This window comes from Curtobacterium flaccumfaciens (genome assembly GCF_004361695.1).
GTDB lineage: Bacteria > Actinomycetota > Actinomycetes > Actinomycetales > Microbacteriaceae > Curtobacterium > Curtobacterium flaccumfaciens_B.
The window spans coordinates 1-57,399 of sequence record NZ_SNVW01000010.1 but is presented as its reverse complement, the minus strand read 5'-3'; the positions used below and the strand labels follow the sequence as shown (position 1 = coordinate 57,399).

General features: G+C 72.2%; 54 protein-coding genes (1 of these 54 only partly in view). 29 read left to right on the top strand and 25 right to left on the bottom strand.

The window, feature by feature from the left end:
- The 5 genes from EDF64_RS13665 to EDF64_RS13645 form a co-directional block, all read right to left on the bottom strand.
- On the bottom strand, window positions 1-581 hold the 5' portion of the coding sequence (locus EDF64_RS13665) for a response regulator (RefSeq protein ID WP_133520534.1). It extends 79 nt beyond the left edge of the window; the window shows 581 of its 660 coding nt (coding positions 1-581); the start codon lies at window positions 579-581; the stop codon falls past the left edge of the window.
- Window positions 578-1,804, bottom strand: coding sequence for a sensor histidine kinase (locus EDF64_RS13660; RefSeq protein WP_133520533.1), 1,227 nt, complete (start codon window positions 1,802-1,804; stop codon window positions 578-580). Before EDF64_RS13660 ends, EDF64_RS13665 begins: the two co-directional genes overlap by 4 nt.
- Entirely contained in the window at window positions 1,801-2,448 is a 648-nt protein-coding gene (locus tag EDF64_RS13655; RefSeq protein WP_133520532.1) for a DedA family protein, read from the bottom strand. Before EDF64_RS13655 ends, EDF64_RS13660 begins: the two co-directional genes overlap by 4 nt.
- A 124-nt stretch (window positions 2,449-2,572) precedes the next feature.
- Window positions 2,573-4,078: a D-glycero-beta-D-manno-heptose 1-phosphate adenylyltransferase gene (rfaE2, locus tag EDF64_RS13650; RefSeq protein ID WP_133520531.1), complete on the bottom strand. Its 1,506-nt coding sequence runs from the start codon at window positions 4,076-4,078 to the stop codon at window positions 2,573-2,575.
- Window positions 4,075-5,655 (bottom strand): aldehyde dehydrogenase family protein, encoded by a 1,581-nt coding sequence (locus EDF64_RS13645; RefSeq protein ID WP_133520530.1) that lies wholly within the window; start codon window positions 5,653-5,655, stop codon window positions 4,075-4,077. The genes rfaE2 and EDF64_RS13645 overlap by 4 nt, the downstream gene beginning before the upstream one ends.
- 131 nt (window positions 5,656-5,786) lie before the next feature.
- On the opposite strand from EDF64_RS13645, the gene EDF64_RS13640 reads away from it, so the two are divergent.
- Window positions 5,787-6,875, top strand: a complete 1,089-nt coding sequence (locus EDF64_RS13640; RefSeq protein WP_133520529.1) for a glycosyltransferase family 9 protein — start codon at window positions 5,787-5,789, stop codon at window positions 6,873-6,875.
- Window positions 6,876-7,003: 128 nt separating this feature from the next.
- Here the strand turns inward: EDF64_RS13640 and EDF64_RS13635 are convergent, their stop codons facing one another.
- From EDF64_RS13635 to EDF64_RS13605, 7 genes are all read right to left on the bottom strand, one after another.
- The gene (locus EDF64_RS13635; protein WP_133520528.1) at window positions 7,004-7,708 is read right to left on the bottom strand and encodes an SDR family oxidoreductase; all 705 of its coding nucleotides are present in this window, start codon (window positions 7,706-7,708) and stop codon (window positions 7,004-7,006) included.
- 57 nt (window positions 7,709-7,765) lie between these two features.
- Window positions 7,766-9,187: a PfkB family carbohydrate kinase gene (locus EDF64_RS13630; RefSeq protein WP_133520527.1), complete on the bottom strand. Its 1,422-nt coding sequence runs from the start codon at window positions 9,185-9,187 to the stop codon at window positions 7,766-7,768.
- Window positions 9,184-9,810 (bottom strand): D-sedoheptulose-7-phosphate isomerase, encoded by a 627-nt coding sequence (locus EDF64_RS13625; RefSeq protein WP_133520526.1) that lies wholly within the window; start codon window positions 9,808-9,810, stop codon window positions 9,184-9,186. Before EDF64_RS13625 ends, EDF64_RS13630 begins: the two co-directional genes overlap by 4 nt.
- Entirely contained in the window at window positions 9,807-11,126 is a 1,320-nt protein-coding gene (locus EDF64_RS13620) for a glycosyltransferase (protein WP_133520525.1), read from the bottom strand. The genes EDF64_RS13625 and EDF64_RS13620 overlap by 4 nt, the downstream gene beginning before the upstream one ends.
- Window positions 11,123-12,124, bottom strand: a complete 1,002-nt coding sequence (locus EDF64_RS13615; protein ID WP_133520524.1) for a glycosyltransferase — start codon at window positions 12,122-12,124, stop codon at window positions 11,123-11,125. The genes EDF64_RS13620 and EDF64_RS13615 overlap by 4 nt, the downstream gene beginning before the upstream one ends.
- 151 nt (window positions 12,125-12,275) lie before the next feature.
- Window positions 12,276-13,355, bottom strand: coding sequence for a glycosyltransferase family 9 protein (locus EDF64_RS13610; protein ID WP_133520523.1), 1,080 nt, complete (start codon window positions 13,353-13,355; stop codon window positions 12,276-12,278).
- Window positions 13,356-13,393: 38 nt separating this feature from the next.
- The gene (locus tag EDF64_RS13605) at window positions 13,394-13,945 is read right to left on the bottom strand and encodes an HAD family hydrolase (protein ID WP_133520522.1); all 552 of its coding nucleotides are present in this window, start codon (window positions 13,943-13,945) and stop codon (window positions 13,394-13,396) included.
- Window positions 13,946-14,045: 100 nt separating this feature from the next.
- Here EDF64_RS13605 and EDF64_RS13600 point away from each other — a divergent pair, with 100 nt between their 5' ends.
- The 3 genes from EDF64_RS13600 (at window position 14,046) to EDF64_RS13590 (ending at window position 16,688) form a co-directional block, all read left to right on the top strand.
- Window positions 14,046-15,032: a glycosyltransferase family 9 protein gene (locus EDF64_RS13600; protein ID WP_133520521.1), complete on the top strand. Its 987-nt coding sequence runs from the start codon at window positions 14,046-14,048 to the stop codon at window positions 15,030-15,032.
- Window positions 15,033-15,185: 153 nt separating this feature from the next.
- Entirely contained in the window at window positions 15,186-15,542 is a 357-nt protein-coding gene (locus EDF64_RS13595) for a PRC-barrel domain-containing protein (protein WP_133520520.1), read from the top strand.
- Between the two features lie 129 nt (window positions 15,543-15,671).
- Window positions 15,672-16,688 carry an SGNH/GDSL hydrolase family protein gene (locus EDF64_RS13590; RefSeq protein WP_133520519.1) on the top strand — a complete coding sequence of 339 codons (1,017 nt, stop codon included), beginning with the start codon at window positions 15,672-15,674 and terminating at the stop codon, window positions 16,686-16,688.
- 102 nt (window positions 16,689-16,790) lie between these two features.
- Here the strand turns inward: EDF64_RS13590 and EDF64_RS13585 are convergent, their stop codons facing one another.
- The gene (locus EDF64_RS13585) at window positions 16,791-17,582 is read right to left on the bottom strand and encodes a universal stress protein (protein ID WP_166645741.1); all 792 of its coding nucleotides are present in this window, start codon (window positions 17,580-17,582) and stop codon (window positions 16,791-16,793) included.
- A 180-nt stretch (window positions 17,583-17,762) separates the two neighbouring features.
- On the opposite strand from EDF64_RS13585, the gene EDF64_RS13580 reads away from it, so the two are divergent.
- Window positions 17,763-18,224, top strand: coding sequence for an NUDIX domain-containing protein (locus tag EDF64_RS13580; protein WP_243736391.1), 462 nt, complete (start codon window positions 17,763-17,765; stop codon window positions 18,222-18,224).
- Window positions 18,225-18,343: 119 nt separating this feature from the next.
- A complete protein-coding gene (locus tag EDF64_RS13575; RefSeq protein WP_133520516.1) occupies window positions 18,344-20,416 on the top strand; it encodes a carboxypeptidase regulatory-like domain-containing protein in 2,073 nt (690 codons plus the stop codon).
- Window positions 20,417-20,774: 358 nt separating this feature from the next.
- On the opposite strand, the gene EDF64_RS13570 is transcribed toward EDF64_RS13575, so the two are convergent.
- Complete coding sequence (locus EDF64_RS13570; RefSeq protein ID WP_133520515.1) at window positions 20,775-22,139, bottom strand: MFS transporter; 1,365 nt, start codon at window positions 22,137-22,139, stop codon at window positions 20,775-20,777.
- Between the two features lie 251 nt (window positions 22,140-22,390).
- Complete coding sequence (locus tag EDF64_RS13565; protein WP_133520514.1) at window positions 22,391-23,353, bottom strand: hypothetical protein; 963 nt, start codon at window positions 23,351-23,353, stop codon at window positions 22,391-22,393.
- 63 nt (window positions 23,354-23,416) lie between these two features.
- Here EDF64_RS13565 and EDF64_RS13560 point away from each other — a divergent pair, with 63 nt between their 5' ends.
- Window positions 23,417-23,620, top strand: coding sequence for a hypothetical protein (locus EDF64_RS13560; protein WP_022907500.1), 204 nt, complete (start codon window positions 23,417-23,419; stop codon window positions 23,618-23,620).
- Between the two features lie 125 nt (window positions 23,621-23,745).
- Here EDF64_RS13560 and EDF64_RS13555 read toward each other — a convergent pair whose 3' ends face one another.
- The gene (locus EDF64_RS13555; RefSeq protein WP_133520513.1) at window positions 23,746-24,489 is read right to left on the bottom strand and encodes a YidC/Oxa1 family membrane protein insertase; all 744 of its coding nucleotides are present in this window, start codon (window positions 24,487-24,489) and stop codon (window positions 23,746-23,748) included.
- A gap of 59 nt (window positions 24,490-24,548) precedes the next feature.
- Window positions 24,549-24,833, bottom strand: a complete 285-nt coding sequence (locus EDF64_RS13550) for a hypothetical protein (protein WP_133520512.1) — start codon at window positions 24,831-24,833, stop codon at window positions 24,549-24,551.
- Between the two features lie 67 nt (window positions 24,834-24,900).
- On the opposite strand from EDF64_RS13550, the gene ybaK reads away from it, so the two are divergent.
- From ybaK to EDF64_RS13465, 17 genes are all read left to right on the top strand, one after another.
- A complete protein-coding gene (ybaK, locus tag EDF64_RS13545) occupies window positions 24,901-25,386 on the top strand; it encodes a Cys-tRNA(Pro) deacylase (protein ID WP_133520511.1) in 486 nt (161 codons plus the stop codon).
- 95 nt (window positions 25,387-25,481) lie between these two features.
- Window positions 25,482-28,076 (top strand): ATP-dependent Clp protease ATP-binding subunit, encoded by a 2,595-nt coding sequence (locus EDF64_RS13540; protein ID WP_133520510.1) that lies wholly within the window; start codon window positions 25,482-25,484, stop codon window positions 28,074-28,076.
- Window positions 28,077-28,680: 604 nt separating this feature from the next.
- The gene (locus EDF64_RS13535; protein WP_133520509.1) at window positions 28,681-28,917 is read left to right on the top strand and encodes a hypothetical protein; all 237 of its coding nucleotides are present in this window, start codon (window positions 28,681-28,683) and stop codon (window positions 28,915-28,917) included.
- 161 nt (window positions 28,918-29,078) lie between these two features.
- A complete protein-coding gene (locus EDF64_RS13530) occupies window positions 29,079-29,621 on the top strand; it encodes an adenine phosphoribosyltransferase (protein ID WP_133520508.1) in 543 nt (180 codons plus the stop codon).
- Window positions 29,622-29,686: 65 nt separating this feature from the next.
- Complete coding sequence (thrS, locus tag EDF64_RS13525; protein WP_133520507.1) at window positions 29,687-31,711, top strand: threonine--tRNA ligase; 2,025 nt, start codon at window positions 29,687-29,689, stop codon at window positions 31,709-31,711.
- On the top strand, window positions 31,711-32,280 hold the full coding sequence (locus EDF64_RS13520) for an HIT family protein (RefSeq protein ID WP_133520506.1): 570 nt from the start codon (window positions 31,711-31,713) through the stop codon (window positions 32,278-32,280). Before thrS ends, EDF64_RS13520 begins: the two co-directional genes overlap by 1 nt.
- Before the next feature lie 13 nt (window positions 32,281-32,293).
- Window positions 32,294-33,214 carry a pyridoxal 5'-phosphate synthase lyase subunit PdxS gene (gene pdxS, locus EDF64_RS13515; RefSeq protein WP_133520505.1) on the top strand — a complete coding sequence of 307 codons (921 nt, stop codon included), beginning with the start codon at window positions 32,294-32,296 and terminating at the stop codon, window positions 33,212-33,214.
- The gene (gene pdxT / locus EDF64_RS13510; protein ID WP_133520504.1) at window positions 33,204-33,815 is read left to right on the top strand and encodes a pyridoxal 5'-phosphate synthase glutaminase subunit PdxT; all 612 of its coding nucleotides are present in this window, start codon (window positions 33,204-33,206) and stop codon (window positions 33,813-33,815) included. Before pdxS ends, pdxT begins: the two co-directional genes overlap by 11 nt.
- A 176-nt stretch (window positions 33,816-33,991) precedes the next feature.
- Window positions 33,992-34,756, top strand: coding sequence for a YebC/PmpR family DNA-binding transcriptional regulator (locus EDF64_RS13505; RefSeq protein WP_133520503.1), 765 nt, complete (start codon window positions 33,992-33,994; stop codon window positions 34,754-34,756).
- A gap of 7 nt (window positions 34,757-34,763) precedes the next feature.
- Complete coding sequence (gene ruvC, locus EDF64_RS13500; RefSeq protein WP_243736399.1) at window positions 34,764-35,408, top strand: crossover junction endodeoxyribonuclease RuvC; 645 nt, start codon at window positions 34,764-34,766, stop codon at window positions 35,406-35,408.
- Complete coding sequence (ruvA, locus tag EDF64_RS13495) at window positions 35,405-36,025, top strand: Holliday junction branch migration protein RuvA (protein ID WP_133520502.1); 621 nt, start codon at window positions 35,405-35,407, stop codon at window positions 36,023-36,025. The genes ruvC and ruvA overlap by 4 nt, the downstream gene beginning before the upstream one ends.
- Window positions 36,022-37,059, top strand: coding sequence for a Holliday junction branch migration DNA helicase RuvB (gene ruvB, locus EDF64_RS13490; protein WP_133520501.1), 1,038 nt, complete (start codon window positions 36,022-36,024; stop codon window positions 37,057-37,059). Before ruvA ends, ruvB begins: the two co-directional genes overlap by 4 nt.
- Before the next feature lie 94 nt (window positions 37,060-37,153).
- A complete protein-coding gene (locus EDF64_RS13485; protein WP_133520500.1) occupies window positions 37,154-37,555 on the top strand; it encodes a preprotein translocase subunit YajC in 402 nt (133 codons plus the stop codon).
- An 86-nt stretch (window positions 37,556-37,641) separates the two neighbouring features.
- The gene (secD, locus tag EDF64_RS13480; RefSeq protein WP_133520499.1) at window positions 37,642-39,393 is read left to right on the top strand and encodes a protein translocase subunit SecD; all 1,752 of its coding nucleotides are present in this window, start codon (window positions 37,642-37,644) and stop codon (window positions 39,391-39,393) included.
- Window positions 39,393-40,394: a protein translocase subunit SecF gene (secF, locus tag EDF64_RS13475; RefSeq protein WP_133520498.1), complete on the top strand. Its 1,002-nt coding sequence runs from the start codon at window positions 39,393-39,395 to the stop codon at window positions 40,392-40,394. Before secD ends, secF begins: the two co-directional genes overlap by 1 nt.
- Window positions 40,394-40,744, top strand: coding sequence for a rhodanese-like domain-containing protein (locus EDF64_RS13470; protein ID WP_133520497.1), 351 nt, complete (start codon window positions 40,394-40,396; stop codon window positions 40,742-40,744). The genes secF and EDF64_RS13470 overlap by 1 nt, the downstream gene beginning before the upstream one ends.
- A gap of 57 nt (window positions 40,745-40,801) precedes the next feature.
- Window positions 40,802-43,282: a RelA/SpoT family protein gene (locus EDF64_RS13465; protein WP_243736390.1), complete on the top strand. Its 2,481-nt coding sequence runs from the start codon at window positions 40,802-40,804 to the stop codon at window positions 43,280-43,282.
- Here EDF64_RS13465 and EDF64_RS13460 read toward each other — a convergent pair.
- The 3 genes from EDF64_RS13460 to deoC form a co-directional block, all read right to left on the bottom strand.
- Entirely contained in the window at window positions 43,269-43,862 is a 594-nt protein-coding gene (locus tag EDF64_RS13460) for a hypothetical protein (RefSeq protein ID WP_166645740.1), read from the bottom strand. The genes EDF64_RS13465 and EDF64_RS13460 overlap by 14 nt on opposite strands.
- 318 nt (window positions 43,863-44,180) lie before the next feature.
- The gene (locus EDF64_RS13455) at window positions 44,181-45,134 is read right to left on the bottom strand and encodes an ROK family protein (RefSeq protein WP_133520495.1); all 954 of its coding nucleotides are present in this window, start codon (window positions 45,132-45,134) and stop codon (window positions 44,181-44,183) included.
- A 131-nt stretch (window positions 45,135-45,265) separates the two neighbouring features.
- Complete coding sequence (deoC, locus tag EDF64_RS13450) at window positions 45,266-46,048, bottom strand: deoxyribose-phosphate aldolase (protein WP_432207031.1); 783 nt, start codon at window positions 46,046-46,048, stop codon at window positions 45,266-45,268.
- A 42-nt stretch (window positions 46,049-46,090) separates the two neighbouring features.
- Between deoC and EDF64_RS13445 the strand changes: the two genes are divergently transcribed.
- The 4 genes from EDF64_RS13445 to EDF64_RS13430 all read left to right on the top strand — a co-directional run bounded on the left by EDF64_RS13445 (window position 46,091) and on the right by EDF64_RS13430 (window position 50,346).
- Window positions 46,091-47,623, top strand: coding sequence for an SDR family oxidoreductase (locus tag EDF64_RS13445; protein WP_133520494.1), 1,533 nt, complete (start codon window positions 46,091-46,093; stop codon window positions 47,621-47,623).
- Entirely contained in the window at window positions 47,620-48,240 is a 621-nt protein-coding gene (locus tag EDF64_RS13440) for a GDSL-type esterase/lipase family protein (protein WP_133520493.1), read from the top strand. Before EDF64_RS13445 ends, EDF64_RS13440 begins: the two co-directional genes overlap by 4 nt.
- 26 nt (window positions 48,241-48,266) lie before the next feature.
- Entirely contained in the window at window positions 48,267-48,704 is a 438-nt protein-coding gene (locus tag EDF64_RS13435) for a DUF6804 family protein (RefSeq protein WP_243736389.1), read from the top strand.
- A gap of 88 nt (window positions 48,705-48,792) precedes the next feature.
- Window positions 48,793-50,346, top strand: a complete 1,554-nt coding sequence (locus EDF64_RS13430) for a stealth conserved region 3 domain-containing protein (protein ID WP_133520492.1) — start codon at window positions 48,793-48,795, stop codon at window positions 50,344-50,346.
- A 364-nt stretch (window positions 50,347-50,710) separates the two neighbouring features.
- On the opposite strand, the gene EDF64_RS13425 is transcribed toward EDF64_RS13430, so the two are convergent.
- The 5 genes from EDF64_RS13425 to ctaE form a co-directional block, all read right to left on the bottom strand.
- Window positions 50,711-51,670: a phosphodiesterase gene (locus EDF64_RS13425; protein ID WP_133520491.1), complete on the bottom strand. Its 960-nt coding sequence runs from the start codon at window positions 51,668-51,670 to the stop codon at window positions 50,711-50,713.
- Window positions 51,671-51,833: 163 nt separating this feature from the next.
- A complete protein-coding gene (qcrB, locus tag EDF64_RS13420) occupies window positions 51,834-53,522 on the bottom strand; it encodes a cytochrome bc1 complex cytochrome b subunit (protein WP_133520490.1) in 1,689 nt (562 codons plus the stop codon).
- Window positions 53,522-54,589: a cytochrome bc1 complex Rieske iron-sulfur subunit gene (qcrA, locus tag EDF64_RS13415; RefSeq protein WP_133520489.1), complete on the bottom strand. Its 1,068-nt coding sequence runs from the start codon at window positions 54,587-54,589 to the stop codon at window positions 53,522-53,524. Before qcrA ends, qcrB begins: the two co-directional genes overlap by 1 nt.
- 33 nt (window positions 54,590-54,622) lie before the next feature.
- Window positions 54,623-55,432 carry a cytochrome bc1 complex diheme cytochrome c subunit gene (gene qcrC, locus EDF64_RS13410; protein WP_133520488.1) on the bottom strand — a complete coding sequence of 270 codons (810 nt, stop codon included), beginning with the start codon at window positions 55,430-55,432 and terminating at the stop codon, window positions 54,623-54,625.
- A 21-nt stretch (window positions 55,433-55,453) separates the two neighbouring features.
- Window positions 55,454-56,092, bottom strand: a complete 639-nt coding sequence (gene ctaE / locus EDF64_RS13405; protein ID WP_058743205.1) for an aa3-type cytochrome oxidase subunit III — start codon at window positions 56,090-56,092, stop codon at window positions 55,454-55,456.
- A gap of 70 nt (window positions 56,093-56,162) precedes the next feature.
- On the opposite strand from ctaE, the gene trpD reads away from it, so the two are divergent.
- On the top strand, window positions 56,163-57,218 hold the full coding sequence (gene trpD, locus EDF64_RS13400) for an anthranilate phosphoribosyltransferase (protein ID WP_133520487.1): 1,056 nt from the start codon (window positions 56,163-56,165) through the stop codon (window positions 57,216-57,218).
- The last annotated feature ends 181 nt before the right edge of the window (window positions 57,219-57,399 follow it).

The window sequence follows — 57,399 nt, the reverse complement described above, 5'->3', positions numbered from 1 at the left end:
ATCCGCCCGACGTGCGTCTTCACGGTCTGCTCCGCGATGAAGAGCTCGGCAGCGATCTCGCCGTTCGACCGTCCCCGCGCCATCAGCAGGAAGACGTCGCGCTCCCGGTCGGTCAGCACGTCGATGGCCTCGGTCCGCGGCGCGGCCGGCGGGGGACCGGCCACGAACGCCTCGACGAGGTGCCGGGTCACGCGCGGTGCCAGCAGGGCCTCGCCCGACGCCACGGTCCGGACGGCCTGCACGAGCTCCTCGGCGCTGGCGTCCTTGAGCAGGAACCCGCTGGCACCGGCCCGCAGCGCGTCGAACACGTAGTCGTCGATGTCGAACGTCGTCAGCATCACCACGCGGACGGGCGGGTCCGACGCGGCCGCGGTGATCCGCCGGGTCGCCTCGATCCCGTCGAGCTCCGGCATCCGCACGTCCATCAGGATCACGTCCGGTCGCAGGCGTGCCGCCTGGGCGACCGCGTCGGCACCGTTCACCGCCTGGCCCACGACCTCGACGTCGTCCTGGGCCTGGAGGATCGCCATCAGTCCCATGCGGAACATCTGCTGGTCGTCGACCACCATCACCCGCGTCATCGGCTTCCTCCGTCGGCCGCCGGAGGGCGGGTGGGCAGGTGCACGTCGACGGTGAAACCGCCGTCCGGGTCCGCGCCGTGGGCGATCGTGCCACCGAGCGCGGCGACGCGCTCGCGCATCCCGGCGAGGCCGAACCCGCCGTCGTCCGGGGGAGCCGCTAGCACGGTGCCGGCCGGTGGCGCGGTGTTGGCGACCGTGACCCGGAGAGCCGAGCCGTGCCTCCCGACCGTCACGACGGTGGACGCGCCGGCCGCGTGCCGGGCCACGTTGCCGAGCGCTTCCTGCACGACCCGGTACACGGTGAGCTGCGCGAGCCGGTCGACGTCGTCCGCTGCGCCCAGCCGGAGCTCCACCGGGATCCCGGCGGCGCGCGTCGCCTGCACGAGCGCCGGCAGGTCCGCGAGGTCCGGCTGGGGGGCACGCTCCGCATCGGAGTCGCCGCGGAGCGTCCCGAGCAGCTGCCGCATCTCGCGGAGGGCCGTGCGGGAGGTCTCCGCGATCGCGGCGAACTCCGCACGGGCGCCGGGCGGCAGGTCGGCCACCCGGTACGGCGCGGACTCCGCCTGCATGTGCACGACGGACATGCTGTGCGCCACGACGTCGTGCAGCTCGCGGGCGATCCGGGAGCGGTCCTCGACCGATCGGCGCCGAGCCTGCTCGAGTTCGGCGTCGCGGCGGGCGGCGGCGAGTTCCTCGCGGATGGAGCGGCGCTGCCCGATGACGACCGCGGCCGCCGCGAGCACCAGGGAGTTGCCCGCGCTGACCACGAAGCTCGTCGCCCACACGTCCGCGTGGCCCCAGCGCTCCGGTGCGACCGCGACGAGCAGCAGGCTCAGCACGGTGGCCGCGATCCACACCGTCGCCGTGAGCCGCCAGGTGCTGCGGACCCCGAGGACGACGAGCAGGACGCTCAGCCCGATGATGCTCGTGACCGACACGGGCCACGGGCCGGTGGTGCTCGGCGCCGTCATCAGGCCGAGCGCGCCGAGAGCCGCCAGGTGCACGACCGACGCGGTGCGCGGGTACAGCGGTGCGAGACCGATGGTCAGGGAGAGCACCGCGGTGACCAGCATCGCGAGGGGGACCGGCACGCCGTAGTACTCGACCGTGACGGGGGCGGCGACCGCGAAGAGGGTGACCGCGATGACCACGAGGCCGATCCGGACGGCGAGGAGGAACCAGGACGGCCGGGGAGCCGGGGGCTGCTTCGGCGCTGTGGTCACGGGCGGGCGGTCTCTCCGGTCGGGGTGATGCGGGGCGCCGGGCGGGCGTCGCGCCTGCGGGAGATGCTACCGAGCACCCGGTCCACCGCGATCCCGAGGCCGGCCGCGACCACCATCGAAACGAGTGCGGCGACGAGCGGTTCGTGCAGGACGCTGGACGCGGCGAGGGCGATCCCGATCGACGTGGCCGACCACGCGAGGCCGGCGATCGCGCTGATCGCGAGGAACCGGCGATAGGGCAGCGTCGTCGCGCCGGCGGTCATGTTGACGGCGACCCGTCCGACCGGGATGTACCGGCCGACGAGGATGAGACTCGCGGAACGGCGCTGCATCTGCCGCTCGGCGAACGCGAAGGCAGCGGCGATCCTGGGACGCTTCGACCGTGCGAGCCGGGTCAGGCCGATGCGGCGCCCGATCCAGTACGCGACCGAGTCACCGGCGACGGCGCCGAGCGCGGCAGCCACCAGCACGCCGGCGAGGACGGGCTGGCCGGACGTCGCGGCGATGGCGGCGATCGCGACGAGGGCGGACTCGCTCGGCACCGGCGGGAAGAAGCCGTCGACGAAGCACAGGACGAAGAGGACGACGAAGACGAGCGGACTCGCTGCCAGCTCGACGACGAGCGGGGTGATCTGGTCGAACACGGGCGACGCTCCCTCCGCCGACGGACTTCGTCGACGGGAACGACGCTACGGAGGGGACGGGCCGCTGCCATCCCGCCGTGGTCTCGACCACCCCCCTACTGCGGTATGACTCGACCCTGATCGGTCACGGCGCCGGGTCGGGCTCGGGGCGCTGCGCGGCTTCGCGGATGCGCTGGACGACGGCGGTCGTGGAGTGCTCCGGCACGTAGTCGACCATCACGACCTCGCCGCCGTAGCCGCGCACGACCTCGGTCTCGCGCAGCATCTCCGGGGAGTAGTCGCCGCCCTTGACGTAGACCTCGGGTCGGAGTCGCTCGATGAGCGGGATCGGGGTGTCGGTCGCGAAGACCGTGACCAGGTCGACCGAGGCCAGGGCGGCGAGCACGCCGGCACGGTCCTCGGCCGGGTTGATCGGCCGTTCCGGGCCCTTCAGGCGCCGGACCGAGTCGTCGTCGTTGAGCGCGACGACGAGCAGGTCGCCGAGGTCGCGGGCCTGCCGCAGGTACGTCGTGTGCCCGCGGTGGACGACGTCGAAGCACCCGTTCGTGAAGACCACCCGTCGGCCGGCCTGCCGGGCGAGCAGCACCGCGTCGGCGAGCTCGTCGTGGTCGACGACGGTCGCGGCCGGAGCGGTCACGGACTCGAGGAGTGCCGCAGCGGTGCAGACGGAGGTGCCGGCCTCGCGGACGACGACGTCGGCGGCGGCCTGCGCGACCGACACGGCGTCGCGGAGGGGCGCACGAACGGCGAGGGCGACCGTGGCCGTGGCGCAGAAGGTGTCGCCGGCGCCGGAGGCCTGCTGTTCGGAAGCGGGGGTGGCGCGGGTGCGGAAGGCCGGGTCGGCGCCGGGTTCGGTGTCGTGCTCCAGCAGGACCGTGCCGTCGCGGTCGAGCGTGACGACCGCTGCTCGGGCGCCCGTGCGGTCGAGCACGTCACGGCGAGCGGCGACGACGGCGGCAGCCCGGTCGGCACCGGCCCCGAGCTCGCGTCCGAGGAGCGCAGCGGCCTCGCCGGCGTTCGGCGTGACGAGGTCGGGAGCGAGTGCTGCCCAGCGGGTGAGGTCGTGCGCATCGACGACGACAGCACCGGGCCGGTCACGGTCGAGCATCGGGACGACGTCGGACGCCTGCACGCCGAGCCCGTAGTCGCAGACCACGGCCGCGTCGGCGCAGCGGATCGCCCGTGCCACGGCCTCGCCGAGCCGGCTGCCGTGCTCGGCGGTCGGGGTCGCGGCGAGTTCGTCGACGCGGACCACCACGCGGTCACCCCCGACGACGCGGGACTTGGTCGTGGTGGTGGCGCCCTCGACGATGACCAGGTGCGAGGTGTCCACCCCGGCGGCGTCGAGCCGGTCACGGAGGACCCGTCCGGCTTCGTCGTCGCCGATGAGCCCGACGATCCGGACGCGGGCGCCGAGTGTTCGGGCGTTCACGGCGGTGTTCGCGGCGCCGCCGGGGACGGCGATGGTCTCGGTGACGCGGACGACCGGGGCGGGGGCCTCGCGTGAGACGCGTTCGGCCTCGCCGACCGTCCAGCGGTCGAGGATGCAGTCGCCGATCACGACGACGAGGGGTTCGCGGTCGTCGACCGTCGCGACGAAGTCCCGGACGAGTCGGACGTCGGCGGTCACCGGGCACCGCCGGTGGTGTCGGCGCTGCTCGCGGTCGCGCCGGTGGTGTCGGCGCTGCCCGCGGTCGCGCCGGCGGAGTCGGCCGGAGCGGGGGTCGGCGCGACGGCGGCCGGCGCCGACGTCACGGTGGTCGGTGCCGCGTCACTCGGTGCCGGGTCACGCGGCGCCGGTGCCGGTGCCGGTTCGAGGTGGACGACCGTCGTGGTCGTCATCTCGTCGAGCAGGTGCGGGCCGTAGCCGAAGCCGGCGCCGGATGCACCACGGGGCTGCGCGCTCCCGCCGGGTGCACCGCCGAACGCGGCGTTCACCTTGACGGTGCCGACCGGCAGCTCCGCAGCGGCCCGGAGGGCGTGCCCGGTGTCGTTCGTGAGCACCGTCGCGGCCAGACCGTACCGGTCCGCGGCGGCGAGTCGGAGCCCCTCGTCGAAGTCGTTGACGACACGCACCGGAGCGATCGGGCCGAAGGTCTCCTCGGTCATCACCAGCATGTCGTCGGTGCAGCCGGTCAGGACGGTGGCGGGGTAGAACGCGCCGAGGCCGCCCGGGGTCACGCCACCGGTCCGTGCCGAGGCGCCGTGCTGCAGGGCATCGTCGACGTGCGCCTGCACCGTGCGCCGGAGCCGGTCGTCCACGAGCGGTCCGTACTCCGTCGCCGGGGACGCCGTCCGCCGTTCGGCCTCGGCGACGAGCGCGGCGACGAAGGGTTCGGCGACGTCGCGGTGGACGTAGACGCGCTCGACGCTCGTGCAGATCTGCCCGGTGTTCGCGAAGGCGCCGAGGGCGACCTGCGCCGCGGCCCACGCGGGGTCGACGCCGGCGTCCACCACCACGGCGTCGTTCCCGCCGTTCTCACGGATCACGTGGGCGCGGGTGCGTGCCGCGACCTCGCTCAGCCGGTCGCCGGTCGCGGTCGAGCCGACGTGCGCGTAGACGTCGATGCCGTCCTGTGCGAGCAGGAGCTCGCCGGTGGCCGCGTCACCGTCGACGCCGACGAGGACGCCGTCCGGCAGGACCTCGGCGAGGAGCGCGTTGAGCCGTGCGAACGTGCCGGGGCTCCGCTCGCTGCCCTTGTGCACGACGGCGTTGCCGGTGACGATCGCGGCACCGAGGATCCCGCAGGCGACGGCGACCGGGTCGTTCCAGGGGGTGAGGGCGAGGACCACGCCGCGGGGGTGCGGCACGGACCAGTCGGCCGCTCCGAACTGCCCGCGCAGTGCTTCGCCGCGGTGCAGCGGACCGAGCTCGGCGTACTGCACGAGGGTCCCGACGCCGGCCTCGACCCCGCCGAGGGCGTCACCCGGGACCTTGCCAGTCTCACGGGTGTTCAGCGCGGCGAGCTCGTCGGCGTGTGCGCGGACGTGCTCGGCGGCACGGTGCAGCAGGGCACCGCGCTCGGCGGGGGCCGTGCGTGCCCACGGACCTGCGGCCGCGCGTGCACGAGCGACCGCGTTCCGGACGTCCTCCTCGGTGGCACGCGGCACCGTCGACGCGATCGACCCGTCCACCGGATCGGTCACGACCAGGGCGTCCTGATCGGAGCGTGCGGAGGCGTCGGTTGCGGGAGCTGCGAGCGTCATGGGTTCCTTCCGAGCGGGCGGGGGTCGAACGCTGCTCCGGACGGCCTGGGCGCCGACTCGGACTCGCGCTTCTCGTCCATCGGACGTCGGTGCTGGACGGCCGAGCGGCTTCGGACCGGTAGACGGGAGGGGTGCAACTGATCGGCAACGGCGGAGAACGGTTCGAGGACGTCCGGGAGATCGCGGTGCTCCGCGGCGGGGGACTGGGGGACCTCCTCTTCGCGGTCCCCGCGATCGAGGCCCTCGCCGCCGCCTACCCCGACGCCCGGCTCACGCTCCTCGGCACGCCGACGGCACCCGCGGTCCTCCGGGGCCGGACGACGGCGGTGCACGCGTTCGAGGAGCTCCCCGTCTCGCCCGGCGTGCGGGACTCCGGGGAGGGTGCGCCCTCCCTCGACGACTTCGTCGACCGGTTGCACGGACGGTTCGACCTCGCGGTGCAGCTCCACGGCGGCGGCCGCAACTCGAACCCGTTCCTGCTCCGCCTCGGCGCCCGGCACACCGTCGGGACCGCGACCGAGGACGCCGAGGTGCTGGAGCGCTGGGTCCGCTACGTCTACTACCAGCACGAGGTGGTCCGCGCGCTCGAGGTCGTCTCCCTCGCCGGCGCCGCCCCCGTCACGCTCGATCCGCGGGTGCGCGTCGAGGACGCTGAGCGAAGCGCGGTGCGCGAACGTCTCGGCGTCGCCGGCCGGCTCGTGGCGATCCACCCCGGTGCGACCGACCCGCGTCGTCGCTGGAGCCCGGACCGGTTCGCCGCCGTCGCCCGCGCGCGGCTCGAGGCCGGCGACGACGTGGTGCTCGTCGGCGACGCGACCGACGTCCCGGCGGCGGCTGCGATCTTCGCCGCCGTGCCCGAGGGACTCCGGGACCGCGTGCACGACCTGACCGACGCACTGCCGCTCGCCGAGCTCCCCGCGGTGCTCGCCGCCGCGGACGTCATGGTCGGCGACGACTCCGGGCCGCGCCACCTCGCCGTCGCGGTCGGCACCCCGACGGTCGGCGTGTTCTGGTTCGGGAACGTCGTCAACGCCGGCCCGTTCGACCGGGGACGGCACCGCGTGCACCTGTCCTTCGTGACGCGGTGCCCGGTGTGCGGCGTCGACGTCACGCAGGTCGGTTGGACGGCGGAGCGCTGCCCGCACGACCCGTCCTACGTCGACCAGGTCACGCCGGAGGCGGTCCTCGCCGACGTCGCCGAACTGCTCCGCACCACCTGACGCGGTCGCCCGTGCGCAGGTGGTGGCGACCAACGCGCGGTGCGAGGTTGGCCACTCCGTGCGGGTCTGCGTCCCCGCACGGAGTGATCAACCTCGCACCCGGCAGCGGCGCGGCGCGCAGCGAGCGTCTACGGCCAACTGGGTTCCGTCGCCGGCATGATCGAGAGCTCGCGGATCTCGCAGCCTGCCGGCTGCGAGAGCGCGAACAGGATCGCGTTCGCGACGTACTCGGGCTCGATGAGCTGCGCGTCCGGACCCGGCTTGTACTGCTCGGTGCGGTCGGCGAAGAAGTTCGTCCGCATGCCCGCCGGGATGATGTTCGTGACGCCGATGCGACCGCCGGTCTCGGCGGCGAGCGCCTGCGAGAACCCGCGGACGCCGAACTTCGACGCCGAGTACGCGGTGCCGTCGCCGACGCCGCGCAGGCCGAGCGATGACGAGATCGTCACGACGCGACCGTGCGTGGCCTCGAGCGCGGGCAGGGCAGCCCGCACGACCGCGGCGGTGCCGAGCAGGTTGACGCCGACGATGCGCTCCCAGTCGCCGGAGGAGATCGCTCCGATCGGCGCCGGCTTGTCGATGCCGGCGGCGGTGACCACGGCGTCGAGGCCACCGTGGCGCTCGGCGGCCTCGCGGACGGCCCGCTCCGTGGCCTCGGTGTCGGTCACGTCGACCGCGACCGCGTCGATGCCGTCGGGGACCGCGTCGACCCGCAGGTCGAGGACGATCGGGGTGCCGCCGGCCTCGGTGACGGCCGCGACGACCGCGGCACCGAGTCCGGAGGCGCCGCCGGTGACGAGGACGCGGCCGATGGGCGTGGTGGGGACGGGCATGGACTTCCTTCCGTAGGGGTGTGGTTGCGGCTGGCGGCGCGGGACTGCGCCGGGCGGTCAGCCGACCTGTTCGAGCGCCGCGGCCAGACGGGTCGTGGACCGGCCCGGGTGGAACGGGACCGTGACGACACGGCCGCCCCACTCGGCGAGCGTCGCGGTCTCGGGCAGTTCGCTCGCGGTGTAGTCGCCGCCCTTCGCCCAGACGTCGGGGCGGAAGCGCCGGAGGGCCTCGTCCGGCGTCTGCTCGTCGAACACCACGACCGCGTCGACGCAGTCGAGGGCGAGGAGCAGTTCGACCCGGTCGTCCTGGCCCATGATCGGCCGGTCCGGGCCCTTCAGCGCGCGGACCGAGTCGTCTGAGTTGAGGCACACGACCAGGCAGTCGCCGAGGGCCCGCGCCGCCGAGAGCGTGCGGGCGTGGCCGGCGTGCAGCAGGTCGAAGCAGCCGCCGGTCGCGACGACCGTGCCACCGGCGCTCCGGACGTCGTGCACGACGCGCATCGCATCGCGGTCGGTGCCGGGCACCCGGATCGGAGCGGGGCCGTCCTCGGCGAAGAGCGCGGTGACGCCTCCGGCAGCGAGGTACTCGGACGCGGCGGTGACACCGGCCGTGACCGCGTCCGCGACGTCGGCGCCCTCGGCGAGGGCCACGGCGACGCCGGCGGCGAGCCGGTCGCCCGCCCCGCAGGGGTCACCCGCGGTGACGGACGGGGCCGGGACGAACCGGTTCCCCTCGCGAGCACTCGCCACGAGCGCGCCGCGGTCCCCGAGCGTGACCGCGACCGCGCCGACGCCCCAGGTCTCGACGAGCACGGCGGCGGCCTCGGTCGCGAACGGCACGCCGTCGCCCGACACGTCCGTGAGGCGGCGGGCCTCCGCGCTGTTCGGCGTGGCCACCGTCGTCCCGGGCACCGGCGCAGCGCCCTTCGGGTGCGGGTCCCAGACGACCGGAACGCGCTCGGCGACCGCGGTGAGCGCGTCACGGAGCACGCCGGCGGCCGCGACGCCGCGGCCGTAGTCGGCGACGACGACGGCGTCCACGTCCTCGAGGGCGGCGACCATCGCGTCGGTGACGTCCGGCACGGGCGGGGTCGCGCAGCCCTCGTCGATGCGGACGAGGGCGTGGTCGGCGACCCGGACGCGGGTCTTCACCGGCGTCGGGGCTCCGGACGGCCCGGCGACGACCGTGACCCCGGGCAGGAGCGCACGGATCTCCGCCGCGCGGGCGTCGTCACTGAGCACCGTGACGAGGGTCACGTCGTGGCCGTCCCGGGTGAGCATTGTCGCAACGAGGCCGGCACCACCGGCCCGGCGGTCGTCGGTGCGGACGTCGACGACGGGGACCGGAGCGTCGGGGCTGAGGCGGTCGCTGGTTCCCGACACGTCGACGTCGAGCAGGGTGTCGCCGACGACGGCGATGCGGAGCGGACGGCCCGTCGCACGGTGTCCGCGCACCGGCCCGACGGCCGCGGCGGTCATCGGCGACCTCCGCGACGCAGCGCCGGCTCCATCGCCCGGCAGAGCGCGTGCACGATGACGAGCTGCGCCTCCTGCACGTTCGCCGACGGCCCGTCGATGCAGATCGCGTCGTCGACGGCCTCGGCGAGCGGGTTCGGTCGCGGCCCGGTCATCGCGATGGCACGCGCACCGACCGCCCGTGCGGCCTGTGCGGCACGGAGCAGGTTCGGGCTCTTCCCGCTGGTGCTCAGCAGGACGACGACGTCCCCGGCGCGGGCGTGCGCCGACACCTGGCGAGCGAACACCTCCGCGTAGCCGTAGTCGTTCCCGATGGCCGTGACGGCGGAGGACTCCGCGTGCAGCGAGATCGCCGAGTACGCGGGGCGGTCGCCGTCGAAGCGGCCGGTGAGCTCGGAGGTCAGGTGCTGCGCCTCGGCAGCGGACCCGCCGTTGCCCGCGGCGAGCAGGCGCCGGCCGGCCACGAGCCGCGCGGCGATGTCGTCCGCCCAGGCCGCGATGTGGTCCGTGTGGTCGACGAGCGAGGCGATCACGGGGACGGACGCCGCGACGTGGTCGAGTACGACGCGCGCACTCGCGGTCGTGGTCTCTTCCCCGACGGTGTCGGTCTGCTGCTCGATGGTCATCGTGCGGTCCTCTCCGTCGGGTGGGCGGACCGGACGGACCGTCCCGATCGTGCGGTGACGGCACTGCCGGTGCCGTTCCCGGCACTGCCCGCGACGAGCCGCTCGTACACGCGCTCGCTGTCGGCCGCGACCCGCTGCCACGTGTAGCGGTGCTCGGCGCGTTCCCGCCCGGCCCGGCCGTACGCCTCGCGGCGCTCCGGGTCGTCGAGCAGTCCGGCGACCGCGGCCGCGACCGCCGCCTCGTCACGCGGCGGCACGTGCAGCCCGGTGGCGTCCTCCACCACGGTGTCGATGAGACCGCCGACGCTCGACGCGACGACGGGTCGTCCGCACGCCATCGCCTCGAGCGGGACGATGCCGAACGGCTCGTACCAGGGTGCGCACACGACGACGTCGGCGCTCCGGTACACGGCGGGCATCTCGTGCTGGCCGAGCTGTCCGCGGAAGGTCACGTGGTCGCGGACGCCGAGCGACCGGGCGAGGGCGTCGAGCCGCTGGTACTCGGGGTCGTCCGGCAGGTCGGCACCGGCGACGCCGGCACCACCCACGACGACGAGCTCGACGTCGCGGCCCGCGTCGACCAGCGCGGCGAGGGCGGCGATGGTCGTGCCGACGCCCTTGCGCCGGACCAGCCGCGAGACGGTGAGGATGCGCGCGGGACGGCCGCGCTCCTCGACGGGGCGCCCGGCACCGGCCGGCTGGAACAGGGACACGTCCACGCCGCACGGCACCACCGAGATGCGGTGCAGCGGGACGCCGAGGGCCTTCAGCTCGAAGGCCTCGTCGGAGCAGGTCGCGACGACCTGCTCGACGCTCCGGCCCACGGCGGGTTCGACCCACTCGCGTTCGGCGGGACTCGTGTCGGCGGCCCCCTGGTGCCGGCGCTTCACGACGCCGAGGGCATGGAAGGTCTGCAGCACGGGGATCCGGATGCCTCCGGTGCGGGCCTGCACCTGGGCGACGGCCTCGAGGGCGGCGTGCCCGGACATCCAGAAGTGCGCGTGCACGACGTCAGGTCGGTCGACGAACCACTCCGCCGCGAGCACCGATGCGAACGTGCCCATGGACGGGAAGAGCTCGTCCTTCGGCACGGCGCGGGCCGGGCCGGCGTCGACGTGCACGACCTCGACCCCTGGCCGGAGCTGCACCCGCACCGGCTGCGCGGCGTCGTCCCGTCGCGTGTAGACGGTCACCTGGTGGCCCCGGTCGGCCAGCGCCCCGGACAGCTCGGCCACGTGGACGTTCTGTCCGCCGGCGTCCACTCCGCCGAGCACGGCGAGCGGGCTCGCGTGCTCGGACACCATCGCGATCCTCATCGCAGGCTCCCTTCCATCGAGGCTCCGGCCGCGCGGTTCCGTCGCGCACCGCGGGTGACGGCGTCGTCGAGCAGGTCGTCCCAGTCGGCGGCGAACCGACCGAGCGCGTGCCGTGCGAGCACGGCTTCGCGGGCGACGGCACCCCGTCGTCTCGCCTCGTCGGGGTCCTCCAGCAGCGTCCTGGAGGCGCGGATCAGGTCCTCGACGTCCGTCGCGATCGCGCCGGCAGCGTCCGGCACCGTGCGGGGTGCGTCCGTCGTCGCGAGGACGAGCACCGGCATGGCCATGTGCATCGCCTCGATGAGCGAGAGGCCGAGGGAGGTCCAGCGGTTCGGGTGCACGTACGCGCGTCGTTCGGCGAGGGCGGCGTGCATCGGGTCGGCGGGGACGTCACCGCGGGCGACGACGCGGTCGCCGAAGCCGAGCTCCGGCAGGCGTTCGGTGCCGATGCCCCAGACGTCCACCGGGGCGACCTCGGCGAACCGGGGGAGCAGGTCCGTGCCCACGACGCGGTTGCGGCGGACGGGCTCGTTGATGACGACGCCGAGGCGGTCGAGCGTGCCGGTGTAGAGCGGGCCCGGGTCGACGACGCCGTGCTCGACCACGGTCGTGCGGGTGGAACCGCAGTCCCACATGAGTGCGTTCCAGTGCGTGACGTGCGCGATCACCAGGTCGTCGCGGTCCCGGAGCGGGTGCAGGCTGTTCGGCACGTCGATCCGCGGAGCGTTGTGCTCGACGAACACCATCGGCACGTCGCGGCCGCCGAGCAGGCGCCGCGCTTCGTCGAGCTCCTCGGTGCGCTGCAGCACGACGACCTCGACCTCGGCCTCCGCCACGTCGGTCGGGTCGATCTCGACGGCGCTGTCCGGCCAGGCGCGTCCGCCGCGGCCGAGTCCCCAGGCGTCCCGTGCGGGGGTCGTCGGGATGAGGTACTCGTGCGGACCACGGACGAAGGCGTCCATCCATCCGCCGTGCACGTGCCACACGAGGATCCGCATGCAGAGCCCTTCGGTCAGTCGTTCCGGGAGAACAGGGAGAAGAGGTGGGGGAGAAGCGGGGGGAGAAGCAGAAGGAGAAGCAGTGGCGCACGCTACGCAGCGCCTTCTGGGGTGCGCCGCAGACTTCTCCGTTCCATCCGGGAAGCGCGGGTCACTCCGTCCGCGACGCGCGCGCGAGCAGTCGCCGGTGTGCCGCGAGCACGTCCTCGACCCGGACCGTCGACAGGCACGGGTGGCCGGGGACGGGGCACTCGCGAGCACGGGTCAGCCCGCAGGGCGCTCCCTGGTCGCCGAGCAGCTCGACGAACGGCGGCTGCGTCGGGTCCGGGGCGTACGGTGCCCACTTCGCGGCCGGTACGACGGGCGAGAACAGGCTGACGATCGGCGCGCCGACGGCCGCGGCGAGGTGGGCGGGACCGGTGTTGCCGACCACGACGACCTCGGCACCGGCGAGCACCGCGGCGAGTTCGGCCGGGCTGGTCCGCCCGCCGAGGTCGATGCCGGTGTCACCCGCGACCGCGGCCGTCAGGGCCGCCTCGCCGGGGGAACCGGTGACGACCACCGGGGTCCCCTGTTCGGCGTACGCGGCGACGAGCGCCCGGTGGTGGGATGCCGGCCACGAGCGGGCCGGCACGCTCGCGCCGGGGTGCACGACCACGTACCGTCCCAGCCCGGCCACCACCGGGGGCAGGGCGGCGTCGTGACGCACCACGAGCCTCCCGGCATCCTCCGGCGGCAGCCGGAACCCGGCCGCCTCGGCGATCCGCAGCGCGCGCTCCGGCTCCGGGATGTCTTCGGGGAGGTCCTCGCCGGGGCGCAGCCGCACGTCGAGCAGCGAGCCGGGGTGGTCGACGCTCGCACCGGTCACGCGCGCGACGCCGGCGAGGCGGAGGAGCAGCGCGACCGGCAGCGGCGACTGGTGGAACGAGGTGAGCACGACCGCTTCGTCCGGTCGTTCCTCGGCGACGAGTGCGCGGAACTCGGCGAGCAGGGTGTCGTCGACGGGGCGCGCGGTCTCGGTGACCCAGGGCGCGGCCCAGACCCGGACGCGGCCGATGCCGGGCAGGAGGTCGGCGGCGGGGGCGCCCTGCGGTCCGCAGAGCATCGTGACGTGGGAGGCGCCGGCGGCCACCGCGCGGACCGCGGGGCCGGCGACGAGGACGTCGCCGAACGAGTCGAGGCGGACGACGAGCACGCGGGGGCCGGCGGCAGCCGGGCCGGCGGCCGTCACGGGCGCACCTCGGCCGTCACGGGCGCACACCCCGGCCGTCACGGGCACACCGCGGCCGCGTGCGCCCGCACGAGCTCGACCGCCTCGGCCAGCGAGCCGACCACTGTCGGAGCCGCCGCGACCTCCTCCGGTCGCGTGCGCGGCGTCGGCACCAGGATGCCCTGCGCACCGGCCGCGAGCGCCGCCCCGACGTCGGCACCGATGTCCCCGACGACGACGAGCTCCCCGGGTGCCACACCGAGCCGTTCCGCCGCCTCGAGCACCATCCCGGGCCGCGGCTTCCGGCAGCCGCAGTCGTCGTCCGCGTCGTGCGGGCAGACGCACCACACGTCGAACGGCCCGACGAGTTCGTCCACCCGCGTGTTCGTGGCGTCGACCTCGTCACGGGTCGCCATGCCCTTCGCGATGACCGACTGGTTCGTCACGACCCCGAGCAGCAGCCCGGCCGCCCGTGCCCGCTCGACCGCACGGCGCGCCCCGGGGACCGGCACGACACGGTGCGGGTCGGCGTTGTACGGCACGTCGACGACGAGCGTGTCGTCCCGGTCGAAGAGGAGACCGCGGACGGTGCGGTCGAGAGCGAGGGCCATGCCTCCCCAGTACCGGTCGGCGCCCGCACGGCGCCACAGGAACAGCCGCCGGCCGCGTTCCTCGGAGCCCGCTCGGCGTGTCCTGGCTACCGTCGGCGCGGTGACCGCCGTCGACACCCTGCCCCCGTCCGACGGGCGGCCCGACCTGCTCGTGCTCCGCGCCATCAAGCTCGGCGACCTCCTGGTCGCCGTCCCGGCCCTGCACGCGCTGCGACGGGCCTTCCCCGACCACCGCATCGCCCTCGCGACCACCGCCTGGCTCGCCCCCGTCGTCGAACTGATCCCCGACGTCGACGTGCACCTCGCGCAGCACGGCCTCGACCACCCGATCGGTGCACCCGCGGGTGCCGTCGACGTCGCCGTGAACCTGCACGGTGCCGGTCCGGAGTCGTCCGACCGCATCGCCGCGCTCGGAGCCCGCCGGGTCATCGGACACGTCGGCCCCACGCACGGCGACGAGGGTCCGGAGTGGGCCGACGACGTGCACGAGCGGGAGCGCTGGGCACGCCTCCTCGTCTGGCACGGCATCCCCGCCGACCCCGACGACGTCGCCATCGCCCGCCCGGTCGCGGCCCCGGCCGTCGCCGGTGCGGCCGTCGTGCACGTGGGCGCCTTCCACGGTGCGCGGCACTGGCCGACCGACCGCTTCGCCGACGTGGTGCGCGGGCTCCGCGAGCGCGGCCTCGACGTGGTCCTGACGGGAGGCACGGACGACGTCGTCCGTGCCACCGCCGTCGCGCAGGCGGCCGGGCTGCCGCCGGGGGCGGTCCTGGCGGGTGCGCTGGACCTGCAGGCCTTCGCCGGCGTGATCGCCGCGGCGCGGCTCGTCGTCACGGTCGACACCGGTGCGGCGCACGTCGCCTCGGCGTACGGGATCCCGTCGGTCGTCGTGTTCGGCCCGGCGCCGCCGGAGGCCTGGGGACCGCCGGCCTCCGGACCGCACGTGGTGCTGACCGACGCCTCGGTGCGGCGCGGTGACGTCTTCGCGGAGGACCCGGACCCGGCGCTGCTCGCGATCGGGCCGGCGGACGTGCTCGCAGCCGTGGACGGGCTCGGGGTGCACGGGTCGTCGGTCGTCTCGTCGTGACCGCGGTCTTCGTCTCGTCGTGACGGCGGTCACGTCGTGACCGCGGTCTTCGTCTCGTCGTGACGGCGGTTTCGTCGTGACCGCGGTCTCCGCCCTTCGGTAGCGTCGGGAGTGAGCTGTCCGGACACGCCGGGCACTCACGAGGAGGCGCACGTGTTCGAAGCCGCGAACATCCGGGACTGGATCGGCCTGCCGGTCGTCGACGAGGCCGAGGACAAGGTCGGCTCGCTCGAGAGCATCTACTACGACACGGCCACGTCCGAGCCCGCGTTCGGCGCGATCACGACCGGGCTCCCCGGGTTCCAGAAGCTCCTGTTCGTGCCGCTGGCGGGAGCCCTCGTCGCGCCGAAGCACCTCCGTGTCGCGTTCCCGAAGAAGCTCGTGAAGGACGCACCCACGATCGCCACCGACGGGGAGCTCGACGCGACGCTCGAGCCGGAGCTGTTCCAGCACTACGGCATCGAGTACCGGACGGGCAGCGGGGGAGAGCGTCGGCTCGGTCGCCGCTGAGCGCGGTCGGGCCGGGCGTCGGTGTGGTCCGTCGCTGACGCTCGGGCCGACGCGTTAGCCTGGTCCGTCCGACCCGTTCCCTGGAGGCCGCACCTGCTCCGCTCCGTCCGTTCGACGCTGCTCGCCGCGGTGGCGGTGTCCGCCGTGCTCGCCGGAGCCCTCTCGGGCGGCGGATCGGCCGTCGCCGCGCCGATGTGGCCGGTCCCCGCGCCGTACCCGTCGACCAGTGAGCCGGTCGAGACGCTCGCCGGCATCCCGGTCGGCAGCGAGTACGTGGCGCTCGGTGACTCCTACTCGGCGGGGTACGGCCTCGCCGACCCGACCCGGTTGCCGACGGCCGCGTGCGGACAGTCCGCGCAGGACTACCCGCACCGGATCGCCGCACGGTTCGGCCTCGCACTGACCGACGTCACCTGCGCAGGAGCGACGAGCAAGGACGTCACGACCGGCTTCCAGTTCAAGGGCGTGCCACCGCAGATCCGGTCGCTGTCGGAACGCACCCGGCTCGTCACGTTGACGATCGGCGGCAACGACGCAGACCTGTTCGGCACCGCCGGCTCGTGCCTGGCGCTGTCCGCGAAGGGCCCGGTGTTCTCCGGCCGTGACGCCCCCTCGTGCCGGAGCACGCTCGTGCATGACGGCGAGGACCAGCTCGGCGCGAAGATCGAGTCGCGCGTGGCACTCGGCATCGCGGACACCCTCGCGGCGATCCGCGCCGCGGCCCCGAACGCCGTCGTCGTGTTCCTCGGCTACCCGGCGATCTTCCCGGACGCCGACCACACCCCGAAGGGCGGCTGCTTCCGGTCCGCCCTCGACCTCGGCACCCTGACCGGGTCGTTCCCGTCGAACACCTACCCGTTCACGAACACCGACGTCCGCTACCTGCACAGCGTCCAGGAGCGCCTGAACGACGTCTCGGCGACCGCGGCCCGCGCCGCCGGAATCCGCTTCGTCGACGTGTTCTCGACCACGCAGGCGCACTCGGCCTGCGCGACGAAGAAGCCGTACGTGTCCGGTGTCTCGCTCGACGGCACGGGCGACCTCCGCCGGATCGACCTGGAGCCCGGCGCGCTGCACCCGAACACCCGTGGCGTCGCGTACCTCACGAAGCGGGTGGCGGCGGCGACCCGGGCACTCGCGGGCTGATTCGGTCCTCCGCCCTCGGGCTCGACGTCCGCCCTCGGTCTTCTGCCCGCGGACTTCTGCCCTCGGGCTCCGGTCGGATCGCCGGTGACCGGTGCGCGGTCGTCAGGCGCCCGCGGTCCGCACCTGCTGCGGCCGGACGACGGGCTCGGTGTGCGCCGCTGCGGGGACGACACACACCGGCGACGCGCTCTCGCGCAGGACGTCGTGCAGCACCGATCCCGACAGCGCCCGCACGTGGCCGAGGCCGAGCACCACGAGCGACGCCCGCCGGGTGTGCGCGGCGATCGCGTGTCCGGGGTGTCCCTCGACCAGCAGCGGGTGGAAGCGCACGTCCGGGTGCGCCGCCGTCAGCTCGGCCGTCACCCGGGCCAGGAGCTCGGCGTTCCGGGTCCGCCAACGCATCGGGTCCTCGGCGAAGTCGGTGAGCCCGGTCCGGGTCAGCACCGGCATCTCCCACGCCCGCAGGAGCGTCACCCGGCGGTGCAGCCGGCCAGCCTCGTCGCAGGCGATGGCCACGGCGCGTTCGTCGACCGGTTCCTCGACCGCCAGCACGACGTCGCCGTCGATCGGGTGCGGCCCGTCCGGCACCACGACGGTCGGCACCGCGGCACGGGTGGCGATCCGCGCCGGGTCTCCGCCAGCGGTCGATCCACGGCGGCTCCGGAAGGTGCCGATCACCAGCAGGTCCCCGTCGTCGGACTCGTCGACGAGTGCCGCGGCGAACGGGCCGGCGTGCCGTCGGATGACGACCTCGGCGTCCGGCAGCGCCGCTCGTGCCGCGTCGGCGACCGCGTCCGCGACCCGCTTGCCGTCCGGCCCGACCCGGGCCTCGATCGCCGGGTCGACCCCGATGACCCGGATCCGCTCGACGCCGGTGCCGGCGCGGGCCACCACCCAGCGGAGGGCTTCCTCGTGCGGCCTCGCCGCGTCCGCAGCCAGCGTGACCGTCGTCCACCGTTCGTCCGTCCCGATCGACCTCCTCGTTCCAGGTCCTCCGGGGGCGTCGCCATGGCGCTCCGTGCCCTGCAAGGTACTCCGCCGCGCGTACCGCTGGCTGCGCGTAGCCTCGGCCCCGTGGTGCTGAGTGCGGGACTCCTGCTGTACCGGGTGGTCGACGGCGGCCCGCAAGTGTGGATCGCGCACATGGGCGGCCCGTTCTGGAAACGGCGCCCGCGGGCCTGGTCGATCCCGAAGGGCCTCGTCGAGGGTGACGAGGACGCGGTCACCACCGCGCGCCGCGAGTTCGCCGAGGAGATCGGCACCCCCGCGCCGGACAGCCCGCTCACCGACCTCGGCGAGTTCCGGCAGGCATCGGGAAAACGCGTCCGGGTGTTCGCGGCCGAGGCGCCGGACTTCTCGGTCGACGCTGTCCGCTCGAACACCGTCCGGCTCGAGCTCCCGCGCGGCTCCGGCCGGTTCGTCGACGTCCCCGAGGTCGACGACGCGCGCTGGGTGCCGCTCGACGAGGCGCGGGAGCTGCTCGTGGCCGGACAGGTCGCCGCACTCGACGCCCTCCTGGCGCACCGCGCGCTGTGACCCGTGCTGGGGCTTCCGCTCGCGGGTAACGAACACATGTCGATGTGGACGGACGTCGCGGTCCCTGGATAGCCTGAGCGGGGGTCGCGCTGGAGCGATGCCGAACAGGGGAGTGGTACATGCGGCGTTGGCGCGCGATCGCGGCAGGACTGACCGGGATGGTCCTCGGGGCGGGATTGGCGATCGGTGGCGCGACGAGCGCTTCCGCGGCGCCGACCGGTCACTGGGGGACCTTCACCGTCAGCGGGTCGAGCAAGGCCTACACGGGGACGGTCACGATGGACGGGTTCCCGGCGACCACCTTCACCTCGAACTCGCGACAGTCGACCGTGATCAGCGGGGCGTCGACGTGGCAGTCGGAGAACACCCCGGTGGGTCTCGCCGGGTTCGGCACCAGCCGCAACCAGACCTACATGAACCAGCGTCCGAACGCGGACAACGCCACCTCACCGTCCACCACGACGTACACGTTCGCCGAGCCGGCGCCGGGCGCGCAGTCCTGGGCCTTCGTGCTCGGCGACATCGACGCCGACCAGGCGACGATCAGCGCGACGGACGTCAACGGCAACCCGGTCTCCGGGGCGAACCTCGGGTTCGGCGGCCCGGACGCCGCAACCGGCGCCTACAACTCCTGCTCGACCGTCGTCGCCGGCGGCTGGTCGTGCGGACGTCCCACGACGGACGACCCCACACCCGGGACGGACAAGCCCACGTGGACCCCGACGGCGACCGGGGGCACCCTCGTCGGGAACGCCACGGCGTCCGACACCGCGGGTGCCACCGCGTGGTTCAGCCCGATCACCGCGCTGAAGACGCTCACCGTGTCGTACCAGCAGCGGAGCGGGTTCCCCGTCTACCAGACCTGGTTCGCAGTGAAGACGGCGCAGATCAGCGGTGTCGCGACGCTCGACGGCACGCCGATCCCCGGTGCGACGGTCACGGTGACTGCCCCGCGCGGCGTCGTCTACACGACCACGACCGACGCGGACGGCCGCTACACGTTCCCGGAGCTGCCGCAGATCAACGACTACGTCGCGCGGATCACCGCACCGGACGGCGCCACGGGGACGGCGACCGTCAGCGGGGTGTCGCTCAACACGACGCTCGCCGGCAACGACCGGGACGACGTCGACTTCACGTTCACGTCCCCGCCGGGTACCGCGGCCGTGATCGGCACCGTCGAGGACACCGCCGGCAACCCCGTCGCGAACGTCCCGGTGGTCATCATCGACCCGCAGGACGGCACGACGCTGGTCGACACCACCACCAACAGCGAGGGTGTCTACACGGGCTCGGGCCTGCCGCCGTCGACGCAGCTCCAGGTCTCGATCGACGGGCAGGACCCCACACCGATCACGACGGGTGCCGCCGCCGACACCGGAGCCGCCCCCGCTCAGCCGACCTCGGTGGTCCCCGCTGCGGAGATCGCGACCGTCACCGGCCTGGTGAGTCTCGACGGCGCCCCCGTCGCAGCCGGGCGGACCGTCGAGCTCCTCGACTCCACCGGTGCCGTCATCAGCTCGACGACGACCGACGCCGACGGCCGGTACACGTTCGAGACGGTCCCGGGGACCTACGGCGTCCGGACCACCGCGCCGGTCGCCGGGGCGACGGGAGCGACCACGAACACGGGCATCGTGGCCGTCGCGAACGAGACCGTCCAGTCGAACCTGGCCTTCGCGACGCCGACGCCACCGGCCGTCGTCACGACCACGCAGCCCGGAACCGTGACCGACACGGACGGCGAGCCCGTCGCCGGTCGCCAGGTCGTCGCGACCCCGACCGACCCGACCGTCGGCGCGCCGGTGACCACCACGACGGGCACCGACGGCCGCTTCACGCTCGACGGACTCGCGCCGGCGACGGAGTACACGATCGCCGTCGACGGCGCCGACCCGCAGACGATCACGACGCCGGACACCGGGGCCGCCACGGCCCTGACCTTCACGGTGCCGGCCGCCGTGGTGACCCCGACGCCGACCCCCACGCCCACCGTCCCGCCGACCTCGGGCGGCGGGACCACCCCGGTGTCCACGGGTGGTGGCGTCGCGACGGGCGGGGACCTCGCGTACACCGGTGCCGACCTGACGCCGGGCCTCATCGCCGCGGGCGTGCTCGTGCTCCTCGGCGGCGGCCTGCTCACGTTCCGTGCCGTGCGCAACCGTCGCCGCACGACCCACCTGCAGGACTGACCCACACGAGCGGGGCGGGCCCGGCGCTGCCGGTCCCGCCCCGCTCGTGCGTCCGGGTCCCCGGCCGGCGCCCGCGAGATCGCACTTCCGCGCCGTTCCCTGACCGCCGACCGCGCCGAACCGCGATCTCGGCCCCGCCGAACCGCCTCGCCGAGGTGTCAAGACACGCCGCGTGTGGTTCGCCGAGGGGACACGTTCGGTCGCTTCCGGCGCTCGACAGCGACGTATTGTGCGCTCTCGAGCGCTCGAGCGCCCGAGCGCCCGAGCGCCCGAGCACCCCGGCGCACCCGAGCGCACCGGAGCACCCCGGCGCACCCGCGCACCCCGGACTCGGCGCCCAGCCCCCCCGGCCCGCGCGTCAGCGCCGGCGGCGCGTCGGCACCGAGCCCGTGGCCACGGCCACCGACCCGGTCAGGGTCTGGATCGCCCGGCTGACGACCGGGATCGAGGTCGTGACGACCGCCAGCGACGACGTGATCGCCTCGATCGACGACGTCGACAGGTGCTCCTGCGTGTGCGAGTGCACCGGGAAGCCCCGGCGCGCGGCCAGCACCACCCCGAGCGACCCGACGAGGATCACCGCACCGGCGAACGGCATGAACTGCAGCCCGACGACGCCGAGCGCCTGCCCGCCGATCGCCGCACCGCCCGCGATGCCGATGTTCGACGCCCCGTTGATGAGCGCGCCCGCGATGTCGGGGGAGACACCCCCGGTCCGGATCGCCGCGGCCATGAACAGCGTGCCGGTCGTGCCGTTGGCAGCCATCCACACGCCGGCGACGACCATCGTGCCGAGCAGGGAGCCGTGCACGAAGGGCAGCGCGGCGAAGGCGGCGGCCATCACGGCGACGGACACCACGAGGGTCTGCCGCGGGGCCTTGTCCACGAACATCCCGGCGAGCCAGAGGCCGACCACGCCGGTGCCCCCGAGCACGAGCAGCGCACCGCTGACCATGTGGGCGTCGAGTCCGGCGTCGATCGCGTACGGGCCGATGTAGGTGTAGACGACGTAGTGCCCGGCGAAGAGCAGCAGGTCGGCGATGACGACGGACAGCAGCCCGGTGCGGGCCCAGGCCTTCGGCGACCCGATGTGCGGCGACGAGGCTCCGTGCACGCTCGGCAGGAACAGGAGCGCGACGACGGCGAGGCCGGCTGCGGCGACCGCGACGGCCCCGACGGCCGGACGCCAGCCGATGGTCTGCCCGACCCAGGTGGCGACGGGGACGCCGAGGACGAAGCCGAGCGAGCTCCCGGAGTAGACGAACGCGATCGCCCGGCCGGCCAGGCGCGGCGGCACGATGCGCGTCGCGTACGCCGACGCGACCGAGAAGAACAGGGCGTGGGCGATGCCACCGACGACACGGCCGGCGCAGACCACGGCGAAGGACGGGGCCAGCGCGATCATCACGTTCGAGACCGTGTAGCCGACCAGGGTGGCCACGAGCACGGTCTTCCGGGGGAGTCGCGCGGTGAACGACGTCAGCGGCAGCGCCAGGATCGCGACGGCCGCCGCGTACACGGTGACGACGATGCCCATGGTCGACTCGGAGACGCCGAGGTCGCTGCTCATGACGCCGAGCAGCCCGACCGGCATCAGCTCGGTCGTGATGGCGAAGAACGTGGCGAGTCCGAGCACGGCGATGCCGACGACGGACTGGGTGGTGACGGTGATCGGCCGCGTGTTCGTCGACACGGCCGAGGTGGTTGTGGTGTTGGTGGACACGCTGCTGACCTCCTCCGGGGCACGGTGGAGCACGCGTCGGTGTCGACGTCACGACGACGGGGACCGGACGGATCCGGTCGGCGATGCGTGCTCGCTGCTGTGGTGGGTGGATGACCCTGTGGATGATGTGGGTACGACTCCACGGCGAGTACGCACAACAAGTGTTGCACGGGCTCCGGACGTGATGGAAGCACCTCGGCCGTGAAAACCCTCGGAGCGCTCCAACGCCCGTGGCTCCGGGGCATTCCCGATCAGCCCTCGTTCGTCACCGTGCCCTGCACGCCGCCTCCGCGGAGCGTCAGCGAGAGCGTCCCGCTCATCGACTGGGCCGACAGCGACACCGACCCGTGCAGCGCGTCCTCGCGGGGGTAGCAGGCCGAGGTCGACTCGATGCGGTTCGCCGTCGCCACCAGGCAGATCGTGGTCCGGTCGGTCCCGACCGCGGCCCAGACGCTCCAGGGCGTCCGGAACGAGCCGCCGTCGAGCGCCCGGTTCGTGAAGATGAGCCGGGTGGTGCGGAGGCTCACCGACGCCTCGACCGGCCCCGGCAGCTGGTCCGCGTAGGTCTGCGGCTTGTCGAGCAGCTCCTCGAGCGTCACGGCTCCGGCGGTCGGCGTCACGCTCGGTGCGGACGCCCGGTCCTCGCGCGCGGTCCCGACGACGGTGCCGGCACCGAAGGCGACCCCGACCGCCGCCGCCACGCCGAGCGCGATCCAGACGCGCGGCCGCGTGGTCCAGAGAACGCGTGCGGCCCGGGTCCGCCACGACCCGGTACCGGCCTGGAGGCGCGGCTCGTCCCCGTCGTCCCCGCTCGCGTCGTCGACGTGGTCGCTCCGGGCGGGGTCCGCCCCCGCGTGTTCCGTGCCCGCACGGCCCGCACGGCCCGCATCGCCCACATGGCTCGCTGCGCCCGTGGCGGCAGCGACCGGTCCGGCGGGCGACCAGGCAGCGTCCGGTGCGGCAGCCCCGGATCCCGCCAGCGGGGCGGTGGAACCCGGCCGTCTCGTCGTGGTGGGCCGAGTGGCGGGGGAGGCCGCGCCTCCAGGCCCGGTCGTCCGGGACGTGCCGCTCGTACCGGAAGCCGAGCGTCGTCGACCGCGGTCCAGCTGCTCGAGCGCGAGGCGGGCTGCGGCGGCGTCGGCCTCCGGGGCGGACCCGCCCCATGCGAGCGCCTCGAGCCGTGCTCGTTCCGCTGCCACGTCGTCGTCGGCCATGGGTTCATCGTCCCACCGGGCTCCCGTGCGTGCCCGCCCAGTTCGGGGGCGTAGACGGGTGCCATGAGCGACAAGCACGATCCCGACCCCGAGACCCTCGAGCCGCTGAGCCACGACACGCAGTCCGGCGAAGCCGACTACGTGGCGACGAGCCCGGGTGGCACCGGCACCGAGCGGCACGTGCCGCTGCCCGAGGAGGAGCAGGGCCGCGGCACCGAGTACGACCCCGTCGACCAGGGGCCGCAGCAGGAGGGCCAGGGCGGCTGACGCGCGTGCCCCCGAACGCAGCGTCGAACCACGGATCCGACGTCGAACCGGCCCGAGCGCCCGGTTCGACGTCGGATCCGTGGTTCGATCCGCGCCGGCTCGTGCGCGCGCCGGCGCCGGTCCGGCTAGGCGAGGGCGCGCCGCAGGACCGCGCGCTCCGCGAGGGTCCACGTCGCGCTCGTGACGACGTAGAGCGCTGCGGCGAGCGGCGCGATCGCGGCGAAGACGACGGTGACGAACGGCGCCCAGCGCCCGATCGCCTGCGTCGCCGCCGCACCGGGGACCGGCGTGCCCGGGTCGGGCGCGGCGATCGGGTTCCACCGCAGGTTCGCGCGCCGCGAGGCCTCGACGACGACCACGAGCACGGCGAGCAGCACCAGCACGACCCACGCGTGCAGCCACAGCGGCGAGGTCAGCGTCACGACGAGGGAGTGCCCGAGCGGCACCCCGGCGAGCGTCGCCGCGAGGAGCGTGTTCGTGACGCCGTCGATCGTGCCGTGCGTGAAGAGCGTGTAGACGAGCGAGAGCACCGGCGCCTGCGCGAGCACCGGCAGGCAGCCCGCGAGCGGTGAGACCTTCTCGCTCGTGTAGAGCTCCTGCAGGGCGCGCTGCAGCCGTTCGGCGTCCTTCCCGTGACGCTTCCGGAGCACCGCGATCCGTGGCGCGAGGCGGCGGCGGTCCCGTTCCGCCCGGACCTGCAGCACCGCGAGCGGGACGAGCACGGCCCGGACGGCCAGGGTGAGCAGCACGACGGCGAGGGCGGCGGCGAGGTCGCCCGCGACGGGGGAGAGGGCCGCGGTGGTCGCGGCGAGGAGGTCGGCGCCGCTGTGCAGCAGCGGCCCGACGACGGGCAGGGTGGTGAGGTCCATGACGTTCCGATCGGTTCGGCGGGAGGGGTCGCGTGTGCGGCCCGGCCACCGATCGGTGGTCAGGCCGGGGTGGCGGCTCCCGGAGCACGCGGTCGGGCGTGCCCGTCGGCGTCGGGGTGGCTCCACGCGATCCTCGTGACGAGGTCGGCCGGAGCGCGGGACGGCGTGACCGAGCGGCCGGCGTCGAGACCGAGCACGAGGGCCAGCAGCCGTGCGACGACGACGGCGACGGCGACGGCGGTCAGCCCGAGCGCCGCGACCGCGAGGAGCGGGAACGCCCCGCCCGCGGGGTCGCCGAGCACCAGCGCGGCGGTGAGGCGCAGGAACAGCTCGACGACGGTCATGGTCCGTTCAGGGTAACGCCCGCGCGCCGCTCGGGGGGAAGTGGCTGGTCAGGGCAGGATCAGAGGCATGACCGTAGGTTCGCCGAGCACCCCAGCGACCGTGGCCCTCGAGCGGGCCGGGATCCCGTACACGCCGCACGTGTACGAGCACCACGAGACCGCGACCAACTTCGGGGAAGAGGCGGCCGCCGCCCTCGGACTCCGCGAGGAGCAGGTCTTCAAGACCCTCGTGGTGTCGGTCGACGGCGCCCTGGCGGTCGCGATCGTCCCGGTGGCGAACCGCCTCGACCTCAAGGCCATCGCCGCGGCCGTCGGTGGGAAGAAGGCGACGCTCGCCGACCCCGCCCTCGCCGAGAAGCGCACGGGCTACGTCGTCGGCGGGATCAGCCCGGTCGGGCAGAAGACCCGCCTGCGGACCGTGGTCGACGAGTCGGCCCTGTCCTACCCGAGCATCTTCGTGTCCGGCGGTCGTCGCGGCTTCGACATCGAGGTGGCCCCGGCCGACCTCGTCCGGGTCACCGAGGCGACCGCGGCGCCCATCGCCCGGACCTGAGTCGGGTCGCCGCAACTTTCTTTCACGGCCGGGAATGACCCGGTCCCTCCTGCGTTGCATTGAGTCGAAGGCACTCAAGTTCCCAGGAGGTCCCTTTGCCAGCACAGTTCGGTCCGACCAGCGGCAGCGACTCGTTCGACGAGTTCCTCGCCCGGCTGCTCGCGGCTCAGGACACCGGCGCCCAGCGATCCGTACCGCTGGGACGCCCGGTCGACATCACGCGACTGCTCAGCCGTCGCACCCACGAGATGCTCCAGCGCACCGCGGAGTACGCCGTCCAGCAGGGCCAGCACGAAGTGGACGCCCTGCACATCCTGCACGTCCTCGTCCGCACCGACCCCTTCACCGCGGTCGTCCGCCAGGCCGGGGTCGACCCCGAGCAGCTGGCCGACGGGGTCGAGCAGCGCCTGCCGATGGCCCGCGATGCCGCCGACGACCAGTCCGGCCGCCCCGCGCTGACCGGCACCGCCCAGCGGATCCTGCTCGAGGCCACCCAGGCCGCGCGCGGGTTCGGCAGCACCTACACCGATCCCGAGCACGTGTTCTTCGCGCTCGTCATGGACCAGGACACCGTCACCGGGCAGCTGCTCGCGAGCGCCGGTGTCACCCCGCAGGTCATGCAGGACTACGCCCAGCAGGCCGCGGCAGCAGCACGAGAGGGGCGCCCGATGCCCGGAACCACCGAGGACGTCGCGACCAGCAACGACTCCGAGACCCCGACCCTCGACCAGTTCGGCACCGACCTCACCGAGCGCGCCCGCGACGGACGCATCGACCCGGTGATCGGCCGCGCCGACGAGATCGAACAGACCGTCGAGATCCTGCTCCGACGCACCAAGAACAACCCCGTCCTCATCGGCGAGCCCGGCGTCGGCAAGACCGCGATCGTCGAGGGCCTCGCCCAGCGCATCGCCGACGGCGACGTCCCCGCACTGCTCCAGGGCAAGCGGGTCGTGTCGCTCGACCTGCCGGGCATGCTCTCCGGCACCCGGTACCGCGGTGACTTCGAGGAGCGCCTGACGAAGGCGATGGACGAGATCGCGGCACACGCCGACGAGCTCATCGTGTTCGTCGACGAGCTCCACACCGTCGTCGGCGCCGGTGGCGGTGGGGAGGGCGGCTCGATGGACGCCGGCAACATCCTCAAGCCCCGGCTCGCCCGCGGCGACCTGCACATGGTCGGCGCGACGACGCTGAACGAGTACCGCCGGATCGAGAAGGACGCCGCACTCGAGCGTCGCTTCCAGCCGGTCACGGTGGGGGAGCCGAGCGTCGAGGACGCAGTCGCGATCCTCACCGGCCTGGCACCCCGCTACGCCGAGCACCACGACGTGACCTACACCGACGACGCTCTGCGCGCCGCGGTGGAGCTCTCGCACCGCTACGTGACCGACCGGCACCTGCCGGACAAGGCCATCGACCTCATCGACCAGGCCGGCGCACGCCGCCGACTCGCCCGTTCGGGCGACGTCGACGTCGACGCGCTGCGGGCGCAGGTCGACTCGCTCACGAGCGAGAAGGACCACGCGGTTGCCGAGGAGCGCTACGAGGAGGCGTCGCGCCTGCGCGACGAGATCGACGGCCTGGAGGCGCGGATCACCGCCGCCTCGACGGCGGACGCTGGTCGCGCCTCCAGTCCGGAATCCGTGAGCGCCTCGATCACGGAAGCCGACATCGCAGCCGTCGTGTCGCGTGCCACCGGGATCCCGGCCACGCGGCTCACGCAGGGCGACCGGACCCGGCTCGCCGCGCTCGAGGACGAACTCCACGAGCGCGTCGTCGGCCAGGACGACGCCGTGCGGGCCATCGCGACCGCGGTGCGGCGCAGCCGCACCGGCATGGGCGACCCGCGTCGCCCCGTCGGCAGCTTCCTGTTCCTCGGCCCGACGGGCGTCGGCAAGACCGAGCTCGCGAAGGCCCTGGCCGGATCGCTGTTCGGTGACGAGTCGGCGATGCTCCGCTTCGACATGAGCGAGTTCGGCGAGCGGCACACCGTGTCACGCCTGGTCGGTGCCCCTCCCGGGTACGTCGGCTACGACGAGGCCGGTCAGCTGACCGAGCGCGTCCGCCGCAACCCGTACTCGGTGATCCTGCTCGACGAGGTCGAGAAGGCGCACCCGGACGTGTTCAACCTGCTGCTGCAGGTGCTGGACGACGGTCGTCTGACCGACGGCCAGGGCCGCACGGTGGACTTCCGGAACACGGTCGTCATCATGACGTCGAACATCGGGTCCGAGTTCCTCGCGTCGCGCTCCGGTGCGCTCGGGTTCTCCGCCTCGGCCGACGGCGGGTACTCGGACGAGGACCTTCGCGCCCGCGTGATGGGCAAGCTGCGCGAGTCCATGCGGCCGGAGTTCATCAACCGCATCGACGACATCGTGCTGTTCCGCAAGCTCGACCCGTCGCAGCTCCACGCGATCGTGTCCCTGGTGCTGCAGGACACCACGCTCCGACTGCTCGCCCAGGGCATGGCGCTGTCCGTGTCCGACGCGGCGGTCGACTGGCTCGCCGAGCACGGCTACGAGCCCGAGTACGGCGCACGTCCGCTCCGTCGCCTCATCCAGCGTGAGGTCGACGACCGGATCGCCGCCCTCGTCGTGGACGAGGCCGTCGCCGGCGGCGACACCGTCCGGATCGACGTGGTCGACGGTGCCCTGACGGCGACCGTCGCGGTCCCCGCCGCGGTGTAGTCCGGCGTTGCGAGAACACCCCCGGTGCCGTTCGGTGCCGGGGGTGTCCTGCGCGCGGTGCGCGTGCGCGCGTTCCGCGTGTTCGGGAATGCAATTCTCGACGAATTGCAGAAAAGGCTTGCGCTGAGAATGTCGGTGTGGATAGTGTTCACGAGCACACCACCGCGTCAGCACGACACCGAGAGGGGGCCTGACCATGATGATCACCGCAACGACTCCGTTCCGCGGCATCCGTACGTTCGGCGGCACCCCGTTCCGGGTCCGCTGACACGGAGCGCCCGACACCTGTCGACACCTGCGCCCAGGCGCGTCCGAGCTGATCACTGCTCGCCGGACCGCCTCGGGCACGACCCTCGCTGACGCCCGGTCGGCACCGTCCCGCACGCCACGATCGTGGCTGGGGTGGTGCCGTCCGGAATGCGCCCGCGAACGGGTCGTGAATGTCGGTGGTGGGTGGGACGCTCGTCACATCGGCAGCAATTCCTGACCGCGCTCGCGCAATGCGTCGCGACGCGCGGAGTGCATTCTCGTGCATTCATTCTCGAGCCCGAGTCCCGGGCAGTTCCGTCGTGCCCAGAAGTGGCACGCCTCGAAGGGGAACACCTTGTCAACGAAGACCACCACCATCCGCCCTCCCGACACCCGTGCGGTCCGTCACCGCGTCTCGCTGTCCGACCGCATCGCGCTCCGCATCGGGATGTCGCTCATCATCTGGAGCCGGCGCACGCACCACGTGCGGCCGACGGTCGACATCGCCACGCGCAACCACCTCGAGCGGGAGCGTCAGCAGCGCGAGGCCGAGTGGCTCCTGCGCAGTGCCGCCCTGCACCTCTGGCACTGAGCGCTCGCGCCTGCCCGCCCCTCGCACGGTGCGAGGTCCACACCGCGTCATCGCGGGCGCGACCTCGCACCGTGCGAGGGGCCATCTCGCATCGTCGCGGCGACCACCTCGCACGGTGCGAGGAGGTCGGACGCACCCCGCGCCTCCCGTACCGTTGTCGGGTGACCGAAACCGCAGCTGCACTCGTCGAACGCCTGACCGCCGTCGTCCCGGACTTCCCGAAGCCGGGGGTCCTGTTCCGCGACGTCACGCCGGTGTTCTCCGACCCGGTGGCCTTCGGTCGCGTCTGTGAAGCCCTCGCCGCCCCGTTCGCCATCGGCCAGGGGTTCGCCGCCGTCGCCGGCATCGAGGCCCGTGGCTTCGCGCTCGCGGGCGGGATCGCTGCGCAGCACCAGGTCGGCGTGCTGACGGTGCGGAAGGCGGGCAAGCTCCCCGGCGAGGTCCTCAGCGAGCAGTACGCGCTCGAGTACGGCGAGGCCGAGCTCGAGCTCCGCCCGGGCCAGCTCCCCGCCGGCACGCGGGTGCTCGTCGTCGACGACGTCCTCGCCACCGGGGGCACCGGCGCCGCGACCATCACCCTGCTCGAGCGTGCCGGGTACGAGGCGATCGGCTTCGCCGCACTGCTCGAACTCGACGGGCTCGCGGGCCGCGCGCGCCTCGAGCCGCGACTGCCCGTCGAAACCCTCGGCACCGTCCCCGCCTGAGTCCGCACGCCCACACGTCCCGCACTAGTCTTGACGCACCATTTCGATCGAGGAGTCCCATCATCGTGACCGAGTCAGTCGCCGCACCCGCGCCCGCAGAGCTTCCCCAGGCACCCGAGCCCCGCACCGCGACGACGACCACGACGGGCACCGAGCTCTTCGACGGTGAGCGCGGCGTCGTCGCGATCCGCGTCGACGGCGTTCTCAAGGACCTGGCGGCCGAGGTCGCCGCCGGTGCGACCGCCGAGGCCGTGACCCTGCAGGAGCAGGACGGGCTCGACATCCTCCGCCACTCCGCCGCGCACGTGCTCGCGCAGGCCGTGCAGCAGATCAACCCCGAGGCCAAGCTCGGCATCGGCCCGCCCGTCACCGACGGCTACTACTACGACTTCGACGTCGCCGAGCCCTTCACGCCCGAGGACCTCAAGGCGATCGAGAAGGGCATGGACCGCATCGTCAAGCAGGCCCAGCGCTTCCGTCGCGTCGTCGTCACCGACGAGGAAGCCCGCGAGCGCATGGCGGGGGAGCCGTACAAGCAGGAGCTCATCGGCCTCAAGGGTGCCGCCGAGTCGGGCGACTCCGGCGAGAGCGTCGAGGTCGGCGCCGGCGAACTGACGGTCTACGAGAACGTCGACCCGAAGTCCGGCGAGGTCGTCTGGCAGGACCTCTGCCGCGGCCCGCACGTCCCGCACACCCGCTGGATCGGCAACGCGTCGAAGCTCATGCGCGTCGCCGCCGCGTACTGGCGCGGGTCGGAGAAGAACCCGCAGCTGCAGCGCATCTACGGCACCGCGTGGCCCGACAAGGACCAGCTCAAGGCGTACCAGGTCCGCCTCGAAGAGGCAGCGAAGCGCGACCACCGCAAGCTCGGTGCGGAGCTCGACCTGTTCTCGTTCCCCGACGAGATCGGCTCCGGCCTGGCGATCTTCCACCCGAAGGGCGGCATCATCCGCCGCGAGATGGAGGACTACTCGCGCCGTCGGCACGAGCAGGAGGGCTACTCCTTCGTCTACACGCCGCACATCACCAAGGGCGACCTGTTCGAGCAGTCCGGGCACCTGGGCTGGTACAAGGACGGCATGTTCCCGGCCATGCACATGGACGAGGCGCGCGACGAGGACGGCAACGTCACACGGCAGGGGGCGGACTACTACCTCAAGCCGATGAACTGCCCGATGCACATCCTCGCGTACCGCTCGCAGGCCCGGTCGTACCGCGACCTGCCCCTGCGGATGTTCGAGTTCGGCACGGTCTACCGCAACGAGAAGTCCGGCGTGATCCACGGCCTCACCCGCGTGCGGGGCATGACGCAGGACGACGCGCACATCTTCACCACGAAGGAGCGCATGAAGGAGGAGCTCACCACGACGCTCCAGTTCGTGCTCTCGCTCCTCCGCGACTACGGCCTCGACGACTTCTACCTCGAGCTGTCGACGAAGGACCCGGAGAAGTACGTCGGTGACGACGCCACCTGGGACGAGGCGACGAACACGCTGCGCGAGGTCGCCGAGGAATCCGGGCTCGAGCTCGTGCCCGACCCCGCGGGTGCGGCGTTCTACGGCCCGAAGATCTCCGTGCAGGCACGCGACGCCATCGGCCGCACCTGGCAGATGTCGACCGTCCAGCTCGACTTCAACCTGCCGGAGCGCTTCGAGCTCGAGTACGCGGCGGCGGACGGCACCCGGCAGCGCCCGGTGATGATCCACCGCGCCCTGTTCGGCTCGATCGAGCGCTTCTTCGGCGTCCTGACCGAGCACTACGCCGGCGCGTTCCCGGCCTGGCTCGCCCCGGTGCAGGTCGTCGGGATCCCGGTCGCGGCGGAGTACGGCGACTACCTCGACGAGGTCGTCGCGAAGCTCCGCACCCACGGCGTCCGCGCAGAGGTGGACCACTCCGACGACCGGATGCAGAAGAAGATCCGCAACCACACGAAGCAGAAGGTGCCGTTCCAGCTCATCGCGGGCGGCGACGACCGCGACGCGGGTGCGGTGAGCTTCCGCTTCCGCGACGGCCGTCAGGACAACGGCGTGCCGGTGGACGAGGCCGTGGACCGCATCCTCACCGCGATCCGCGAGCGCGCGCAGGTCTGATGTCCGACGAGCAGGACCCGTTGGTGATCCGGGACGCCGCGACCGGCGCGGCCGTCCCGGACGCCTTCCAACGTCTCTGGAACCCGCACCGGATGGCGTACATCGACGCCGGGCGCGAGGGCAAGGGCCGCGGCCACGACGACGACTGCCCGTTCTGCGAGGCGCCGCGGAAGTCCGACGAGGACGCCCTGATCGTCGCCAGGGGCGAGCACGCGTACGTCCTGCTCAACCTGTTCCCGTACAACAACGGGCACCTGCTCGTCTGCCCGTACCGCCACGTCCCGCTCTACGACGAGGCGACGCCGGACGAACTCCGTGAGATCGGCGAACTGACCCAGACCGCGATGCGCGTGCTGCGATCGGTGTCGCACTGCGACGGCTTCAACATCGGTATGAACCAGGGCGAGGTCGCCGGCGCCGGGGTCGCCGGCCACCTGCACCAGCACATCGTGCCGCGGTGGCAGTCCGACGCGAACTTCTTCCCGATCATCGCCCGGACGAAGTCGATGTCCCAGTTGCTCGGCGAGACCCGTCGACTGGTCGCCGGCGGGTGGCCTCCGGCGCACTAGACTGGTCGGCATCATGAGCGACAGCACCAGCACCTCCGGCACCCCTGGCACCTCGATCACCGGCTCCGACCGCGTCAAGCGCGGCCTCGCCGAGATGCTCAAGGGCGGCGTGATCATGGACGTCGTCGACGCCGAGCAGGCCCGCATCGCGGAAGAAGCCGGTGCGACCGCCGTCATGGCCCTCGAGCGCGTCCCCGCGGACATCCGTGCACAGGGTGGCGTCGCCCGCATGTCCGACCCGTCGATGATCGAGGAGATCATCGCCGCGGTGTCGATCCCCGTCATGGCGAAGGCCCGCATCGGCCACTTCGTCGAGGCCCAGATCCTGCAGGAGCTGGGCGTCGACTACATCGACGAGTCCGAGGTGCTCTCGCCGGCCGACTACGTGAACCACATCGACAAGTGGAACTTCACGACCCCCTTCGTCTGCGGAGCCACCAACCTGGGCGAGGCGCTCCGTCGCATCACCGAGGGTGCCGCCATGATCCGCTCCAAGGGCGAGGCCGGTACCGGCGACGTCTCCGAGGCGACCAAGCACATCCGGACGATCAACAAGGAGATCGCGGCGCTGCGGCACCTCAAGGAGGACGAGCTCTACGTCGCCGCGAAGGACCTGCAGGCCCCGTTCGACATCGTGAAGGAAGTGGCGCAGACCGGCAAGCTGCCCGTCGTGCTCTTCACCGCCGGCGGCGTCGCGACCCCGGCCGACGCCGCGATGATGATGCAGCTCGGTGCCGACGGCGTCTTCGTCGGCTCCGGCATCTTCAAGTCTGGTGACCCGGCCAAGCGCGCTGCCGCGATCGTCAAGGCCGTGACCTTCCACGACGACCCGAAGGTCATCGCCGAGGTCTCGCGTGGCCTGGGCGAGGCGATGGTCGGCATCAACGTCGCCGACGTCCCCGCTCCGCACCGCCTCGCCGAGCGTGGCTGGTAACAGCACGAGCGGTGCGCGGCCCCGCATCGGGGTCCTCGCACTGCAGGGTGACTTCCGCGAGCACATCGCCTCGCTGACGGAGCTCGGCGCCGACGTGGTGCCGCTCCGTCGCCCGGAGGAGATCGCGGCCCTCGACGGCGTCGTGATCCCCGGCGGCGAGTCGAGCGTCATGGACAAGCTGTCCCGCGCGTTCGGCGTGGCCGAGCCGCTCGGCGCGGCGATCCGTGACGGCCTGCCGACGTACGGCACGTGCGCCGGGATGATCATGCTGTCCTCCCGCATCACGGACGGAATCACGGGGCAGCAGACCCTCGACGTGCTCGACACCACGGTGCGCCGGAACGCCTTCGGCAACCAGAACGACTCGTTCGAGATCGACATCCCGATGCCGGCGCTCGGCGAAGCCCCGGTGCACGCGGTCTTCATCCGGGCCCCGGTGGTCGAGCAGCACGGCCCCGGCGTCGAGGTCCTCGGGGCACTGCCGGACGGTCAGGCCGTCGCGGTGCAGCAGGGCAACGTGATCGCCAGCGCCTTCCACCCCGAAGTCGCTGGCGAGGACCGGTTCCACCGGCGCTTCCTCGACCTCGTCCGCTCGGCCTGAGCCGCGGCGCGCACGCGCGACCGGCTGCGCCGCGGCCCGCACGCGCGACCGGGCCGGTCGTCCGCAGGACGGACCATCCACTCGGCCAGTTGTCCACAGGGCCAGCGCGGCGGAGGCGAGCCGCGCCTCCAGGCCGGTAAACTGAGGCAGATTTTCCGCTAGACGCAAGGAGCACCGTGTCCGGGCATTCCAAGTGGGCAACGACCAAGCACAAGAAGGCGGTCATCGACCAGCGCCGTGCGAAGTCGTTCGCCAAGCTGATCAAGAACATCGAGGTCGCCGCGAAGATGGGCGGCGCCGACCTCTCCGGCAACCCGACCCTGGTCGACGCCGTGCAGAAGGCCAAGAAGACCTCGGTCCCCAACGACAACATCGACCGCGCCATCAAGCGCGGTGCCGGCCTCACCGGCGAGACGATCGAGTACACGACGATCATGTACGAGGGCTACGGCCCGAACGGCGTCGCGATGCTCATCGAGTGTCTGACCGACAACAAGAACCGTGCTGCGGCCGAGGTCCGCACGGCGATGACGCGCAACGGCGGCACCATGGCCGACCCGGGCAGCGTCGCGTACAACTTCTCGCGCAAGGGCGTCATCTCGGTCACGAAGACCGACGGCCTCGACGAGGACACCGTCATGACCGCCGTGCTCGACGCAGGTGTCGAGGACGTCATCGACCAGGGCGGCGGCTTCGAGGTCATCACCGAGGCGAGCGACCTCGTCGCGGCCCGCACCGCGCTGCAGGACGCCGGCATCGACTACGACTCGGCCGACGCCGAGTTCGTGCCGGGCCTCAAGGTGCCGGTCGACGCCGACACCGCCCGCAAGGTGTTCCGTCTCATCGACGCGCTCGAGGACTCGGACGACGTGCAGAACGTGTACTCGAACTTCGAGGTCCCCGCCGACGTGCAGGCCGAGCTCGACGAGGACGAGGACTAGGCCGATGCTGCGCGTGCTCGGGGTCGACCCCGGGCTCACGCGGTGCGGCGTCGGCGTGGTCGAGGTCGCACCGAACCGGCGTGCCCGGCTCGTCCACGTGACGGTCGTGCGCACGCCGGCGGACATGGCGCTCGAACAGCGCCTCCTGCTCATCGCCGACGGCATCGCGGCCGAGATCGACGAGCACCGTCCCGACGCCGTCGCGGTGGAGCGGGTGTTCGCCCAGGCGAACGTCCGGACCGTGATGGGCACGGCGCAGGCGGCCGGCCTGGCGCTGCACGCGGCGGCCGCACGCGGCCTGCCGGTCGGGCTGCACACCCCGTCCGAGGTCAAGGCCGCGGTCACGGGGTACGGCAACGCCGACAAGCGGCAGGTGCAGACGATGATCGCGCGCGTGCTCGGCCTCGACGAGGCACCGAAACCGGCCGACGCCGCCGACGCGCTCGCGTTGGCCGTGTGCCATGCCTGGAGGCTCGGGTCACCCGACACCGTCGGCTCGCGTCCGACGAACCTCACCCCGGCACAGCGCGCGTGGCGGGACGCCCAGGGCGGCACCGTCGACTCGCCGCTCGCCCGAGCCGCGGCCGCCGCGGCACGACCGCAGCGTGGCAGGTCGGCATCGTCGGTGGGCGGCCGTAGGCTCGGGGCATGATCGCGAGTCTCCGGGGCACCTGCATCGACGTCGCCGGATCGGCCGTCGTGGTCGAGGTCGGGGGCGTCGGGTATGCCGTCACGGTGACACCCGCCCACGCGCTGTCGATGCGCCACGGTGCCGAGGTCTTCCTCCGCACCGCGATGATCGTGCGCGAGGACGAGCACCTGCTCTTCGGCTTCGAGTCCACCGATGCGCTCCAGGTGTTCGACCTGCTCCGAAGCGTGTCCGGCGTCGGCCCGAAGTCGGCGATGGGCGTGCTCGCCCACATGGAACCCGCACAGGTCGCGAACGCCGTCGCGAACGACGACGACGGCGCGTTCCGCAAGGTCTCCGGCATCGGCCCGAAGACCGCCAAGCTCATCATCGTCGCCCTCTCCGGCAAGCTCGCCGCGTTCGAGCAGGCGCCCGTGGTCGCCTCCGCCCGTGGCGCCGTGGCCCACCCGGCAGCCGTCGACGTGGTCGAGGCGCTGGTCGGTCTCGGCTGGCGCGAGGACGCGGCCCAGCGCGCCGTCGACGACACCATCGCGACCGAGCCGGGCGCTGCGACGATGGGCACGCAGGCGCTGCTGCGCGCGGCACTCGGTGCCCTCCGTCCCGCCGGTGCCGGCCGGTGAGCGGCATCACCGCCGCCAGCGCCGAGTCGCAGGAAGAGCTCGCGTTCGAGGGCGCGCTCCGCCCGAAGTCCCTCGACGAGTTCGTCGGGCAGCGCAAGGTCCGCGGGCAGCTCGACCTGCTCCTCAAGGCCGCCGCGATGCAGGACCGCACTCCCGACCACATCCTGATGGCCGGACCGCCCGGGCTCGGCAAGACCACGCTCGCGATGATCGTCGCGCACGAGTCCGGCCGCCCGCTTCGGATGTCGAGCGGGCCGGCGATCCAGCACGCCGGCGACCTCGCCGCCGTGTTGTCGTCCCTCGTCCCCGGCGAGGTCCTCTTCATCGACGAGATCCACCGCATGGCGCGCTCGGCGGAGGAGATGCTCTACCTGGCGATGGAGGACTTCCGGATCGACGTCATGGTCGGCAAGGGCGCTGGCGCGACGAGCATCCCGCTCGACCTCGCGCCGTTCACCCTCGTCGGGGCCACGACCCGCGCCGGCCTGCTGCCGAACCCGCTCCGCGACCGCTTCGGGTTCACCGCGCACCTCGAGTTCTACGAGAAGGACGAGCTCGAGCAGGTCCTCATCCGGGCCGCCCACCTGCTCGAACTCGACATCGACCGCACGGCACTGCGCGAGATCGCCGGACGGTCGCGAGGCACCCCCCGCATCGCGAACCGTCTGCTGCGCCGCGTGCGGGACTACGCGCTCGTGCACCGGACGACCGACGGCATGGCGGCCGTGCAGGGCGCGCTCGACCTCTACGACGTCGACGAGCTCGGTCTCGACCGGCTCGACCGCGCCGTCGTCGAGATCATGCTCACCCGGTTCGACGGGGGACCGGTGGGCCTCAACACGCTGGCGGTGTCCGTCGGCGAGGAATCCGAGACGATCGAGTCGGTCGTCGAACCGTTCCTCGTGCGCGTCGGCCTGGTCACCCGCAGCCCGCGCGGCCGGATCGCCACCCCGCAGGCGTGGCGCCACTTCGGCATGACACCCGGGCAGACGGCCGGGGCGCAACCGGGCCTGTTCGACGACGCCACCGACTGACCGGCCCGGGCGGTCCGGGGCGACATCCCACGCACAGTCGTGTGCCCTAGACTGCTACGGCCCGAAACCGAGCAACCAGAGAAGGCATCGCATCATGGGTCAAGAAGTCATCCTCATCGTCATCGTCGTGGCGTTCGCGGCCTTCATGTTCTACAACAGCCGCAAGCGCAAGAAGCAGCAGGGCGAGCTCGCCACCAAGATGGTGCCGGGTGCTCGCGTCATGCTGTCCTTCGGCCTGTACGGCACGCTCCTGTCGGTCGACGACGAGAAGGTCACCGCCGACGTCGAGATCGCCCCCGGCACCGTCGTCACCGTGCACCGCCAGACCCTGTCGCGCGTCGTCGACGACAGCGCGTCGGACATCGAGACCACCGCCACGCCCGAGGACGAGCCGGCAGCGCCGAAGCCCGTCGCCGAGCTGAACGGCGAGCCGGTCTACGGTGAGCGCGTCGACCCGACCGACACCGACGCGTCGAAGCGCAAGACCGAAGACTGACACCTCGGCCGCCGGGTCCACCGATCCGGCGGCGACACCTGCCGCCGGTCACCACCGTCGGTCCTGACAGAAAGACGAGACGACCGGTGGCACGATCGACACCCGTCAAGAAGGCGATCCGCTCGCTCACCTGGTTGGTGATCCTGATGGCGGTCCTCGCGGGTCTGAACACCGCCGCGTCGATCCTCGCCGGATCCACGAAGGACGACAGCGGCAAGTGGTTCGAAGGGGCCAGCTGGGTCCCCGAACTCGCCCTCGACCTGCAGGGCGGCACGCAGCTGACCCTCGCGGCCCAGAACACCGAGGGCGGCTCGGTGACGAGCCAGCAGCTCAACCAGGCCGTGAACATCATCCGCCAGCGCATCAACGCCACGGGTGTCTCCGAGTCGCAGATCAACACCCAGGGGACGAACAACATCGTCGTCTCCATCCCGGGGAAGCCCGACAAGGCGACGATCGACCGCATCGAGGCTGCCGCGAAGCTGACGTTCCGACCGGTGCTCTACACCGAGGCCGCGACGAGCTCGTCGGTGGGCGGTGACGCCGACTCGTCCGCGTCCCCGACGCCGTACTCGCCGCCGGCCTCGCTCGCCGCGACGCCGAGCGCGAAGCCGTCGAACGCGAGCGACCTCAACTGGGTCACGCCGAAGCTGCAGGACCTTTACACGAACTACGACTGCAAGGCGCCGGACGACGTCACCTCGGCGCCCGACGACGAGCCGCTCGTCACGTGTGACCAGGACGGTGCCGCGAAGTACATCCTCGGTCCGGTCGAGGTCTCCGGCGCGAACATCAGCAACGCGACCTCCGGTCTCGCCACCGACTCGCAGGGCACCTCGACGGGCCAGTGGGCCGTCAACCTGACCTTCAACGGAGAGGGCACGAAGGACTTCCGGACGGTCACGAACCGCCTGGTGTCGCTGCAGGCGCCGCAGAACCAGTTCGCGATCGTCCTCGACGGCTCCGTGATCACCGCCCCGAGCACGAACGCGGCGATCACGAACGGCAAGGCGCAGATCACCGGCAGCTTCACCGCCGAGTCCGCGAAGACCCTCGCCGACCAGCTCAAGTACGGCGCACTGCCGATCAACTTCCAGGTGCAGTCGAACGAGAACATCTCGGCGACGCTCGGCACCGCGCAGCTCGTCGGCGGCCTCGTCGCCGGGCTGATCGGGCTCATCCTGGTGATCATCTACTCGGTCATCCAGTACCGGGCCCTGGCGTTCGTCACGGTGCTCTCACTCGGTGTGGCCGCGGCCCTGACATACCTGGTCATCGCGATCATGTCCTGGCGCGTCGACTACCGCCTGTCGCTCGCGGGCGTCGCGGGGTTGATCGTGGCCATCGGCATCACGGCCGACTCGTTCATCGTCTACTTCGAGCGCATCCGTGACGAACTGCGTGACGGTCGTGGCCTCGAGAGCGCGGTGGAGTCCGGCTGGAAGCGCGCACTCCGCACGATCCTGGCGTCCGACTCGATCAACTTCCTCGCCGCGATCGTGCTGTACATCCTCGCGGTGAGCGACGTGAAGGGCTTCGCGTTCACGCTGCTCCTCACGACCCTCATCGACGTCGTCGTGGTCGTGATGTTCACACACCCGATGATGCAGATCATCGCCCGCAGCCGGTTCTTCGGCGAGGGGCACCGGTTCAGCGGGCTCGATCCAGCGGCCCTCGGCGCCGTCTACCGAGGGCGGGCCCAGTTCCGCGCCCCCGTGGTCGACGGCAAGCGCCAGCGCAGTGCGGGCGAGGCCCAGCGCCGACAGACGATCGCGGAGCGGAAGGCCCAGCAGGGCTCCGTCGAGAACGGCACCACGCCGGACGGGAAGGACGACTGATGGCCAGCTTCAGCCAGTTCGGCAGTGACCTCTACACGGGGAAGCGTTCGTACGACATCGTCGGCCGACGCAAGACCTGGTACCTCATCGCGGTCATCGCGATCGTGATCTCGCTCGCAGTGCCGTGGCTCCGCGGCGGGTACCAGCTCGGCATCGAGTTCACCGGTGGTTCCGAGTTCACGCTCTCCGACGTGAAGACCCTCGACCAGAACCTCGCCACCGAGACGGTCGAGTCGATCGTCCCCGACGGCGTCCCGCGCGTCTCGCAGCTCGGGCAGCACGGCATCCGCGTGCAGACCGGGCAGCTCACCGACCGTGAGACCTCCGAGGTGCAGGACGCCCTCGCGAAGGCCTACGACGTGCCGGACGACAAGGTCGCGGCGACGTTCATCGGCGCGACCTGGGGTGCCGACGTGCTGGCCCAGGCGATCCGCGGGCTCGTGATCTTCCTCGCGCTGGCCGCGGTGTTCATGGCGGTGTACTTCCGCACGTGGAAGATGTCGGTCTCGGCGATGGTGGCACTGCTGCACGACCTCCTCATCACGGCGGGCGTCTACGGCATCGTCGGGCTCGAGGTCACGCCCGCGGCGGTCATCGGCTTCCTGACGATCCTCGGCTACTCGCTGTACGACACCGTCGTGGTGTTCGACAAGGTGCGCGAGAACACCAGCCAGGAATCCCACCGGACGTTCGTGCAGTCGGTGAACCTAGCGGTCAACCAGACGCTGGTCCGCTCGATCAACACCTCGGTCGTCGCGCTGCTGCCCGTCGGCGCGATCCTCTTCATCGGGTCGTACGTCCTCGGCGCCGGCACGCTCCGCGACATCTCACTCGCACTCTTCATCGGCATCATCGTCGGCACGTACTCGACGATCTTCATCGCATCGCCGATGTACGCCCACCTGCGCGAGAACGAGCCGAAGATCAAGCAGGCCGACGCGAAGAAGCAGGCTGCCGCTGCGAAGCGTCAGCGCGAGGTCGACGCGACGGCGGAGGTCTGATGTCCGCCGAGATCACCGAGATCGACGTCGCCGAGGCACGTCGTCGCCTCGAGGCCGGCGCGCGCCTGTTCGACGTGCGGGAGCAGGGGGAGTGGGACGACGTCCACGCGCCCGAGGCCACGCTCGTCCCGATGTCCGACCTGGTGGCCCGGTGGCAGGAGATCGACGGCGGCGACGAGCCAGCGATCATCGTCTGCCACTCCGGCGCCCGTTCGGCCCGCGTCGTCGCTGCGCTCGAGCAGTCCGGCGTGCCGGCGGTCAACCTCGTCGGCGGGATGGTCGCCTGGGAGCAGTCCGGTGCACCGGTCGTGCGGCCGGACGCCCAGGGCGAACCGCGTCACGAGCACTGACCGGGCGCGCGTAGTCTTGTCGGATCGAGCTCGGACCGAGTCCCTGGGAGGCGCATCATGACGGACACCCGTGAGTCCACCCCCCACGACTCGGCGAGCAACGGGACTGCGGCGAGCAACGGGACAGCGGCGAGCACGAGCGCCGCAGCGAGCAACGCGGCCACGGCGAGCGACAGCGCCGCTCCGACGAACGTCACCGCTGCGCGCAACGCCGCCGCACGAAACGCCGACGCCGCGAACGAGGGCGCCAGCCGCCCGGGTTCCTCCCCGCGGCCGTCGAGCCCCCTCGGCCCGAACACCACCGGCAACCTCGGTTCCCTCCGGTCCCTGCTGCCCCGGCTCTTCTCCCGCGCACAGCCGGCCGGCGCCGTCGACACGCTGATCCGCACGGTCCGCTCCCACCACCCGAAGGCCGACGTCACGCTCATCGAGCGCGCGTACTCCGTCGCCGAACGCGCGCACGACGGGCAGAAGCGGAAGTCGGGCGAGCCGTACATCACGCACCCGGTCGCGGTGGCGCAGATCCTCGCCGACCTCGGCATCGGGCCGATCACGATCGCGGCGGCGCTGCTCCACGACACCGTCGAGGACACCGACTACCAGCTCGACCAGCTGCGCGTGGACTTCGGCGACGAGATCGCCATGCTCGTCGACGGCGTCACGAAGCTCGACAAGGTCAAGTACGGCGACAGCGCCCAGGCCGAGACCGTCCGCAAGATGGTCATCGCGATGTCGAAGGACATCCGGGTGCTCGTCATCAAGCTCGCCGACCGCCTGCACAACGCCCGCACCTGGGGTTTCGTCGAGTCCGCCTCCGCCACCCGGAAGGCGAAGGAGACGCTCGAGATCTACGCGCCGCTCGCGCACCGGCTCGGCATCCAGATGATCAAGCTGGAGCTCGAGGACCTCTCGTTCGCGGTGCTCCACCCGAAGCTCTACGTCGAGATCGACAGCCTGGTCAAGGAACGGCAGCCGAAGCGCGAGCAGTTCGTGCAGAACGTGATCGGCACCCTCAAGAAGGACCTCAAGGCCGCGAAGGTCCGGGGCGACGTTATGGGGCGGCCGAAGCAGTACTACTCGATCTACCAGAAGATGATCGTCCGCGGGCGTGAGTTCGACGAGATCTACGACCTCGTCGGCATCCGCGTTCTCGTGCCGACGGTGCGCGACTGCTACGCGATGCTCGGCTCCGTGCACGCGCGGTGGACGCCGCTGCCCGGGCGCTTCAAGGACTACATCGCGACGCCGAAGTTCAACCTGTACCAGTCGCTCCACACCACGGTCCTCGGGCCGCAGGGTCGGGCGGTCGAGATCCAGATCCGCACGCACGAGATGCACCAGCGCGCCGAGTTCGGTGTCGCGGCGCACTGGAAGTACAAGCAGCGTGCTGCTGGCCGCGACGTCGACACGTCGTCGGCGACCGACCAGGACATGGCGTGGCTCGCGCACATCACGGACTGGCAGGCCGAGACGAGCGACCCGGGGGAGTTCCTCGACTCGCTCCGGTACGAGATCGGCGCGAAGGAGACGTACGTCTTCACGCCGCAGGGCAAGGTCATCGGCCTGCCCTCGGGCGCGACCCCGGTCGACTTCGCCTACGCCGTGCACACCGAGATCGGGCACCGCACGATGGGTGCCAAGGTCAACGGTCGCCTGGTGCCGCTCGAGAGCGCGCTGTCGAGCGGCGACGTCGTCGAGATCTTCACCTCGAAGAACCCCGACTCCGGCCCCAGCCAGGACTGGCTGACCTTCGTCCGCAGCCCGCGCGCCCGGAACAAGATCAAGCAGTGGTTCACGAAGGAGCGCCGCGAAGAGGCGATCGAGCAGGGCCGCGACGCGATCGCCCGTGCGATGCGGAAGCAGAACCTGCCGCTCCAGCGGATCATGAGCCAGGACTCCATCTCCGAGGTGGCGTCCTCGATGCGGTACGACGACGTGTCCGCGTTGTACGCCGCCATCGGCGAGGGGCACGTCTCCACGCAGTCGGTCATTGAGAAGGTCCTCGGCAACGTCCAGACCGAGACCGAGACGGACGAGCCGGAGCTCGCGTTCCCGCGTCAGGTCACGAGTCGCCAGCTGCGCAACAGCGACAGTGGCGTGCTCGTCCGTGGTGCGCCGGACATCCTCGTGAAGCTCGCGAAGTGCTGCACCCCGGTGCCGGGCGACCAGATCGTCGGGTTCATCACCCGGGGGCAGGGCGTCTCGGTGCACCAGGCGTCGTGCACGAACGTGAAGTCGCTCATGAACGAGCCCGACCGGATGATCGAGGTCGAGTGGGCCCCGTCGTCGAAGTCGGTGTTCCTCGTGCAGATCCAGATCGAGGCGCTCGATCGGTCGGGGCTGCTCAGCGACGTCACCCGGGTGCTCACGGACCACCACGTCAACATCCTGTCGGCCACGGTGTCGACGTCGTCGGACCGCCTGGCGCTGAGCCGGTTCGTGTTCGAGATGGGCGACACCACGCACCTCGACCGGGTGCTCAACGCCGTGCGGCGCATCGACGCCGTCTACGACGTGTACCGCGTCAGCGCCGGCTGACCCGGTCGTCCCCTGCGGGGGCCTGAGCGGGCTCCTGGAGCGCCCGCAGCCGTCGTTCGGCCTGCCGGACCATCGGCACCGTCCCGAGGGCGGAGAGCCGCTCGACCACGTCCGACGTGCCCGCGGCGCCGGTCGCCAGCAGCCCGCGGACGGCCGAGGCCTCGGCGGCGCCGAACCGCCCGCTGGCCGTGCCCGGCGTCCGGAGCAGGTCGACCGCGGTCCGAACGGGCAGGGTCACGCGGAGGGCGCCGAGCCGGACGGTGTCGTGCAGGTCGATGCGGACCTCACGGAGCCGCACGTCGGCGTCCACGTGCACCCGCACCTGCGGCGGGATGCACACCTCGAGCGGCGCCGGCGGCCGCGATGCGGCACCCCAGATCCACGCCGCGGTCAGCGTGCTCGCGATGAGCCGCCCGTCACTGAGGACCCACGCGGCCGCGGCCGCCCGCAGCTCCGGCGTCTGCGGCTCCGCGGGGGAGGCCCAGCACGGCCCGACGGCGACGAGCTCACCCGCGAGCACGGCGGCCCGCAGTTCGGACTCCGGCCAGTCGTCGCTGGTCAGCAGTCGCGAGCGGGGCACCCGCACATCCTGCCGGACCGACCTGTCCGAGCGGCACCCCTGTGGAGAGCACCACAGCGGACTGCAACATGGCGCGCAGCACCACAGCGGGACTGCAACGCTGCGGAACCCGTGGGCAGCGGCCCTACGGACCGCGCGGAGACGGCCTGGAGGCGCGTGGCGGGCCCGCACCGCGCCTCCAGGCCGTCTGCGGTCACGTCCACGGCCGCCGGCCGCTCTCGGAACGCGGGTCCAGACCAGAATCGGCCAGCCGGCCCGCGCCGCCAGCCCGCCAGCGCGCCGGCTGGCCCGCGCGGCGCGCGCGCGGCGCGCGCGACGTCAGCGCAGGACGTCGGCGCGGTGCACGAGCGCTGCCGCACCGATGAGCGGGCCGTCCTGGGACAGCCCCGTCGGGACGATCTGCACCTTGGTGACGAACCCGAACTCGACGCGCTCCGCGACGGCCTGCCGCGCGTACTCGAACAGGTCGGGCGTGACGTGCGAGAAGCCGCCGCCGATCGCGACGATCTCGAGGTCGACCAGGCTCGTGGCGGCGGCGATCGCCTGCCCGAGGGCCCGTCCGCTCCGCTGCACGGCCGCGACGGCGATCTCGTCCCCGGCCGCGTACGCCGCCGAGAGTTCCTCGCCGGTGGTGCCGGCGAAGCCCTGGCGCTGCGCCCAGGCGACGGTCTTGGGGCCGCTGGCGATCGCCTCGAGGCACCCGGTGCCACCGCAGGCGCAGTGGTCGTCGAACCCGCCGCACTCCACGTGGCCGATGTGCCCGGCGTTGCCGGTCGGTCCGCTGACGGTGCGGCCGTGCAGGATGAGCCCGCCGCCGACGCCGGTCGACACGATCATGCCCATCACGTGGTCGAAGCCCTGCGCCGCGCCGACCCAGTGCTCGGCCAGCGTGATCGCCAGTCCGTCCATCCGGAGGGTCACCGGCACGCCGGCCGGCACGTGCGCCGCGACCCGGTCGCGCAGCGGGTAGCCGCGCCAGACCGGCATGTTGAGGGGCGACACGAGACCGTGCTCCTCGTCGACCGGGCCGGCCGAGCCGATCCCGACGCCCACCAGCGTGGCGTCGGCCGGCAGGGCCGCGAGGGCCGCGGTTACGACCTCGTCGACGGCCGCCTGCAGCTCGTCCGAGGTGCGCTGCGGTCCGGTGGGGCTGCGGAAGCGGGTGGCCGGCAGGACGACGCCCGCGTCGGTGACGAGCGCGGCCTCGACCTTCGTGCCGCCGAGGTCGACGGCGAGGGCCAGCGGGGTGGTCTGCGTTGCGGTGGTGGTCATGCTCGCTCCGATGCGGCGGACTGGAGGCGCGGTGCGGCTCCCGGACGCTCGGTCGCGTCCGGTGGGCACCGGCCCGCGTGGTGTGTCGGGTCGGGTGGGTCGGCCGCCGTCGTCGACGTCGGTCGCTCCGGTCAGTAGGACGAGGTGTCGTCGCCGAGGGCGGACGCGGCACCGGTCTCGGTGCGGTGCGCGACCTCGTCGAGGATGCGCGCCGAGGCGCTCGTGCCGATGCGGTTCGCCCCGGCGTCGACCATCTCGAGCAGGGTGTCGAGCCCGCGCACGCCGCCCGAGGCCTTCACGCCGGTGTCGGGTCCGACCGTCTGGCGCATGAGGCGGATGTGCTCGGCCGTCGCGCCGCCGCCGGCGAACCCGGTGGAGGTCTTCACGAACGCGGCACCGGCGGACTGCGCTGCGCGCGAGGCGGCGACGATCTCGTCGTCGGTGAGGAACGCGGTTTCGAGGATGACCTTCACGACCGTGCTGCCCGCGGCGTCGACCACGGCGCGGACGTCGGCCTCGACGCGCTCCCAGTCGCCGGACTTCGCGGCGCCGATGTTCTGGACCATGTCGAGCTCGAAGGCACCGTCGGCGAGGGCCTGGAGCGACTCGGCGACCTTCGCGCCGGTGGACGTGGTGCCGTGCGGGAAGCCGATGACCGTGCCGACGCCGACCCCGGTGCCCTGCAGGCGCTCGACCGCGTGGGCGACGTCGCTCGGGCGGACGCACACGCTGAACACGCGGTACTCGGCCGCCTCGTCGAGCTGGGCGTCGACGTCCGCGCGGGTGAGTTCGGGCTTCAGGATCGCGTGGTCGATGAGACCCCGCACGACATCGGCACTGATCTGCCCGTTGGCACCGATCTGGCCGTCGGCACTGATCTGCTGGGGTTCGCCGGGGAACGCTGCATTGTCCACCCCGCAAGCCTACCCGGAGGCGACCCGCGTACCGTGCCCGGCATGCACGTCCTCGTCACCGGGGCCACCGGGTACATCGGCGGTCGCCTCGTCCCACGTCTCCTCGAAGCCGGGCACAGCGTCCGGGTCTTCGTCCGCACCCCTCGGAAGCTCCAGGACGTCCCCTGGCACGACGACGTCGAGATCGCCGAGGGCGACCTGCAGGACGCCACCGCCGTCCGCGCCGCCGTCGAGGGGGTCGAGGCCGTGTACTACCTCGCCCACGCCATGGGGGCGGAGGGCGACTTCGAACGCTCCGAGCGCCAGGCCGCCGAGACGATGGCGCACGAGGCGAAGGTCGCGGGCGTCCGCCGGTTCGTCTACCTGGGCGGACTGCACCCGGACGGCGAGCTGTCGAAGCACCTCCGCAGCCGGAAGGACGTCGGCGACGTCCTGCTGCGGTCCGGCGTCCCGACGATCGCGTACCAGGCCGGTGTCGTCATCGGTTCCGGGAGCACCTCCTTCGAGATGATCCGCCACGTCACCGACGTCCTGCCGTGGATGCCCGCCCCACGGTGGGTGCGGAACCGCATCCAACCGATCGCCGTGCGCGACGTCCTCTACTACCTCGTGCAGGCGCTCGAGATCCCGGCCGACGTGAACCGGACGTTCGACATCGGCGGACCCGACGTCCTCCGCTACGGGCAGATGCTCAACGGCTACGCGGTCGAGGCGAAGCTGCCACAGCGTCCGATCTCCGTCCTGCCGGTCCTCACCCCGCGCCTCGCCGCGCACTGGTTCAACGTCGTCACGCCGATCCCGCGGAAGCTCGCCACGCCGATCATCGAGTCGCTGCAGTTCGAGTGCGTCCAACGGGAGCACGACATCGACGACGTGGTCCCGCGTCCGGAGGGCGGGCTGACCTCGTACCGCCGCGCGGTGCGCCTCGCGCTGAGCCGGATGCGCACCGGCGAGGTCGAGACGAGCTGGCGGAACGCCACCCTCGCGGCCACCCCTGCGGACCCGCTGCCGAGCGACCCCGACTGGGCCGGCCACACGGTGTACGTCGACGACCGGAAGCGGCACTCGTCCGCCTCGGCCGAGGACGTCTGGCGCGTCGTCGAGTCGATCGGCGGCGAGAACGGCTGGTACTCGTTCCCGCTCGCCTGGGTCGCCCGCGGGTGGATGGACAAGATCGCCGGCGGCGTCGGGCTCAGCCGTGGCCGTCGCGACCCGAAGCGCCTCGAGCAGGGCGACGCCCTCGACTGGTGGCGCGTCGAACGACTCGAACGCGGGCGCTACCTGCGGCTCCGTGCCGAGTTCAAGTCACCCGGTCGCGCCTGGCTCGAGATGACCGTGACCCCGGCCGCGGACGGCGGCAGCGACTACCGGCAGCGCGCGATCTACTTCCCGCAGGGGCTGTCCGGCCGCCTGTACTGGTACTCGATCCTGCCGTTCCACGGGGTCATCTTCCCCGGCATGGTCGAGCGCATCACGGCGGCCGCCGAACGGGAGTCCGAGCACACCGAGTCGACGGGGCGGAACTGGACCCAGCAGAATGGGAACCCGGAACCGGCACACGAGGAGGCAGCATGACCGCGGACGCAGTCCAGCCCGACGACGCAGCGACCACCGAGGACCACGGTGCCGTCCTGTTCCTCGGCGACAGCATCACGGCACAGGGCTCGTGGGACGACTGGCTGCCGGGTGAGCGCACCGTCAACCAGGGCATCGGCGGTGACACCACCGACGGGGTGCTCGCGCGTCTCGACGACGTCATCGCGCTCGAGCCCGAGGTGATCGTGCTGCTCGTCGGCACCAACGACTTCGGCAACCACCGCGCGAGCGTCGAGCACGTGGTCCGCGGGGTGGAGTCCGTGCTCGTCACGCTCCGCCGCGAGCTCCCCGGCGTCCGGCTCCTGCTGGTGTCGATCCTGCCCCGACAGGCCGACTTCACCCCGAAGATCGAGGCCGCGAACCGGCACCTCCGCCAGTTCGTCGCGACCTGCCACGCGCAGTACCTCGACGCCTGGCCGGCCCTCGCCGACGGCGACCACCTCGACGAGCGCTTCACCGACGACGGGCTGCACCTCACCGACGAGGGCTACCGCGCGTACCTCGCCGAACTCGTGCCCGCACTCGAACGGGTCCGCGAGCTCCCGCCGATGTCCCGCTCGATCCAGGCGATCGACCTCGACGGCGCCCCGGCCTGATGGCGGCTCGGAAGGGGCGGCCCCCGGTGGGGTCGTCCCAGAGCGGGCTGCCCGCGACGTCCGCACGGTCGAACGAGGGGAGCGGCCGGGGTGGTCGTCCGGCCGCACCCGGGAAGGGCGAGCTGCCCCCGTTCACCCGGCCGGCCCTCGCGCCGTCGCTCATCGCCGCGATCGTCCTGCTCGCCTGCGTCGCGATCGTCGACTCGTCGGCGTTCGTGTTCGCCCGGTGGGGCGTGACCGTGCTGGCCCTCATCGTCCTCGTGTTCACCGTCCGCGGCCGTGCCTGGTGGGCAGCCGTCCTCATGGCCGCGGTGGCGGTCTGCTGGAACCCGATCGCCGTGGTGCCGATCCCCGGCGAGGTGTGGGCCGCCCTCCAGCTCGTCGCAGCCGCGCTCTTCATCGTCGTCGGCATCCTCGTCAAGGTGCCGCGCGAGGCGGCGGCGAGCAGCGCCTCCAGGCCCTGAACCGCTGCCAGCGGGCCGAGCGTCCGCGCGGACGGTAGGATCGCAGAGGCCGGGTGCAGGACCCGGCCGATCGACCCGAAGGGCATGGATGAGCAACGAGACCGAGCCGGTGACCGAGAGTCCTCTGCTGAACCCTCGACCGTCCTCCGGCGGTCTCGACCGGCCGGACGTGGTCGTCCGCAAGGGTCGTCTCACGCTCGTCAACGGCCACCTCACCCCGCAGCAGTCGATGATCGAGGACCTCCTGTTCCTCGACGACGCACTCACCGCCGGCGACGTCGATCACCTGCTCATCCGCGGGAACGACCAGCGCCCGGTGATCGCCCTCGACGAGCGTGACCGCCAGCGCGCGGAGAGCGCCGTCATGGCCGCCGCCGCGAACGAACCGTTCTACGCGAAGCCGCCGGGCGAGCCCGCGGTGCTCGTCATCGACGACGGCCTCGGCTCCGTCGACGAACCGGTCCTCCGGGTGTTCCGCCCCCGCGTCGAGCCCCTCGGGCGGCTCCGCTACGGCGCCGAGACGAGCGTGCAGGTCGAGTTCTGGCGCGTCACCGACACCGAGGTCCTCGCGCCCGTCGAGAACGCCCTGATGCGCCGCAGCCTGCCGATCGACGAGTTCGTGCTCGTCGACATCGAGCGCTACGGCCGTACCTGGCGCACCGTCGAGCACATGTTCGACGACCACGTCTCGGACATCCGCTTCCCGATCGACATCGTGTTCTCGTGGGTGGACGGCAACGCCATCGAGTACCAGCGTGCCCGGCAGGCCGCGCAGTCCGGTGCCGTGCTGGGGGAGGGCGACGACGCTCCCGCCCGCTTCCGCCAGATCGACGAGCTGAAGTACGCGCTCCGGTCCGTGCACACGTTCGCGCCGTGGATCCGCCAGATCTACATCGCAACCGACTCCCCGGCGCCGGCGTGGCTCGCCGACCACCCGAAGGTGCGCATCGTGCGGAGCGAGGAGTTCTTCGCCGACCCCTCCGTGCTGCCCACGCACAACTCGCAGGCCGTCGAGTCGCAGCTGCACCACATCCCGGGGATCAGCGAGCACTTCATCTACTCGAACGACGACATGTTCTTCGGGCGCCTCGTCGACCCGTCGGTGTTCTTCAGCCCGGGCTCGGTGACGAAGTTCATCCTCGCGACGACCCGGATCGGCCTCGGCTCGAACAACCCGGCGCGCAGCGGGTTCGAGAACTCCGCGCGCGTCAACCGGCGTCTGCTGCAGCAGCGCTTCGGTGCGGTCACGACCCGGCACCTCGAGCACGCGCCGACGCCGCTCCGGAAGTCGATCATGACCGAGATGGAGCACGAGTTCGCCGACGAGTTCGCGGCCACCGCGGCCTCGCGGTTCCGTGCGGCGGACAACATCTCCGTGACGAACTCGCTGTACCACTACTACTCGCTGCTCACCGGTCGCGCGATCGTGCAGGAGAACACGGACGTGCGGTACATCGACACGACGATGCAGTCCGGGCTCCGTGCGCTCGACGACCTGCTCAAGAAGCGGAACGCCGACTTCTTCTGCCTCAACGACGGGAGCTTCCCCGAGGTGAGCGACGAGGAGCGGACCGAGCGCGTGACCGGGTTCCTCGAGAAGTACTTCCCGTTCCCGGCGCCGTGGGAGCGCCCCGGCGCTTAGAACGCGCCAGCGTTCTGCCGGGTCGCTCCGCGCGAGCCTGCGAGCCCGGCGCCGGAACCCGGCCCCGCCCGGCCCGTGCGTCCCGGCTCCCGCCCGCCCCGGCGCCCGCCCCCGCGAGCGGACACCATTCGTCCCGCTCACGGTCGGCAACCGACCGTTCGCGCCCGCTCGGCGGACCGCACGCGGCGTGTCCGGCCCGGTCACGTGCCCGGGACGGAGCGCAGGACGGACGGGAGGCACGTGGCGGCTCTGCCACGCGCCTCCCGTCCGGCCCGAAGGACGTCGAGATCGCAGTTCGGCGCCCCTCCCGCCAGGGGAAGGGCGCCGAAGTGCGATCTCAGCGCGCGGCCGGCCGGCGCGGGCGCTACCGGTGGATGGGGGAGACGGGCACCGCGTCGAGGGTGAACACCGGGATGCTCGACGTGACCGGAGCCGGTTCCACCGCGGCGGGGATCGAGACCCCGGCGGCGGCAAGGCGCGCCTCGGTCTCGGCGGCCGTCACGGGCTGCCCGACGGTCGCGTAGTGCCCGATCGGCACCACCGAGTGCACGACGTTGTGGCCGTACACGTGCACGAGGTTGTACGACTGCGCGCCGTCACGGCCGCGGGTCCCGCCCTGGAACTCGGTGAGGTCCTGCGTGTAGCACGTGGCACTCGCCACCGAGACGGGGATGCCCGCGAACACGGCGCTCGTCGAGTAGTGCAGGTGCCCAGCGATGATCGCGATGACGTCGCTGCCCTCGACGACCTCGGCCAGGGCGTCCTGGTCGCGGAGTTCCACGAGGACGGCGAGGTCCTGCACGCTGGGCACCGGCGGGTGGTGCATCGCCAGGATGGTGCCGTGCGGGGCCGCCTCGGACAGGACCTCGGCGAGCCAGTCGAGCTGCTCGGGGGAGACCTCGCCGTGGTGCCGGCCCGGCACGCTGGTGTCGAGTGTGATGACCCGGAGGCCGTTCACGTCGTACACGAAGTCCACGGGGCGGTCGGTGGGCTGCAGCCCGAAGAGCTCCTGACGGAACGCACCGCGCTCGTCGTGGTTCCCCATCGCCCAGATGACCTGCGCGCCGATGCGGTCGGCTGCCGGCTGCACGATGTCGCGGATGCGAGCGTAGGCACCCGGTTCGCCCTTGTCGGCCACGTCGCCGGTGACGACGATCGCTTCGGGGCGGGTGCCCGCGGCTTCGATGTCGGCGATGATCTCGGTCAGACGAGCGGCGGAGTCGACGTCGCCGTAGAGGTCGCCGTCGCCCGCCACGAGGTGGGTGTCGCTGAGGTGGAGGAGGAAGTGGTTCGGCCTGGGGTGTTCGGCCGTCCGGCTGTCCATCGGGGTTCCATTCCGTTGGCGGGTGCTCGATGCAACACAGTGCCACACCGTCCTGGACGAGTCCAGCACGTGTCGGTGAATCGAACGTGAACGTGACCCGGCGTGTTCCCCAAGCACGAAGAAACCCCCGCCACTTCCGTGACGGGGGTTGCTTCGTGAGTACCTAGTGGTTGCCGGCTCCGACGGCCGCGGCCGGGTGGTCGCCGCCGTCCAGCTCGGGACCGTGGTGCGCGGCGTGCGCTGCCTCGAGCTCGGCCTTCGTGACCGGCGTGATGCGGTCCTCGAAGAAGAAGCGGGAGACACCGGCGCGGAGCTTCTGCACGCTGGAGATCTTGCCCTTGGCGTTCGGGCGGATCATGAGCGGCTTGTACTCGTTGAACTGCAGGAGCTTCCACCGCTCGTACTCGTCGAGCTGCTCGTGCACCTCGATGTACTCGCCGTGGGGGAGTCGCACGATGCGGCCGGACTCGTACCCGTGGAGCACGATCTCGCGGTCCTTCTTCTGCAGCGCGAGGCAGACACGCTTCGTGATCCAGAAGGCGACGAACGGGCCGAGGACCGTCGTGGCCTGGATCACGTGGATGACGTGTTCGATCGAGACGAGGAAGTGGGTCGCGATGATGTCCGACGACGCGGCGGCCCAGAGGCTCGCGTAGAGCGTGATGCCGGCGGCACCGAACGCCGTGCGGGTCGGGGCGTTGCGCGGACGGTCGAGGATGTGGTGCTCACGCTTGTCGCCGGTGACCCAGCCCTCGATGAAGGGGTAGAGCAGGATGGCGAGGATGAGGAGCACCAGCACCGCGATCGGCGCGAGGATGTTGAACGACACCGTGTAGCCGAACCACACGACCTCCCAGTGCGGGGGCACCAGACGGAGCGCGCCGTCCGCGAAGCCGATGTACCAGTCGGGCTGGGTACCGGCGGACACGGGGGACGGGTCGTACGGGCCGTAGTTCCAGATCGGGTTGATCGTGAACATCGACGCGATGAGGGCGAGGATGCCCGCGACGATGAAGAAGAACCCACCGGCCTTGGCGGCGAACGCGGGGAGGATCGGGACGCCGACGACGTTCTCGTTCGTCTTGCCCGGTCCGGCGAACTGCGTGTGCTTGTTGATGACGACCAGCACGAGGTGGACGCCGAGCACCGCGACGAGGATCGCCGGCAGCAGCAGGATGTGCAGCGTGTACAGGCGGCCGACGATGTCGGTGCCCGGGAACTCGCCGCCGAACAGCAGGTAGGCGATCCAGACGCCGATCACCGGGACACCCTCGATCATGCCGACGATGATGCGGAGACCGTTGCCGGAGAGCAGGTCGTCGGGGAGCGAGTAGCCCGTGAAGCCCTCGGCCATGGCCAGGACCCAGAGCAGGAAGCCGAACACCCAGTTGAGCTCACGCGGCTTGCGGAAGGCGCCGGTGAAGAACACGCGGGCCATGTGCAGCATGATCGAGGCCACGAACAGCAGGGCCGCCCAGTGGTGGATCTGCCGGACGAAGAGCCCGCCGCGGATGTCGAACGAGATGTTCAGCGTGGACTGCAACGCCGTCGACATCTCGACGCCCTTGAGCGGGACGTACGAGCCGTTGTAGACGACCTCGGCCATCGACGCCTGGAAGAAGAACGTCAGGAACGTGCCGGAGAGCAGGACGACGACGAAGCTGTACAGCGCCACCTCGCCGAGCATGAAGCTCCAGTGGTCGGGGAAGATCTTGCGACCGACCTCTTTCACGAGGCCCGAGATGCTCGTGCGCTCGTCGATGTAGTTCGCGACCCCGCCGATGATGCGGGATCCACGCTCCGGCGCCGGCTTGGTGCTCGACGCAGGTGCGTTGGTGGTGGTGGTGCTCATCAGCGTTCACGCTCCCAGAAGGACGGGCCGACGGGCTCGTGGAAGTCGCTCTGGGCAACCAGGTAGCCGTCGTCGTCGATCGCGATAGGAAGTTGGGGGAGAGGGCGTGCGGCCGGGCCGAAGATGACGTCGCAGTTGTTCGACACGTCGAACGTGGACTGGTGGCACGGGCACAGCAGGTGGTGCGTCTGCTGCTCGTAGAGCGCGACCGGGCACCCGACGTGGGTGCAGATCTTGGAGTACGCGACGATGCCGTCGTAGCCCCAGTTCTCGCGTCCCTTGGCGGGGTTCAGGTCCTTCGGGTCGAGACGCATGAGGAGGACGGCGGCCTTGGCCTTCTCCTCCAGCATGTGCTCCGAGTCGAGCATCCCGTCGGGGATGACGTGGAAGACCGAGCCGATCGTGACGTCGGACGCCTTGATCGGGAGACCGGTCGGGTCCTTCGTCAGGCGCATGCCCGACTTCCAGAACGTGTGACGGAGCAGCTCGTTCGGGTCGGCCGCCGGCGCGAGGTCGCGCACGAGGACGATGCCGGGGAGCGGGAACGCGGCGAGGGCGCCGATCATCGAGTTGCGGATCAGCTTGCGACGGCTGAAGCCGGACTCCTTGTCGGCGAGCTGGAAGGCCTCGACCGCCTTCGCGCGGGTCGCGTCCGTGCCACGGGTGGTGTGGCGGAGCTCCGAGATCTCACGGTCGACGACGAGCGACTTCGACCAGTAGACGGCACCGAGGCCGAGCGCGAGCAGGGCCAGCGCGATCGAGAGACCGAGGAAGAGGTTCGCGGTGCGGACCGTGCCGAAGTCGTCGGAGTCGATCGGGAAGGCGACGTACGCCGCGATCGCCAGGACGCTGCCCACGATCGACAGGTAGAAGAACGTGGCGACCTGACGCTCGGCGAGGCGCTGCTTCTTCGGGTCGACGTCGGTGCGGCGCGCGCGGTGCGGCGGCTCGCCCGGGTTCTCGAACGGGTCCGCGGGGAGGACCGCGGTACCGGCCGGTGACGTGGTCGTGCCGTGCTTCTCGACAGCCGAGGACGAGTTCAGTGCCTCGTCGTCGTGCTCTGCCATGGTGTTCCCTTCAGTGTCGTTCGACACGGACGATCAGTTGGACTTCGCGGTCAGCCAGACGGTCATCGCGACGACCGCGCCGAGTCCGAAGATCCAGATGAACAGACCCTCTGCCACCGGGCCGAGGGAGCCGAGGGCGAACCCGCCGGGCGACTTGTTGTCCTGCACGTACTTGAGGTACGTGATGATGTCGGCCTTCTGCTCGGGCGTGAGGTTGAGGTCGTTGAACACCGGCATGTTCTGCGGGCCCGTGACCATGGCCTCGTAGATGTGCTTGCCGGAGACCGACTCGAGGTTCGGCGCGTACTTGCCCTCGGTCAGCGCACCGCCGGCACCGGCCACGTTGTGGCACATGGCGCAGTTGATGCGGAACAGCTCGGCACCTTCGGCGGCGTCGCCGTCCTCACCGTTGGTGAGCTCGGCGGAGGGGACCGACGGGCCCGGGCCGAGGGACGCGACGTACTCGGCGAGGGCGTCGACCTGCTCGTCCGAGAACTGGGCGGGCTTCTCTTCGGCCTGCGGACCCTGCGCAGCCATCGGCATGCGGCCGGTGCCGACCTGGAAGTCGACCGACGCGGCGCCGACACCGATGAGGGACGGACCCTCGCTGGTGCCCTGCGCGGAGAGGCCGTGGCAGGTGGCGCAGTTGGAGGCGAAGAGCTTCTGGCCCTCGTTCACCTTCGACTGGCTCGAGGCCGCCACGGTGCTCGTGCTGTCGTCGGCGTTCGCCGTGGAGCTGAACAGCGCGTACGCACCGCCGGTGGTCATGAGACCGACGACGATGAGCGACACGGTCGCCATCGGGGAACGGCGGCCCTTCTTGGACTTGGTTCTGTTGAACATGCTGTGGGGGCTATCCAGTTCCTACTTGAGAAGGTAGATGACGGCGAAGAGGCCGATCCAGACGACGTCGACGAAGTGCCAGTAGTACGACACGACGATCGCGGTGGTCGCTTCCTTGTGACCGAAGTTCTTGGCGGCGAAGCCGCGGCCGAGCGTCAGCAGGAAGGCGATGAGGCCGCCGGTGACGTGGAGGCCGTGGAAGCCGGTGGTCATGTAGAAGGCGGAGCCGTAGGCGCTGGAGGAGAGCGTCACGCCCTCGTGCCAGAGGTTCGCGTACTCGAAGATCTGGCCGCAGACGAAGATCGCGCCCATGCAGTACGTGACGAAGAACCACTCCGTCATGCCCCAGTCCTTCGGATTCCAGCTGGTGCGGTGCACCTGGAAGCGCTCGGCGGCGAAGACCGCGAACTGACACGCGAAGCTGGACAGCACCAGGATGATCGTGTTCACCGAGGCGAACGGCACCTCGAGCTTCGAGGTCTCGGTCGCCCAGAGCTCGGGCGAGGTGCTGCGCAGCGTGAAGTAGATCGCGAACAGGCCGGCGAAGAACATGACCTCGCTGCCCAGCCACACGATCGTCCCCACGGCAACGGCGTTCGGCCTGTTCAGGACCGGACCGCTGGCGGATCTGGAGAGAGGGGTGCTAGTCACGTCCTCCATTATGGCCGAAACCCCAGACAGAGTTTTCGCAGGAGACTGGCGGGTCTCTCGAATTCACTACGATCGAGGCATGTTCGACCTCCTGACCTGGCCCTCGGTGATCAGCGCGCTCATGGCGCGCGAAGACCTCACGATCAGCCAGTCCACATGGGCCATGCAGGAGATCGTGCAGGGACGTGCGACCGAGGCCCAGATCGCCGCGTTCGTCGTCGCCCTCCGCGCGAAGGGCGAGACGGTCGACGAGGTCGTCGGCTTCCGCGACGCGATCCTCGAAGCAGCGGTCCCGCTCGACGTGGACCCGATGGCCCTCGACATCGTGGGCACCGGCGGCGACGTCGTCGGCACCGTGAACGTCTCGACGATGTCCGCGATCGTCATCGCCGCCGCGGGCGTGCCGGTCGTCAAGCACGGCAACCGTGCGAGCTCGTCGAAGTCCGGCTCGAGCGACGTGCTCGCCGCACTGGGCCTCGACCTCACGATGGACGCCGCGCGTGTCGCGGACACCTTCCGGCGTGTCGGACTGACCTTCGCGTTCGCCAGCGCGTTCCACCCCGGCTTCGCCCACGCGGGCAAGGTCCGGCGCGAGATCGGCGTCCCCACGGTGTTCAACTTCCTCGGGCCGCTGGTCAACCCGGCACGGTGCGAGGCCAACGCGGTGGGCGTCGCGCAGCTCGAGCTCGTGCCGATCATCACGGGCGTGTTCCAGACCCGCGGGGCGACCGCGCTGGTGTTCCGCGGCGACGACGGGCTCGACGAGCTCACCACCACCGGGCACAGCCACATCTGGGAGGTCACCGGCGGCCGCGTGACCGAGCACGACATCGACCCGCGCGACCTCGGCATCGCCCGAGCGCGGGTCGAGGACCTGCTCGGCGGCGACCCCGAGCACAACGCCGCCGTGGTGCACCGGCTGCTCGCGGGAGAGTCCGGAGCGGTGCGCGACATCGTCCTGCTCAACGCCGCGGCCGGCCTCGTCGCCTTCCGGCTGGCCGAGGACCCGGCCGAGGTGGACCGGCCGATCCTGCAGCGCTTCCGCGAGCAGATGCTCGTCGCCGCCGAGGCGATCGACTCCGGCGCCGCAGCGCGCAAACTGGCTGACTGGGTCGGCGCGGCGCCGGCCGCGTAGCCCGGATCGGGCGCCCGTCACGCGAGCGGCCGACCGGACGCGGACGCGGTCACGGGCACTGGACGCAACGGACTGGAGGCGCGGGGGGGGGGGGGGGGGGCCGGCCCCCCCCCCCCCCCCGGCCCCCCCCCCCCCCGGGGGCCCCCGGGGGGGCCGGGCCCCCGCGCCGCCCCCCGGGCGG

Coding starts and splice junctions, on each gene's coding strand:
- EDF64_RS13635 (WP_133520528.1), bottom strand. CDS start 7,708: ATGCCCGTCCCCACCACGCCCATCGGCCGCGTCCTCGTCACCGGCGGC.
- EDF64_RS13430 (WP_133520492.1), top strand. CDS start 48,793: ATGAGCAACGAGACCGAGCCGGTGACCGAGAGTCCTCTGCTGAACCCT.
- EDF64_RS13625 (WP_133520526.1), bottom strand. CDS start 9,810: ATGACCATCGAGCAGCAGACCGACACCGTCGGGGAAGAGACCACGACC.
- EDF64_RS13440 (WP_133520493.1), top strand. CDS start 47,620: ATGACCGCGGACGCAGTCCAGCCCGACGACGCAGCGACCACCGAGGAC.
- EDF64_RS13645 (WP_133520530.1), bottom strand. CDS start 5,655: ATGACGCTCGCAGCTCCCGCAACCGACGCCTCCGCACGCTCCGATCAG.
- secF (WP_133520498.1), top strand. CDS start 39,393: ATGGCCAGCTTCAGCCAGTTCGGCAGTGACCTCTACACGGGGAAGCGT.
- qcrA (WP_133520489.1), bottom strand. CDS start 54,589: ATGGCAGAGCACGACGACGAGGCACTGAACTCGTCCTCGGCTGTCGAG.
- trpD (WP_133520487.1), top strand. CDS start 56,163: ATGTTCGACCTCCTGACCTGGCCCTCGGTGATCAGCGCGCTCATGGCG.
- EDF64_RS13555 (WP_133520513.1), bottom strand. CDS start 24,489: ATGGACCTCACCACCCTGCCCGTCGTCGGGCCGCTGCTGCACAGCGGC.
- EDF64_RS13575 (WP_133520516.1), top strand. CDS start 18,344: ATGCGGCGTTGGCGCGCGATCGCGGCAGGACTGACCGGGATGGTCCTC.
- EDF64_RS13615 (WP_133520524.1), bottom strand. CDS start 12,124: ATGCGGATCCTCGTGTGGCACGTGCACGGCGGATGGATGGACGCCTTC.
- qcrB (WP_133520490.1), bottom strand. CDS start 53,522: ATGAGCACCACCACCACCAACGCACCTGCGTCGAGCACCAAGCCGGCG.
- EDF64_RS13445 (WP_133520494.1), top strand. CDS start 46,091: ATGCACGTCCTCGTCACCGGGGCCACCGGGTACATCGGCGGTCGCCTC.
- EDF64_RS13550 (WP_133520512.1), bottom strand. CDS start 24,833: ATGACCGTCGTCGAGCTGTTCCTGCGCCTCACCGCCGCGCTGGTGCTC.
- EDF64_RS13630 (WP_133520527.1), bottom strand. CDS start 9,187: ATGACCGCCGCGGCCGTCGGGCCGGTGCGCGGACACCGTGCGACGGGC.
- ruvA (WP_133520502.1), top strand. CDS start 35,405: ATGATCGCGAGTCTCCGGGGCACCTGCATCGACGTCGCCGGATCGGCC.
- EDF64_RS13605 (WP_133520522.1), bottom strand. CDS start 13,945: ATGGCCCTCGCTCTCGACCGCACCGTCCGCGGTCTCCTCTTCGACCGG.
- ybaK (WP_133520511.1), top strand. CDS start 24,901: ATGACCGTAGGTTCGCCGAGCACCCCAGCGACCGTGGCCCTCGAGCGG.
- EDF64_RS13565 (WP_133520514.1), bottom strand. CDS start 23,353: ATGGCCGACGACGACGTGGCAGCGGAACGAGCACGGCTCGAGGCGCTC.
- EDF64_RS13455 (WP_133520495.1), bottom strand. CDS start 45,134: ATGACCACCACCGCAACGCAGACCACCCCGCTGGCCCTCGCCGTCGAC.
- qcrC (WP_133520488.1), bottom strand. CDS start 55,432: ATGTTCAACAGAACCAAGTCCAAGAAGGGCCGCCGTTCCCCGATGGCG.
- EDF64_RS13620 (WP_133520525.1), bottom strand. CDS start 11,126: ATGAGGATCGCGATGGTGTCCGAGCACGCGAGCCCGCTCGCCGTGCTC.
- EDF64_RS13470 (WP_133520497.1), top strand. CDS start 40,394: ATGTCCGCCGAGATCACCGAGATCGACGTCGCCGAGGCACGTCGTCGC.
- EDF64_RS13485 (WP_133520500.1), top strand. CDS start 37,154: ATGGGTCAAGAAGTCATCCTCATCGTCATCGTCGTGGCGTTCGCGGCC.
- EDF64_RS13520 (WP_133520506.1), top strand. CDS start 31,711: ATGTCCGACGAGCAGGACCCGTTGGTGATCCGGGACGCCGCGACCGGC.
- EDF64_RS13465 (WP_243736390.1), top strand. CDS start 40,802: ATGACGGACACCCGTGAGTCCACCCCCCACGACTCGGCGAGCAACGGG.
- pdxS (WP_133520505.1), top strand. CDS start 32,294: ATGAGCGACAGCACCAGCACCTCCGGCACCCCTGGCACCTCGATCACC.
- EDF64_RS13560 (WP_022907500.1), top strand. CDS start 23,417: ATGAGCGACAAGCACGATCCCGACCCCGAGACCCTCGAGCCGCTGAGC.
- ctaE (WP_058743205.1), bottom strand. CDS start 56,092: ATGGAGGACGTGACTAGCACCCCTCTCTCCAGATCCGCCAGCGGTCCG.
- EDF64_RS13425 (WP_133520491.1), bottom strand. CDS start 51,670: ATGGACAGCCGGACGGCCGAACACCCCAGGCCGAACCACTTCCTCCTC.